At 69.1% G+C, this 57,230-nt stretch carries 49 protein-coding genes and 4 pseudogenes (1 of these 53 running past the window's edge); 32 read left to right on the forward strand and 21 right to left on the reverse strand.

Annotated elements, in window-relative coordinates:
- Positions 1-46: 46 nt before the first annotated feature.
- Positions 47-559, forward strand: a pseudogene (locus tag MFF64_RS24215) (integrase core domain-containing protein); the annotation flags it as partial.
- A gap of 173 nt (positions 560-732) precedes the next feature.
- Here MFF64_RS24215 and MFF64_RS24220 read toward each other — a convergent pair.
- A complete protein-coding gene (locus tag MFF64_RS24220; protein WP_238192628.1) occupies positions 733-1,485 on the reverse strand; it encodes a phytochelatin synthase family protein in 753 nt (250 codons plus the stop codon).
- 237 nt (positions 1,486-1,722) lie between these two features.
- Entirely contained in the window at positions 1,723-2,961 is a 1,239-nt protein-coding gene (locus MFF64_RS24225; RefSeq protein WP_238192629.1) for a cytochrome P450, read from the reverse strand.
- Between the two features lie 905 nt (positions 2,962-3,866).
- Here MFF64_RS24225 and MFF64_RS24230 point away from each other — a divergent pair.
- From MFF64_RS24230 to MFF64_RS24245, 4 genes and pseudogenes are all read left to right on the forward strand, one after another.
- Complete coding sequence (locus MFF64_RS24230; protein ID WP_238192630.1) at positions 3,867-4,628, forward strand: response regulator; 762 nt, start codon at positions 3,867-3,869, stop codon at positions 4,626-4,628.
- Between the two features lie 2 nt (positions 4,629-4,630).
- Positions 4,631-5,620 (forward strand): cytochrome-c peroxidase, encoded by a 990-nt coding sequence (locus MFF64_RS24235; RefSeq protein ID WP_238192631.1) that lies wholly within the window; start codon positions 4,631-4,633, stop codon positions 5,618-5,620.
- Positions 5,617-8,109, forward strand: a complete 2,493-nt coding sequence (locus MFF64_RS24240; RefSeq protein WP_238192632.1) for a two-component system VirA-like sensor kinase — start codon at positions 5,617-5,619, stop codon at positions 8,107-8,109. Before MFF64_RS24235 ends, MFF64_RS24240 begins: the two co-directional genes overlap by 4 nt.
- 178 nt (positions 8,110-8,287) lie before the next feature.
- A pseudogene (locus MFF64_RS24245) lies at positions 8,288-9,607 on the forward strand (cytochrome P450).
- Between the two features lie 116 nt (positions 9,608-9,723).
- On the opposite strand, the gene MFF64_RS24250 reads toward MFF64_RS24245, so the two are convergent.
- The 3 genes from MFF64_RS24250 to MFF64_RS24260 all read right to left on the reverse strand — a co-directional run bounded on the left by MFF64_RS24250 (position 9,724) and on the right by MFF64_RS24260 (position 13,943).
- Positions 9,724-10,650: a GNAT family N-acetyltransferase gene (locus MFF64_RS24250; RefSeq protein ID WP_238192633.1), complete on the reverse strand. Its 927-nt coding sequence runs from the start codon at positions 10,648-10,650 to the stop codon at positions 9,724-9,726.
- 714 nt (positions 10,651-11,364) lie between these two features.
- The gene (locus MFF64_RS24255; protein WP_238192634.1) at positions 11,365-12,669 is read right to left on the reverse strand and encodes a glycosyltransferase; all 1,305 of its coding nucleotides are present in this window, start codon (positions 12,667-12,669) and stop codon (positions 11,365-11,367) included.
- A gap of 380 nt (positions 12,670-13,049) precedes the next feature.
- Positions 13,050-13,943 carry a LysR substrate-binding domain-containing protein gene (locus MFF64_RS24260; protein ID WP_238192635.1) on the reverse strand — a complete coding sequence of 298 codons (894 nt, stop codon included), beginning with the start codon at positions 13,941-13,943 and terminating at the stop codon, positions 13,050-13,052.
- Positions 13,944-14,052: 109 nt separating this feature from the next.
- Between MFF64_RS24260 and MFF64_RS24265 the strand changes: the two genes are divergently transcribed.
- From MFF64_RS24265 to MFF64_RS24310, 10 genes are all read left to right on the forward strand, one after another.
- Positions 14,053-14,808, forward strand: a complete 756-nt coding sequence (locus MFF64_RS24265; protein WP_238192636.1) for an SDR family NAD(P)-dependent oxidoreductase — start codon at positions 14,053-14,055, stop codon at positions 14,806-14,808.
- A gap of 451 nt (positions 14,809-15,259) precedes the next feature.
- Positions 15,260-15,532, forward strand: a complete 273-nt coding sequence (locus tag MFF64_RS24270; protein WP_238192637.1) for a hypothetical protein — start codon at positions 15,260-15,262, stop codon at positions 15,530-15,532.
- On the forward strand, positions 15,532-15,843 hold the full coding sequence (locus tag MFF64_RS24275) for a hypothetical protein (RefSeq protein WP_238192638.1): 312 nt from the start codon (positions 15,532-15,534) through the stop codon (positions 15,841-15,843). Before MFF64_RS24270 ends, MFF64_RS24275 begins: the two co-directional genes overlap by 1 nt.
- A 15-nt stretch (positions 15,844-15,858) precedes the next feature.
- The gene (locus MFF64_RS24280) at positions 15,859-16,434 is read left to right on the forward strand and encodes an adenylate/guanylate cyclase domain-containing protein (RefSeq protein WP_238192639.1); all 576 of its coding nucleotides are present in this window, start codon (positions 15,859-15,861) and stop codon (positions 16,432-16,434) included.
- A 321-nt stretch (positions 16,435-16,755) separates the two neighbouring features.
- Positions 16,756-17,175: a phytochelatin synthase family protein gene (locus MFF64_RS24285; RefSeq protein WP_238192640.1), complete on the forward strand. Its 420-nt coding sequence runs from the start codon at positions 16,756-16,758 to the stop codon at positions 17,173-17,175.
- A 229-nt stretch (positions 17,176-17,404) separates the two neighbouring features.
- On the forward strand, positions 17,405-17,935 hold the full coding sequence (locus MFF64_RS24290) for a sigma-70 family RNA polymerase sigma factor (RefSeq protein ID WP_099900530.1): 531 nt from the start codon (positions 17,405-17,407) through the stop codon (positions 17,933-17,935).
- Positions 17,932-18,705: an anti-sigma factor family protein gene (locus MFF64_RS24295; protein WP_238192641.1), complete on the forward strand. Its 774-nt coding sequence runs from the start codon at positions 17,932-17,934 to the stop codon at positions 18,703-18,705. The genes MFF64_RS24290 and MFF64_RS24295 overlap by 4 nt, the downstream gene beginning before the upstream one ends.
- Before the next feature lie 7 nt (positions 18,706-18,712).
- Positions 18,713-19,825, forward strand: a complete 1,113-nt coding sequence (locus MFF64_RS24300; protein WP_238192642.1) for a catalase family peroxidase — start codon at positions 18,713-18,715, stop codon at positions 19,823-19,825.
- The gene (locus tag MFF64_RS24305) at positions 19,822-20,388 is read left to right on the forward strand and encodes a cytochrome b (protein ID WP_238192643.1); all 567 of its coding nucleotides are present in this window, start codon (positions 19,822-19,824) and stop codon (positions 20,386-20,388) included. The genes MFF64_RS24300 and MFF64_RS24305 overlap by 4 nt, the downstream gene beginning before the upstream one ends.
- Positions 20,389-21,043: 655 nt before the next feature.
- A complete protein-coding gene (locus tag MFF64_RS24310; protein ID WP_133123566.1) occupies positions 21,044-21,493 on the forward strand; it encodes a hypothetical protein in 450 nt (149 codons plus the stop codon).
- Here MFF64_RS24310 and MFF64_RS24315 read toward each other — a convergent pair.
- Positions 21,412-23,652 (reverse strand): ATP-binding protein, encoded by a 2,241-nt coding sequence (locus tag MFF64_RS24315; protein ID WP_238192644.1) that lies wholly within the window; start codon positions 23,650-23,652, stop codon positions 21,412-21,414. The genes MFF64_RS24310 and MFF64_RS24315 overlap by 82 nt on opposite strands.
- 37 nt (positions 23,653-23,689) lie before the next feature.
- Positions 23,690-23,908, reverse strand: a complete 219-nt coding sequence (locus tag MFF64_RS24320) for a hypothetical protein (RefSeq protein ID WP_133123565.1) — start codon at positions 23,906-23,908, stop codon at positions 23,690-23,692.
- A gap of 129 nt (positions 23,909-24,037) precedes the next feature.
- Here MFF64_RS24320 and MFF64_RS24325 point away from each other — a divergent pair.
- A pseudogene (locus tag MFF64_RS24325) lies at positions 24,038-24,442 on the forward strand (alpha/beta fold hydrolase); the annotation flags it as partial.
- A gap of 404 nt (positions 24,443-24,846) precedes the next feature.
- Here MFF64_RS24325 and MFF64_RS39030 read toward each other — a convergent pair.
- A complete protein-coding gene (locus MFF64_RS39030) occupies positions 24,847-25,188 on the reverse strand; it encodes a hypothetical protein (RefSeq protein ID WP_238192645.1) in 342 nt (113 codons plus the stop codon).
- Between the two features lie 46 nt (positions 25,189-25,234).
- Between MFF64_RS39030 and MFF64_RS24335 the strand changes: the two genes are divergently transcribed.
- Positions 25,235-25,546: a hypothetical protein gene (locus MFF64_RS24335; protein ID WP_238192646.1), complete on the forward strand. Its 312-nt coding sequence runs from the start codon at positions 25,235-25,237 to the stop codon at positions 25,544-25,546.
- A 200-nt stretch (positions 25,547-25,746) separates the two neighbouring features.
- Here MFF64_RS24335 and MFF64_RS24340 read toward each other — a convergent pair whose 3' ends face one another.
- Positions 25,747-26,031 carry a SemiSWEET family sugar transporter gene (locus MFF64_RS24340; RefSeq protein WP_238192647.1) on the reverse strand — a complete coding sequence of 95 codons (285 nt, stop codon included), beginning with the start codon at positions 26,029-26,031 and terminating at the stop codon, positions 25,747-25,749.
- Positions 26,028-26,336 (reverse strand): SemiSWEET family sugar transporter, encoded by a 309-nt coding sequence (locus MFF64_RS24345; protein ID WP_238192648.1) that lies wholly within the window; start codon positions 26,334-26,336, stop codon positions 26,028-26,030. The genes MFF64_RS24340 and MFF64_RS24345 overlap by 4 nt, the downstream gene beginning before the upstream one ends.
- Positions 26,337-27,032: 696 nt before the next feature.
- On the opposite strand from MFF64_RS24345, the gene MFF64_RS24350 reads away from it, so the two are divergent.
- Complete coding sequence (locus MFF64_RS24350; protein WP_238192649.1) at positions 27,033-28,019, forward strand: NAD(P)/FAD-dependent oxidoreductase; 987 nt, start codon at positions 27,033-27,035, stop codon at positions 28,017-28,019.
- Between the two features lie 1,046 nt (positions 28,020-29,065).
- Positions 29,066-31,894 carry a hybrid sensor histidine kinase/response regulator gene (locus tag MFF64_RS24355; RefSeq protein WP_238192650.1) on the forward strand — a complete coding sequence of 943 codons (2,829 nt, stop codon included), beginning with the start codon at positions 29,066-29,068 and terminating at the stop codon, positions 31,892-31,894.
- A 234-nt stretch (positions 31,895-32,128) separates the two neighbouring features.
- On the opposite strand, the gene MFF64_RS24360 is transcribed toward MFF64_RS24355, so the two are convergent.
- The 3 genes from MFF64_RS24360 to MFF64_RS24365 form a co-directional block, all read right to left on the reverse strand.
- Complete coding sequence (locus tag MFF64_RS24360; RefSeq protein ID WP_238192651.1) at positions 32,129-32,497, reverse strand: hypothetical protein; 369 nt, start codon at positions 32,495-32,497, stop codon at positions 32,129-32,131.
- Positions 32,498-33,062: 565 nt separating this feature from the next.
- Positions 33,063-33,425, reverse strand: a complete 363-nt coding sequence (locus MFF64_RS38185) for a phosphatidylserine decarboxylase (protein ID WP_369010718.1) — start codon at positions 33,423-33,425, stop codon at positions 33,063-33,065.
- Positions 33,426-33,569: 144 nt separating this feature from the next.
- Positions 33,570-33,866, reverse strand: a complete 297-nt coding sequence (locus MFF64_RS24365; RefSeq protein ID WP_238192652.1) for a hypothetical protein — start codon at positions 33,864-33,866, stop codon at positions 33,570-33,572.
- Positions 33,867-34,156: 290 nt separating this feature from the next.
- Here MFF64_RS24365 and MFF64_RS24370 point away from each other — a divergent pair, with 290 nt between their 5' ends.
- Positions 34,157-35,089: a YihY/virulence factor BrkB family protein gene (locus MFF64_RS24370; protein WP_238192653.1), complete on the forward strand. Its 933-nt coding sequence runs from the start codon at positions 34,157-34,159 to the stop codon at positions 35,087-35,089.
- A gap of 266 nt (positions 35,090-35,355) precedes the next feature.
- Here the strand turns inward: MFF64_RS24370 and MFF64_RS24375 are convergent, their stop codons facing one another.
- The 6 genes and pseudogenes from MFF64_RS24375 to MFF64_RS24400 all read right to left on the reverse strand — a co-directional run bounded on the left by MFF64_RS24375 (position 35,356) and on the right by MFF64_RS24400 (position 41,172).
- Positions 35,356-35,889: a UCP034077 family protein gene (locus MFF64_RS24375; RefSeq protein WP_238192654.1), complete on the reverse strand. Its 534-nt coding sequence runs from the start codon at positions 35,887-35,889 to the stop codon at positions 35,356-35,358.
- 112 nt (positions 35,890-36,001) lie between these two features.
- The gene (locus tag MFF64_RS24380) at positions 36,002-36,385 is read right to left on the reverse strand and encodes a response regulator (RefSeq protein ID WP_238192655.1); all 384 of its coding nucleotides are present in this window, start codon (positions 36,383-36,385) and stop codon (positions 36,002-36,004) included.
- 1,087 nt (positions 36,386-37,472) lie between these two features.
- Positions 37,473-37,779 (reverse strand): annotated as a pseudogene (locus tag MFF64_RS24385) (transposase); the annotation flags it as partial.
- Positions 37,780-37,982: 203 nt separating this feature from the next.
- Positions 37,983-39,101 carry a CaiB/BaiF CoA transferase family protein gene (locus tag MFF64_RS24390; protein WP_238192656.1) on the reverse strand — a complete coding sequence of 373 codons (1,119 nt, stop codon included), beginning with the start codon at positions 39,099-39,101 and terminating at the stop codon, positions 37,983-37,985.
- Between the two features lie 36 nt (positions 39,102-39,137).
- The gene (locus MFF64_RS24395) at positions 39,138-39,908 is read right to left on the reverse strand and encodes an SDR family NAD(P)-dependent oxidoreductase (RefSeq protein ID WP_099903080.1); all 771 of its coding nucleotides are present in this window, start codon (positions 39,906-39,908) and stop codon (positions 39,138-39,140) included.
- A 46-nt stretch (positions 39,909-39,954) separates the two neighbouring features.
- On the reverse strand, positions 39,955-41,172 hold the full coding sequence (locus MFF64_RS24400) for an ABC transporter substrate-binding protein (protein WP_099903082.1): 1,218 nt from the start codon (positions 41,170-41,172) through the stop codon (positions 39,955-39,957).
- Positions 41,173-41,412: 240 nt separating this feature from the next.
- Here MFF64_RS24400 and MFF64_RS24405 point away from each other — a divergent pair, with 240 nt between their 5' ends.
- Positions 41,413-42,171 carry an IclR family transcriptional regulator gene (locus MFF64_RS24405; RefSeq protein WP_238192657.1) on the forward strand — a complete coding sequence of 253 codons (759 nt, stop codon included), beginning with the start codon at positions 41,413-41,415 and terminating at the stop codon, positions 42,169-42,171.
- On the opposite strand, the gene MFF64_RS24410 is transcribed toward MFF64_RS24405, so the two are convergent.
- Entirely contained in the window at positions 42,153-42,998 is an 846-nt protein-coding gene (locus MFF64_RS24410; protein WP_093570954.1) for an AraC family transcriptional regulator, read from the reverse strand. The two genes, MFF64_RS24405 and MFF64_RS24410, sit on opposite strands and share 19 nt — an antisense overlap.
- A 180-nt stretch (positions 42,999-43,178) precedes the next feature.
- Here MFF64_RS24410 and MFF64_RS24415 point away from each other — a divergent pair, with 180 nt between their 5' ends.
- From MFF64_RS24415 to ggt, 7 genes are read left to right on the forward strand one after another with little or no spacing between them, the layout of a single operon-like run.
- Positions 43,179-44,756, forward strand: a complete 1,578-nt coding sequence (locus tag MFF64_RS24415) for an ABC transporter substrate-binding protein (protein WP_238192658.1) — start codon at positions 43,179-43,181, stop codon at positions 44,754-44,756.
- Between the two features lie 5 nt (positions 44,757-44,761).
- Positions 44,762-45,754, forward strand: coding sequence for an ABC transporter permease (locus MFF64_RS24420; RefSeq protein ID WP_425324310.1), 993 nt, complete (start codon positions 44,762-44,764; stop codon positions 45,752-45,754).
- A 1-nt stretch (position 45,755) separates the two neighbouring features.
- Complete coding sequence (locus tag MFF64_RS24425) at positions 45,756-46,589, forward strand: ABC transporter permease (protein WP_099900296.1); 834 nt, start codon at positions 45,756-45,758, stop codon at positions 46,587-46,589.
- A gap of 4 nt (positions 46,590-46,593) precedes the next feature.
- Entirely contained in the window at positions 46,594-48,270 is a 1,677-nt protein-coding gene (locus MFF64_RS24430; protein WP_238192659.1) for a dipeptide ABC transporter ATP-binding protein, read from the forward strand.
- Positions 48,267-49,589 carry an ArgE/DapE family deacylase gene (locus tag MFF64_RS24435; RefSeq protein ID WP_238192660.1) on the forward strand — a complete coding sequence of 441 codons (1,323 nt, stop codon included), beginning with the start codon at positions 48,267-48,269 and terminating at the stop codon, positions 49,587-49,589. Before MFF64_RS24430 ends, MFF64_RS24435 begins: the two co-directional genes overlap by 4 nt.
- Positions 49,586-50,218 (forward strand): pyridoxamine 5'-phosphate oxidase family protein, encoded by a 633-nt coding sequence (locus MFF64_RS24440; RefSeq protein ID WP_099901377.1) that lies wholly within the window; start codon positions 49,586-49,588, stop codon positions 50,216-50,218. The genes MFF64_RS24435 and MFF64_RS24440 overlap by 4 nt, the downstream gene beginning before the upstream one ends.
- A complete protein-coding gene (ggt, locus tag MFF64_RS24445; RefSeq protein ID WP_238192661.1) occupies positions 50,218-51,924 on the forward strand; it encodes a gamma-glutamyltransferase in 1,707 nt (568 codons plus the stop codon). The genes MFF64_RS24440 and ggt overlap by 1 nt, the downstream gene beginning before the upstream one ends.
- A 26-nt stretch (positions 51,925-51,950) precedes the next feature.
- Here the strand turns inward: ggt and MFF64_RS24450 are convergent, their stop codons facing one another.
- Positions 51,951-52,886, reverse strand: coding sequence for a LysR substrate-binding domain-containing protein (locus MFF64_RS24450; protein WP_238192662.1), 936 nt, complete (start codon positions 52,884-52,886; stop codon positions 51,951-51,953).
- Between the two features lie 219 nt (positions 52,887-53,105).
- Here MFF64_RS24450 and MFF64_RS24455 point away from each other — a divergent pair, with 219 nt between their 5' ends.
- The 4 genes from MFF64_RS24455 to fhuB all read left to right on the forward strand — a co-directional run.
- Positions 53,106-53,885 carry a siderophore-interacting protein gene (locus MFF64_RS24455; protein ID WP_273557171.1) on the forward strand — a complete coding sequence of 260 codons (780 nt, stop codon included), beginning with the start codon at positions 53,106-53,108 and terminating at the stop codon, positions 53,883-53,885.
- Positions 53,869-54,669, forward strand: coding sequence for an ABC transporter ATP-binding protein (locus tag MFF64_RS24460; protein WP_099901933.1), 801 nt, complete (start codon positions 53,869-53,871; stop codon positions 54,667-54,669). The genes MFF64_RS24455 and MFF64_RS24460 overlap by 17 nt, the downstream gene beginning before the upstream one ends.
- Before the next feature lie 71 nt (positions 54,670-54,740).
- A complete protein-coding gene (locus MFF64_RS24465; protein WP_238192664.1) occupies positions 54,741-55,562 on the forward strand; it encodes an ABC transporter substrate-binding protein in 822 nt (273 codons plus the stop codon).
- On the forward strand, positions 55,559-57,230 hold the 5' portion of the coding sequence (gene fhuB / locus MFF64_RS24470) for a Fe(3+)-hydroxamate ABC transporter permease FhuB (protein WP_238192665.1). It continues 365 nt past the right edge of the window; the window shows 1,672 of its 2,037 coding nt (coding positions 1-1,672); the start codon lies at positions 55,559-55,561; its stop codon lies off the right edge, out of view. The genes MFF64_RS24465 and fhuB overlap by 4 nt, the downstream gene beginning before the upstream one ends.

Genomic DNA, 57,230 nt, shown 5'->3' on the forward strand with positions numbered 1-57,230 from the left:
CAGTGCCTCCGTTCCTGAGGCCCGCAGCCTGTCTCAAATCATCTGACGACGGACAATCGGTGGACCCAACGAGGTCTGGGCCATGGACTTCATGTCCGACCGCCTCTTCGATGGTCGTCCGTTCCGGATCCTGACGGTCGTCGATTGCCACACGCGAGAGGCGCTCTCGCTCACACCGAGAGCCAACTTCCGCGCCTTCCAGGTGACCGAGGCTCTGGACGCCTTGGTCCGGCTGCGAGGTCGACCCAAGAGCCTGCGGGTGGATAATGGACCGGAGTTCGCCGGGCGCATGCTCGACCAGTGGGCCTACCTGAACGGGGTCGAGATCGACTTCTCACGACCGGGCAAGCCGACAGACAACGCCCATATCGAGTCGTTCAACGGCCGCCTACGGGCGGAATGCCTGAACGCTTCGTGGTTCCTGTCGCTGGCTGATGCCCGTGAGCGCATCGAGGACTGGAGGTGCCACTACAACGATGACCGACCTCATACGGGCCTGGGCGGCTTGACGCCCCGAGCCTTCGCCAATCAAGCTGTCACAGCCCGAGAACTTGCGTAGGTCGTGGACCACAAACGGGGTCAGCTCCACAAAACCGGAAAACTCGCACTCAGGCTGGACCAAAGCCATGGGGGGACGTCAAGTTCGGCTCAGAGCCATACTTCAGGGCGGACCACTCCGCTAGGGTCTGACCATTCTTCGCCCAACCGGCGGCCACTTGGTCGGAAAATGCTCTAATTGGCTCGCTCCCGCTGCTCAGACGAGGCGGCCTCGATAACCAGCAATCCTCGCGCGTTTCCGGACGTGCTGTCGAGCGTCGTAACGGCACGCCACAAGCGTTCGCTATGGACGAGGAAGGGCCGGTAGTCGCCGTTCACGTCGCCGACGAAGACGAGGTCGTCGTCCGGCAGGTAGCCGAGGACTGGGGAGAAGTGCCCGGCCCCCCGGCCAAATAGCGGCCCCCTGTGGAAGTTGACGATCAGCCGCTTACTGGGATCGTTGCCGCTGACCATCGCCTCGCGGAACGCGGGAAGCGAAAGATCACGTACGACGCTGACCCGACGATCGAGCCGCACGCGGATCAAGTCTGCCATCTCATCCAGCGTTAGGCCGTTCACGAGAATGCCGAACCAGGGCTGGAACGGCGTCCCTCGGAGCACGTCGGCTTGCGAGAAATCGACGCCGAGGGAGCGAAGCAGGTTCGCCACACTGGCAGGGCCGCAGAAGCTCGGGTTTCTCTGGTATTCGTAAGGACGGCGCCGGTAGGCGGCGGCGACCGGCAAGGCCCAGGCGCGGGCCAGAAGCGCGGAGTCGTGAAAATCAGGCTGCGCCTCGATCGATACGACGGACGCATAGGCGTTAGGCCTGAGAAGATGAGCATGAAAAATCGCGGCGCCGGCAAGTCCGGCCGCGAACACGATTGCTCCGAATAAAGCCTGCCAAGGGCGCGTCCAGCCCCGGCCTCGCTGCATCTGTTCGGCTCCCATGCCACACGTTCTCCGTTGAGAATGGGATTGCACCTGGCCGCTTCGTGTTCGACGGGCGCAGGACGGCCCGCGCCGCGCACGGGTCCCAAGGCCACGATCCGCGCCCCTGCGGGCGCCCACCTGCGCCCGGCTGAAACGGCCTCGACGTCCAGGCGAAGCGCGAGTGCGCGACCAGCCGATGGCCGCACCGGAGGCGACGCGGTGAAGCGAAGCCCCTCGGCAAGGCCAGAGCCCGCGTCAGGCGGCGACCCGGAGCGCATCGATGCGGCGGATGCCGGCGTGGCCCCGGATGACGGGCATCGCGCCCGCGAGGCGCAATCGCGGGGCAAGGCGCGTCAGGGCGCCGAGACCCTCCTCCAGCTCGACCCGGGCCAGGGCCTCGCCGATGCACCGGTGCGCGCCGCCGCCGAAGATCGGATGCAGGCGCGGGAGGTCGGCGCGCCGGATATCGAACGCATCGGGCCGCGCGTAAGCCGCCTCGTCCCGCAGCGCTGACAGCGTCGAGAGCATCAGCAGGCTCCCGGCCGGCACGACGTGCCCGTCGAGGACGATATCCTCGCGTGCGACCCGCGCGGCGGAGCCGACGCTCGGTTCGTAGCGGAGGGATTCCGCCACCGCAGCCGGAATCAGGCCGGGATCGCCGCGCACCGCCGCCCATTGCTCGGGATGCTGCAGCAGCAGCGCCACCTGCATGGCGCCGGCGACCCGGGTCGTGTCGGTGCCGCCGATGATCATCTGCACGAGTTGGATCACCACCTCCTGCGGGTTGAGTTCGCCCGTCGCCTCGGCCTCCGCCAGGAAGCGCGACAGGAAGTCGTCCGTGGGCGCGGCCCGGCGCACCTCGAGGATTCCTAGCACGTAATCCTGCAGCGCGACGGCCGCCGCCTCGAGATCCGGAATGTCCTCCGGCCCGAAGGTGAAGCTCAGCACGCGCGAGACCTCGTAGGCGAGGCGAGTGAAGCGCGGGACGTCGTCCTGCGGCAGGCCCAGGATGCCGGCGATGATCCGCGCCGGGATCAGGGCGGCGTAACGCGCGACGAGATCGACCTCGCCGTCCGGCAGCCAGTCCCGGACGAGGCCCTCTGCGGCCGCGCGGATGCCGGGGCGCAGACCTTCGATCATGCGCGCCGCGAAAGTGCGGGTGAAGGGTGAGCGGCGCCGGCGATGGACCGGGCCGTTGGCGGTCAGCATCCCGTGCGCGAAGATGTCAAACAACGTGCCTTCCAGGATTCCGCGCGTCCGCGGGTGCAGCGTCTCCGTCGCCTGGGCGCGGGGATCCCGCATCAACAGGTCGACGTCGCGGGCGCGGAGCACGACGAAGCCCGCGATCTCATGACCGACGAAGGGCAGCCGGGAGCGCCAGGCGCGGAACACTCCGTGCGGATCGGCCTCTAGTTCCGCTACCGTCAGCGTCGGAACGGCCTCGGGAGGCTCGAGCAGACCGTCCTGCTGCGTCTGCTCTGCGGTCTCGGCCATCTGCAAACCCTCGCGTGTGTGATCCGCGAGCACTCTCGAAGGCCCGAGCTACACATCGATGTCGGAAGTTCGATTGATCGTTACGATTGTAAAATGGGGTCTGCCCGGGGTCGGACGGGCGGGGATGGATGGAACCGAGCGGCCGAGAATGCGCCCGGCCAAGAATGCGCCCGGCCAAGACTGCGCCTTGCCGGCTTGCAGGAGAGGCGAGCCGGATGAATGGCCGCGGGGACGAGGCTCAGAGCGGATGTCGTCCGTCCAGACCCCGCAGGAAGTCGGCGTAGTCGGCGTGAACGGTGTGGAGGCAGGCGGACCGGGCGAAGCCGATCACCACTGCGTCGAGCAGCCAGCGTCCGAGGCCGTACGGTGGCGGCCGGCCTGCCACGTCCGACGGTGAGGTCGCACCGGCCGGCGTCCGCCGTCGGCTGCCGAGCCGTCCTGCACGCGCGAGCACGAGCCCGGGGCATTTCGGTCCCGACAGAAGCAGTCGGCGCCACCGGGGTTGTCTCTGCTCGACAATTGCATTCTCAGTCATATCAGACTTCCTGATGTGAAGTTATGACTGTTGTCGCGCCCAGTTACTCTGCCATGTCACGCGGCGACCGCTCGTGTTGCAACCGTAACAGACGTGATTTCAGAGTGCTCAGGGGAGCCATGTCTTGCGAGAATGCTGTTGCTGTGCCGCCCCGCGCGATATGGATGGTGCACTCACCTAGGCGGCGTGATAGCCATTGACCCCTGCAAGGCCCGACCGCCGGACACGTCATCGGCTTGCCGGGGGAGACGGCAACGGACGGCGAAGGCTTCCGGGGCGATGACGCCCCCGGCTCGACCGCTCTCCCGCGTCCCGAGCCGGTTCATCGAGATCGTGCTGTTGCGGCAGGCACTGCGGATGGGAGTTGGTGATGATCGAACCCAGTCTGGGTCGGGGTCAGGGTCGAAGCACGCGGGCCGGCACGACGCATATCCTGCTCATCGAGGACGATGCGGGCATGCAGCGCATCGTGTCGGACCACTTCGCCGAATACGACGTCGACGTCACCCCGGCGATCAACCGGGCGGAGGCGGAGAGGCGGCTCGCGGAGGGCACGTTCGACCTTGTGGTGCTCGATCTGCGCCTCGGATCGGAGAACGGCCTCGACCTGCTGCGCGACCTGCGCGCCAGGAGCGACCTGCCCGTAATCATCACCACCGGCCATCGCCGGGATGAGGTCGACCGGGTGATCGGCCTCGAACTTGGAGCCGACGACTACATTGTCAAACCCTACGGGCTGCGTGAGCTGCTGGCGCGGGTGCGCGTCGTCCTGCGGCGGGCGGAGGTCGCGTCCGTCCCGGGGCGGGTCCAGGATTCCCATCGCAGCCGCTTCGACGGCTGGGTGCTCGACCGGCGCCGACGGCGCCTGACCGATCCCTCAGGCGCGGATGTCGCCCTAAGCAAGGGCGAGTACGCGCTCCTGGTGGCTTTCCTCGACGCTCCCCAGCGCCCGCTGAGCCGCGAGCAGCTCCTGCAAGCCACGCGCGTCCACGAGGATGTGTTCGACCGCAGCATCGACGTCCAGATCCTGCGGCTGCGCCGCAAGCTGGAGGCGGACCCGAGCGCGCCGCGTCTAATCGTGACCGAGCGCGGCGTCGGCTACGTCTTCGCCGTGCCCGTCGAGAAACTGTAGCCGTGGCCTCTGCGCGCCCGACCCGGCCCCTCGCCGCAGCCCTCATCGGCAGCGCCCTCGTCATCCTGCCCCCGGCCGCCGAGGAAAGCTCGCTCCGCGGCCTCGTGCCCGCCGAGGCCGCGGAGACGCTGGATGTCATCAGCCCGGTCCCGCGCAGCCTCGGCGCAGATCCGGAGCGGGCCGGCCTCGGCCGGATGCTGTTCACCGACACCCGGCTGTCTCGCGGGGGCGACCGGGCCTGCATCACCTGCCACGACATCCGCAGCAACGGTGCGAGCGCGGTCCCCCGGGATCTCGCCACCGACGGCACGCCGGTGCCGCGCAACACGCCGACCGCCTTCAACGCGGGCTTGAGCTTCCGCCTGGGCTGGGCGGGCGACATCCCGACATTGGCCGATCAAGCCGAGCTCGCCCTGACGCGGCCGGAATTTCTGGGCGGATCCTGGCCCGGCATCCTCGCGGTGATCCGCGCCGATCCGGCGCTCGCGGAACCGTTCCGGGCGGCCTACGGCCGGGACGCCGATCGGGAGGCGGTGATCGACGCGATCAACAGCTTCGAGCTCAGCCTGCTCACTCCCGACAGCCGCTTCGACCGCTGGCTGCGCGGCGACGCCGACGCGATCAGCGCGGCGGAGCGAGTGGGCTATGACCTGTTCCGGGGAATCGGCTGCGCGGCCTGCCACCAGGGCGCCAACGTCGGCGGCAACCTGTTCGAGAAGGTCGGGATCTTCGTCACGCTCCCCGGCAGGGCCGCGGAGGTCCTGCGGGTGCCGAGCCTGCGCAACGTCGCGGTCACGGCACCCTATTTCGATGACGGCAGCGTCGCGACTCTCCCCGAGGCGGTGCGGCTCATGGGACGGGTGCAGCTCGGCCGGGACCTGACGGTCGCGCAGACGGCCTCGATCGTAGCGTTCCTCGGCACGCTCACCGGCACCTACCAGGGTCGGCCCCTCACGGCGCCGACCGCGCCCGATGCCCCGGCGCGGCCATGAGGCTGACCGCGCAGGCGGCCGTGCTCGGCGTATCGCTGGCGGCCCTGCTCACCTGGCTGATGATTAACGGCAAGGGCGAGATGGATGCCGCCTACGTGCAGACCCAGCGCACCGTGGACGCCATCGCTCTCGCCGAATCCCGGATGCAGCACGACGTGCTCCGGGCGCGGACCGGGCTCCTGCGCAACTACGATCCAATCGTCACCCACCTCCGGGAGATGGAGGCGGCCCTGACCGGATTGCGTGCGGCGAACGGACCGGACGACGGCGAGGTGCGCGCCTTGGCCGAGGCGGTCACCCGCGAGGCGGGAATGGTCGAGCGCTTCAAGACCGGCAACGCGCTCGTGCAGAATTCGATCGCCTATTTCGACTCCCTCAGCAATCGTCTGTCCGAGCCGAACACTGATCCCGACCTCGCCCGCGCGGTCGCCGCCCTGCAGATCCGCGTCTCGGAACTCGCCCGGAACGCCAGCCCCGGTCTCCTCGACGACGTCCGCACCCGGCTCGACGCCCTGGCCGAGAGCGCTCGATCCGGGGACCGGGGGGACGACATCGCCGCCATCGTCCTGCACGGGCGCCAGCTCCTGGAACTGCTGCCGCAGGTCGACATCGTCACCCGTTCCCTCCCGGCCTCCTCGAGCGAGGCGGAGCGGCAGGCCCTTTTGGAGGCCCACCGGGCCCTTCGGGACCGCCGGCAGGCCCGCGCGGACGGGTTCCGCCTCGCGCTCTACGCGGCGGCTCTGTGCTTGGTGGCCCTCGTGGTGCGCGTGGGCCTGCTGATGCGGGCGGGGACGCTCATTCTGCGCCGAACGATCGCCTTCCAGTCCGTCGTGGCCCAGGCGGCCAACCACTTCTCGGCCAGTCAGCCCGACGAGATCGCATCGCGCATCGTCGACGTCATGGCCATGGTGGGCACGGGAGCATCCACCGACTGCTGCTACATCCTGATGCTCGACGGCACCGACGCGGTGCATCTCTGGACCCGGTCGGGGCTGCCGGCCCCCCGCGGGTGGCCCGTTTCACAACGCGCTCTCGTGCCCGATATCGTCGCGGCGGCGGAGGACTACATCTTCGTCGAGACCGCGGACGGAATCGGACCTCCGGCACTGCTCCAATCCATGGCGGAGCGCGGGGTGGTCACGTTCACCTGCGCGCGCCTGCGGCGGGGAGGAAGGATCGTCGGCGTGCTGTGCTTCGAGCGCACCACCGGCGCTCTGCCACCCTGGATGCGGCACTCGCGGGGGCTCCTGCACGTCGTGGCCGAGAGCTTCAGCGCGGCCTTGGAGCGCCAGCACGTCTGGGCGGAGCGTCGAGAGACCGAAGCGGCCTTGCGGCGCGCGCAGCGGCTCGAGGCGATCGGGATCTTCGCCAGCGGTGTAGCGCACAACATCAACAACGTGCTCAACGTCATGCTCGGCCACGCCGAGATCGCCGCGGACGCCTTGCCGGTCAATCTGGAACGGGCGGCCGAGCATATCGGGCTGCTGGTTCAGGCGGGCGGCCGGGCCCACGAGATCGCGGGACAGATTCTCGACTACGGGCGACGGGGCTGCGCGACGCGGGGCACGAGCGCGGTCGATGCCATCGTCTCCGAGACGGTCGCCCAGATCCGCACCTCGACCGCCGACCCGACCGCCATCCGCATGACGGGAACGGCCGAAGGCGCGATCGTCGGCGGCGAGCCGGCGCAGCTGCAGCAAGTCATCCACAACCTGATCCGCAACGCCGTGCAGGCCTCCGACCCCGGCGCGCCCGTCGATGTGGGGCTCGCGCGCGTCTCGCTGCCGGATCGGCGGACCCTTTCGCACGGAGAGCTGCCACCCGGCGAGTACGCCCGGATCCGCGTATCCGACACGGGCCGCGGGATGGACGAGGCGACGCTCGCGCGAATCTTCGAGCCGTTCTTCACCACCCGTCCGGCCGGGACCGGCCTCGGGCTCGCCACCGCCTTCGAGTTCGTCCAGGAGCACGGAGGCGCTTTCGACGTTCGCAGCGGACCGGGCGTCGGCAGCGCCTTCGAGGTGTGGTTGCCCGCGCGCCCGGCGGCCGAGCCCGAAGCCTCGGCCGCCGGCGGCACCGTGATGATCGTCGGCGGCGCGCGCGCCGCGGTCCAGGAGGACGAGGAGACCCTCGCGGCCCTGGGCTACGAGCCCATCGGCTACACGGACCCGAACGCGGCGCTGACCGCCCTGCGCACGGAGCCGGAGCGCTTCGACCTGCTGATCGTCGAGAGCCGGCCGTCGGATTCGCTGGGCCTGGCTTTCGCTCGCCGCGCCGCCCGTATCGTGGACCGTCCCATCGTGCTCTCGCTCTCGGCCGCGGATACGGTAAGGCCGGAGGTTCTCTCGGCGGTCCCTATCGCCGACGTGACGCACCGACCCTGGCGTTCGAACGCGCTCGCTCTCACGCTGCGGCGCCACCTGGGGCCGGAGACGCGGCGCGCATCGCGTCGGCGCGAGGCCGCCGAGGATCGGGAAGCGGCGCAGTAGTGCGTCATCAAGGAGCCTCGACGAGGAGCCTCGACCCATGGCCGCCGCTTCGCACCCTCCGTGGAGCGCCGGCGGATCTTCAGTGACGCGGCGAGCCCCGCACGGCCGGCATCGCCCTCGACGAGGACACCCGATGGATCCCATCATGGCGGCGACCGACGCCCCCTTCATCCCGCCCATGCCGCCTCCCGCCCCGGACCGCGTCGGCGCCCTCGGCGTCCTGGCTGGCCTGCGCCGCAACGCCTACTCGGCCTTCCCGCCCCGGTGCCGGGAGCAGCCGGTCCTCGTGCTGCCCATGCCCGGCCGCGACGTCGTCGTCGCCGCCGGGCCGCAGGCGATGCGCGACGTGCTGGCGACGCGCCCGGACCTCTACCGGCGCATCGCGGCCGGCGACCGCATCTTCGGACCCCTCATCGGGCGCGGCGTCGCCGCCAGCGAGGGGCAGGCCTGGCGCCACCAGCGCCGGATACTGGCCCCGGCCTTCACACCCCGCACCGTATCCCTGCTGGCCCCGCACATGGCCGCCTGCACCGAGGCGGCGCTCGGTCCGCTCGAGGCGTCCCGCGGGGAGCCCGTGGACCTCCTCACGGTGATGCAGGACCTCAGCCTCGCCGTCGCCTGCACGAGCATTTTCTCCCTGGAGACCGACACGTTCGGACCGCAGCTGCGCGGGCTGCTCCTGTCCTATGCGGGTGGAATTGGGCGGCCGCGGGCCAGCGACTTCATCCTGCCGCGCTGGATGCCGACGCCCACCACCTTCCGCCGCTCGCGCTTCCGCCGGCGCTGGCGGGCGCTCATCCTGGCGATCATCGCTCAGCGCCGGGCGTCTCGTTCCCCGGAGGCACCGCGCGACCTCTTCGACCTCCTGTCGGAGGCTTACGAAGGGCGGGAGGAGGACCTCCTGGCTGACGAGGTGTCGACGATGATCTTCGCCGGACACGAGACGACGGGCCTAACGCTGTTCTAGGCCTGCTACCTGCTCGCCAACTCGCCCGCCTGGCGCAGCGCCATCCGGCAGGAGGCGCGGCGGGTGGACCTGTCCCCGGGCGGGGCCGGGTCGGCCGTAGGCGCCCTGCCGGTCACGCGCGCCGTGGTGGACGAGGCGCTGCGGCTCTACCCGCCGGCCTACATGACGGCACGCCAGGCGGTGGCCGACCACGACTTGTGCGGCGTGCCGATCCGGCGCGGCGCGATCGTGCTGATGCCGTTCACCCTGCTGCACACCGACCCGCGCCTGTGGGCCTCGCCCAAGCGCTTCGACCCCGGGCGGTTCCTAAGCCCCGCGAAGACGGATCGCTACAGCTTCCTGCCGTTCGGCGCGGGCCCGCGCGTCTGCATCGGGGCGCAGCTCGCCACGTCGGAGGCGGTTCTGGTCCTGGCGCGGTTGCTGCGGGACAACGACCTCGTCCTCGACGATGGCGGGCCGGTGCTGCCGGTCGGCTCGTTCGCCACGCGGCCGAGCCGATCCCCGGCCTTTCGCCTGCTCGCATCCGGGTGAGGCGGGTGGAGGCGGCACGGCGACGACGTGGTCCGGCGCGTCGGGAACATCCTGCGCCGGCGAGGACGCGCGAGATCGAAGACCCGTCGCGCCCTATCGATGGGCCGGCGGGTGGATCAAGCCGACCGCTTGAAGTTCGGGCGCGTGTAGCGCCGAAGGAAGCCGGCCCGTTCCTGGTTGCGGTACGATGTGGCGCCCTCGTCCGCGTGATCGGCAGGTTGCGAGGTTTCGCAGGTGAGGACGGTCGCACCCATCGCCGCGGCGGCGCTCACCTGTGCCGCGACGACGCTGCGCTGCGCGCCGCGCCCCCGAAAGGTCGGTCGGGTCGCCTCGACCCCCAGCCAAGCCGCCCCGTTGCGGACGAACATGCTCCCGCAGCCGGCGACCTCGCCGTCCACGATGGCGGCGAAGCATCGCCAGGACGGGCGGCCGACGAGCGCAGCGAACCACGCTCCGCACGCTGCCGGGAGACCGAAGCCCTCCACCACCGCCCGGCCGAACGCGTCCGCGCCTTCGTCATCCACGACCTCGACCGGCACGGGCTCGACCAGCGGATCGCGACGGCGCGGTGCGTCCGTCGCGACGAATTTCGCCCAGCCCATTCCGGCTTCTGCGAGAGACGAGCGCGCAAGATGATCCTGCAGGATCGGCGTCCGGGCACCCGGTGCGATCTGCAGCGCCCAAGACGCCGCATGGTCGTCGAGCCACGAGGTTGCGGCATCGAGATCGTCGATCAACGGCTCACGCTCGATGCCGACCGCCAGCGCTCGGTTCAACTCGGTGATCGGGATCGCACGGCAGCCCAGCAGTCCCATGCCGGCGATCGTCTCGTGGGAAAGGCCAAGATCGCTACGCGCTTGATCCGGGGCGGCGGAGAACAAGTCGAGCCAGGCATCACGCTCAATCACCTCCGCACAAAGGTCTACGTTGTTCACGATTGAAATCATCAGGCTACTGCCCATCGTTGAATTCTTGCGGTAGATGCAGCTACGTTCGTTATTTTTTTGTGAAAACTTGGTGTTGTACCCTCGCGGGACGATCATCCCCACGTCGCGGGCAGCTTCGACGTGACCCGGTCCTCCCGGGCCCTCCGATGGGAGCGGGACGTCCCGCTCCGCCAAGTCTTCGAGAGGGTACCAGAGCATCAGCAACGAGCGGAGTGCCGGGTGCTTCTGGCAGTCGGAGGCAACCCGCCGTCTGATATATCCAAGGCGGCGGACGGGCGCCCGTCGCTTCCGGGGGCGTCGGGTCGGCAGGAGGGTCCGGGGTGGCGGTTCACATTCCACAAGCCTGCCGGAATGGTGCCAATCCCGTTTCACCACGGCCGCGTTCCGAAAGAATTTTCAAGAGCCCGCTCGAGCGGGGTGTTCCACCTAAGATTCGGGCAAGTCGGATCTATCCCACCCTCTCCCCTCATCCTGAGGGGCGACCGCAGGAAGCATCGAAGGAGGGCTCCAGAAGTGGCGCGGCCCCTGGAGCCCTCCTTCGAGGCCCAGCGATCTTCGATCGCCGGTCACCTCAGGATGAGGGGAAAGGATGGGATAAATTCGATGTGCTCAAGTATAAGTTGGATGACGCTGATCGGACGGGCTCCGATACGCACGCCTCCATTCCTGCGTGGGTGACTCGCGACCTGCCGTGTCTCCGCTTCCAGCACGGTCGAGCAGGCGACCGACTTCTATCTGATGGTGAGGTCTGTTCGTCGATCGGCCGGCCCGCCGGGACACGTCCTACGATGCATTCCAGCGCAATCTCGTTCAGGTCGCGCGGGTCTTGGTGACTAGGGCGTCCAGAATGCCCAGGATCTCGGCCGGCGTGTCGATGGCTGCCATGTCCGCCGCTATCGCGCGCGCGCGCTCACCGTAGGACGGTTCTGACAGGATCCGATTGACCGCCGAGCGCAGGGCAGGGGGTTCGGGCCGGTGCGTGGGGATCTCGATGCCGACGCCGGACCACGACACCCGCGCGCCGACCTCGGCCTTGTCCTCGGTGCGCCCCGCCGCCACGATCGGAACGCCGGCACGGAGGGCGAGCTGTATCGTCCCGTAGCCGCCGTTCGTGACCAGCACGTCGATCCGCGGCAGGAGAGCCGCGAAATCGAGAAACTCGGCGAGCCGGGCGTTCGTCGGGATCGGTCCGCGCACGGTCTCGGCCGGCCGGCCGCCAGTGGTGACGAGCACCAGCAGGTCGTCGCGCTGGGCGAGCGCGGCGAGGGTCGGCTCGACAAGCTCGCCGAAATCCGCGTTCGCGACCGTGCCTTGGGTCACGAGCACGACCCGCTTGGACCCGTCGAGCTGCTCCCACCAATCCGGCAGCGCGGCCTCTCGCGACGGCGGAGGGGGCAGGGCACCGACGAACCGGACGTGGTCGGGCAGGCGTCCGAAATCATACTCGAAGGCCGGCACGGTCGTCTGCAGGACTGCGTCGGCCATGAGGTGGCGCGAGTGCAGTACCCCGCACGGCAGGGGCGGCAGGCCCATCGCGGCCAGCTGGGCGTCCGCGTAGGCGCGGACCGGCGCACCAAAGACCTTGTCGGCTTCCCTCGCCATGGCGGCGTACGTCGTCCGCGTGACCTCGTCGGGTGCCGGCGGCAGCCCGATCATGGTCGGAGCACCGTCCGGCCTGTCCGCCACCATGATGGTGATGCTGCAAGCGACAATCGGCGGCCGGGGCGTCTTACTGTCCAGGAACAAGGCCGTCGCGCCAAAGAACAGGTCGTCGATGACGATGATGTCCGGACGATCCGTTGAGACGATCCTGCGCAGCGTCTCCGCCTGCGGCCGCATCGGGTCGAGGAAGATCCGCTCGAAGTTGTAGCGGAGCTGCTCCGGCCCCGGGGGCAGGCTGGCGCGCTCGGGCAGCACCTCCTCGATCCGGGTGAAGTCGATGTCCGCGCCGGGGTCGAGGGGCAGGAAGCGGGCGCCGGATGCCTCGACGGCCCCCCGGAGGTACGTGGCCGTGGCAACCAGCGCCTCGTCGCCGCGAGCGAGGGCCATGCGCGCGATCGCGAGCAATGGATTCAGATGGCCGGCGGCCGGGGTGGCGGTAAAGAGGATCTTCATGCGGTACCCGTCGCAATGACAGAGCAGGCGATGGTCAGCCGTACGCGACGCGCTGCCATGCGCCCGGCGATCGACGACCGTTTCGGCCTCGTTCCGGGATCTACGCCCCCGAGGCTACGGCAGCGTTTCAACCGCCCGCGATCGGGTTACAGCTGCAACATTGGCTTTTACGCACATCCGCCGGGACGCACCGGTTATCGCGGTCTCCATCTGCATGGCCGGGCCGAGGACGATAGTTCGGCGCCTCCTCCTGGAACGGCGAGCGAAGCGAGGACGACGAAGAGCCTGGCACCGATGCCTGGGCGCGCGTTTCGTGATGAGCATCTCACGGACAGGGTGATACGAGTTCCGGACGATCACTCCCGCGGGATCGCTACCACTCACAGCTCGGGAAACTCCCGCGCCATGTGATCGATGAAGGCGCGCACCGCCGGCGGCAAGCCGCGGCGGGTGGTGAAGACGAGATGGACGATGCCGTCCCTGCTCCGCCACTCCTGGAAGACGCGGACGAGGCTGCCGGAGGCCATGTGGGCGGCGCAAGCGTGATCCGGCAAGAAAGCGACGCCCAGCCCGGCTGCAGCCGCATCGCAGAGAGCGGAGTAATCAGCGCAGGTCATTCGCGGCTCGTGGCGCAGCACATGCGTCGCCCCGTCCTCTCGCTCGAGGGTCCAGGTGACCTCACCCGCGTCGTCGCTCGTGCCGAGCGTTGCAACGGCGGTGAGATCCCCGATCTCGGCACCGAGCTCATTCGCTGTCTGCGGGTTGGCGACGAGGATCCAGCGCGAGTGTCCGAGCGAGCGCATGGTGAGGGAGGCGTCGGTCGTCAACTCGCGGCGGACGCGCAGGGCAACATCGATGCGTTCCTCGATGAGATCGACGGCTCGATCCGTCACCACGAGCTGAAGCCGGACCCTCGGGTAGCGGATGAGGAATTCGTGCACGATCGCCGATACCACCTTCACCAGGTTCGGCGGACAGCTCATGCGGATGCGACCGTGCGGCTCTGCCTGAGCTTCCGCGACGAGGGCTTCCGCCCGCTCGGCCTCCAGCATCATCGCGCGGCAGCGCTCGTAGAAGGTCTGCCCGATCTCGGTGACGCGGAAGCGCCGGCTGGAGCGCTCGATGAGGCGTACCCCGAGGCGGGACTCCAACGCAGCGACCCGGCGGCTGAGCTTCGATTTCGGTTCGCGCAGCGCGCGACCTGCGGCGGCGAAGCTGCCATGGGCGACGACCTCGGCGAAGGTGACGTAGTCGTTGAGATCCTGGCGCATCATCGTTCCTCATCTGGAACGCTGTGTGCCATTATCGCCGTCTACTCGCATCATCGTTCCGGCTGCATCTCTCCCGGCAGCGGCCCACACGGCCGAACGACGGAGATCGACGATGACCAGCAGATTTCAGGACAAAGTGGTGGTGGTGACCGGCGCCACGAGCGGCATCGGTCTTGCCGCCGCTAAGGCCTTCTCGCAGGAGGGCGCTTCGGTGTTCATCACCGGCCGTCGGCAGGACGCGCTCGACGCGGCAGTGAAGCGGATCGGCGGCCGGATCACCGGCGTGCGCGGCGATATGGCGAACCTCGCGGACATCGACCGCCTCTACGACGCGATTCGGCAGAGGCACGCGCAGATCGATGTCGTCTTCGCCAATGCGGGCGGCGGCGATTTCGCGCCGCTCGGCGCCATCACCGAGGACCAGTTCGATCGGACCTTCGACACCAACGTGAAGGGCACGCTCTTCACCGTTCAGAAAGCCCTGCCGCTCCTGAAGGATGGCGGCGCTGTGGTTCTGACTGGCTCGACCGCCGGCATCGAAGGCACGCCAGCCTTCAGCGTCTACTCCGCCAGCAAGGCGGCGGTGCGCAACTTTGCCCGCAGTTGGATCCTCGATCTGAAAGAGCGCGGCATCCGCGTCAACGTCGTCAGCCCTGGCGCGACGCGCACGCCGGGTCTCGTTGGCCTTGCCGGTGATGACATCGAGAAGCAGCAGGGCCTTCTCGATTACCTGGGTTCGCGCATTCCGCTCGGGCGTGTCGGTGAGCCGGAGGAAATCGCGAAGGCGGTTCTCTTCCTCGCTTCGAACGAGGCCAGCTTCGTCAACGGCGTCGAGTTCTTCGTCGATGGCGGCCAGGCGCAGGCCTGATCGCAGAGCGATGACTCGTCCGGGGCGCGGAGCGACCTTCGCACCTTGACGCGTGTCACGCGGGGGAGGGACGCGGAACACAGTCTCAGATAGCTCGTCGGCCCGGCTCTCGCCGACGAGCCCGCCGTTCTGACCGTCATGACAGGGGGCGGGCGTGGGCTCGACGGGCCTAGTGATGCAGGTTCCGTCCCGCCCTGGCGGTCGCGCGCGCAGCGCCGCCTGACGGAAGCGCCGGGCCCGGCGACGCCGGACGCTACCGAAGAGAGCCGCGGAACCGGCGACCGATCCGTCCACCCTGATAAAGGCACCCGGACCCGTGGCATTCGGATCGCGTATAGAAACGAGGAGACCCGGCGCGCTCCACACGATGTCCGCAGTCGCCGTAAGATTTCCGCTGTAAGCCAGTTTCGGCCCGATGACATCTTGGCGAAAGATCGGACGTCCCATTCTGGTGCTCCGTCAACCGGAGCTCGAGATCATGATTTCTTCCCGGATGAAGACCGCGGCGATCGCCGCGACCGGAGCTCTTCTCCTGTCGCCTGCAGCCCCGTTCACCGCGCAGTCGCAGCCACTTCCACGCGTCGCGCAGCCCGGCATTCCGAATCGCGCCGGGATCGTGCTTCCCCTGACGTCCTGGACGGATCGGGATGCGCGTTCTCCCACCGTCGAGCGCGAGCACGTCCGGGCGCAGCGCATCATCGCCCGCGTCTGCACGGGCTGCTGATGCTGGCGCTGTCCCTTCCGGAGGCCCGCCCCGTTCGTCGCCCTCCCGCCGCCGAGGGGGCGGGGCGCGGCGCGCTCCTCGCCGCGGCACCGATGCCGCTGCTCCTCGGTCTCGCGGCCGCGACCGCGCCGGAGTCTGTCACCCTCGGTCTCGCGGGGCTCGCCCTGGCCTGGCTGTCGCTGCGGGTCCGGCACCTGCGCCACGCCAAAGAGGAGGCGGCCCGGCACCGGGGCAACCTCGCGCGCCTGACCGCGCCGGAGGTCGCCCGGCTGCTCGCCGAGTCCGATTCCATCGCCCCGCATGCCGGGTAGGAGCAGGAGGCGACGGTGCTCTTCGCCGATATCCGCGGATTCACCCACATCTGCGAAGATTTGGCCCCCGCCGACGTCGCCGCGTTCCTCGCCGAGTTCCGGCTCCGCACCGCGCGGGCCGTCGAGGCAGCGGGCGGCCTCGTCGACAAGTTCGTCGGCGACGAGGTGATGGCTGTGTTCGGCGTGGCGGAGCCTGTGTCCGGGGATGCCGACCGCGCCGTCGAGGCGGCGCGCGCCCTCGCGGCGGCGATGCAGGACTGGAGCTGCGAGCGCGAGCGGGCCGGCCTGCCGCCGGTTCGGATCGGGATCGGGCTGCACCGCGGTCCGGTCTTCGTCGGCGCCATCGGGGTACGGCGCGTCGAGTTCACCGCGGTGGGCGACACCGTCAACGTGGCCCGCCGTCTCGAGCAGATGACCCGCACACTGGCCTGCGACTGCCTCGTGTCGGAGGCGGTGATGCGGGCTGCCGCGCGCGGGGAGGCGCGGGTCGCGGCGGTTCAGCCGGTGCGGGGTGCCCGAACCGTCCGGCGCCTGTTCGCCCTCCGGCTGGAGACCGGACGGACGGGCGCGGCCCCGAACGAAGCGGACTGATGGGCGCATGGTGGACGAACCGCTTCGACGCGGTCGCAGGCCCTTCGCCGTCCTCGGCGCGGTCGCGCTCCTGACCGCGCTCGCCGTCGCGGCCCCCGACGCTCCGGTCCTGCCGGCGTGGAACGCCGACGGTCCGTCACGTCGATCGAGGCCCGCCCCGAGTATCATGATCCCGCGCGTCTCGCCCGGGACTGGGCCTTCCCGGTGGCGGCGACCTACCGGCGGTTCTCGTACGAATACCAGAGCAACCCAAGCTTCTGCGGTCCCGCGAGCGTGGCAAACCTGCTGCACTCCCTCGGCCTTGAGGTTGCGTAGGCCGACATGCTTCGCGGCACGGCGTTCCGGCCCTGGTTCGGCGTGCTCGTGAACGGCCTGACGCTGGACGAACTGGCGGACGTGGTCCGCACGCGGTTCGAACGGCCGGTCCACGTCGTGCGCGATCTTTCGCTGCCCGCCTTCCGCGAGGCCATGAAGCGCAGCAACGACCCTGGCCGCCGCATGATCGTCAATTTCCATCGCGGGCCGTTGTTCGGCCGGGGCGCCGGGCACTTCTCGCCGATCCTCGGCTATCTCCCCAACGAGGATTTCGTCTTCGTCGGCGACGTGAACGACCACGACCGGCCATTCCTGGTCGGCAGCAAGCGGTTATGGCGCACCGTCACGACGATCGATGGCGCATCAGGCAAGGGCCGCGGGTTGCTGATCGTCGAGACGACGCCTCGCCGGGACAACCCCGGGTAGCCGACGGCCTTCGCGAGAGAGCGGATCAACGTCGCCGATTGCTCACGCCTGCACAAGCGGCCATCGCCGGTCCGCTCCCGCCGATACGACCTTGGCTGGACCACGAAAAATTCCGCGGTCCGATGGAATATCCCGGACGAGGCGGCGTCTTTGTCCGAGTCGGACTGCCCCGCCCTCGCGCAGGGCGCCCCGTGACGACAGGAGATGCGCGGATGTCGGGAGGCTGGCCGTGAGCGACATGATACGGCTCGTCGAGCCTCTGATCCCGGCCCTGCGCCGCTACGCCCGAGCGCTCCTGCGCGACCCCGCCGACGCCGACGACCTCGTCCAGGACTGCCTGGTGCGGGCGGTGAGCCGGTGGCACCAGCGTCGATCCGACGGCGATACCCGCACCTGGCTCACCGCAATCCTGCACAACCTCGCGGTCAGCCAGATGCGCCGGCGCGCTCGGCGCGGTGCGCACATGTCCGTCGAGGACGCGCCGGAAGCGAGCCTGGCGGTTGCTCCGAGCCAGGACGGGGCCTTGCGTCACCGCGACCTGATGGCGGCGCTCGACGCCTTGCCCGACGAACAGCGCAGCGTGCTGCTGCTCGTCACTGTGGAAGGGCTGTCCTACGCCGAGGCCGCGCAGGTGCTCGCCATCCCGACCGGCACCGTTATGTCGCGCCTGTCGCGCGCCCGCGACCGGATGATCCGGCTCATGGACGGCGAGGGCGTTACCGTTCCCGCCAAGCGCCCGCTGCTCAGGAGGGTGAAGTGACCGCGCGCCCGATCAATGAGGATGACCTCCAGGCCCTCGTCGACGACCGGCTCGACCCTGCCCGCGGTGCCGAGTTCGAGGCGTATCTCGCATGCAATCCCGACGCGCGGGCCCGCGTCGAGCGCCTGCGGATCCTCGGCCGGGACCTGCGTTCCGCGTTCGCGCCCGTGCTGGCCGAGCCGGTCCCGGCCCGGCTCAATCTCGCGCACATCCTCGAGGCGCGGCGACGCCCGCGGAGGCCGGCCTGGCAGGCCACGGCCGCGGCAATGCTCCTGACCCTGGGCGGTCTCGGTGGCTGGGCTCTCCACGGCGCGCTCGCGCCGGTCCCGGCCGGGGTTGATGCTCTTGCGCAGGAGGCGGGTGCCAGCTTCGCCGTCTATGCGCCGGACCGGTCCCGGCCGGTTGAACTCGCCGCCGGCGACCGCGACGAGATCGCCCGCTGGTTCTCCGCCCGGCTCGCGCGCCCGGTCGAGGTGCCGGATCTGAGCGCGGCCGGCTATCGCCTGATGGGCGGGCGTCTCGTCGCGACGCCCCACGGTCCCGCCGGCCTGCTGATGTACGACGATTCCCGCGGCACCCGCCTCGTCATGCTGATGCGCTCCATGGCCGAACCCGGCGACGCGCCCATGCGCGAGCACCGATCCGGTTCGGCCACCGGCTACGCCTGGGCCAAGGACGGGCTCGGCTACAGCCTCGTGGGCCCGGCCGACCTGGCCGGCCTGCACCCCCTCGCCAACGAGATCCGCCGCACGACCGCGACGAACACCTGAGGCCGCCATGACCCTGTTGCACGACCTGACCGGGGCACCTGCGGGCACGACCACCCGCGCCCTCTGCCTGCGGCTTTCCGCCATCGGGGCGGTGCTCGCCGCGAGTGCGGGCACCTTCGCCTATGCCGGCGGCTGGCTGTCGCCGGGGGTGCTGACGCCCGCCCGCCTCGTCGACCGCTTCGAGCAGGTGAACGGGCCGCATCCCGGCTTCCGGCGCAACCACGCCAAGGGCCTGTGCGTGTCGGGCAGCTTCGCCGCCGACGGCACCGGCGCCAGGCTCTCGAAGGCGAGCCTGTTCGCGCCCGGGCGGGTGACGCCCGTCGAGGGACGGGTCGCGCTGGCGGGCGGGCAGCCCTACGCGGCGGATGCCGAGACCACGGTGCGCAGCCTCGCCCTGCGCTTCCGGCTGCCGGACGGCGAGGAGTGGCGCACGGGCATGAACAACATCCCGGTCTTCCCGGTGCGCACGCCCGAGGCGTTCTACGAGCAGCTGCTCGCCGCCAGGCCCGATTCGGCAACCGGCAAGCCCGATCCGGAGCGCTTGGCGGCCTTCTTCGCCGCGCATCCGGAAAGCGCGAAGGCCGCCGCCCTGATCAAGGTGCGCACGATCACCTCGGGCTTTGCCGACAGCACCTACTGGGGCCTGAACGCCTTCCGGTTCGTGGCCGCCGACGGTCGTGCGACGCCGGTACGCTGGGCCGTCGTGCCGGATAAGGAGCCGGCGCCGGAGACCACCGCTCAGGCCGCGCGGACGGACAGAAACTTCCTGTTCGACGATCTTGCCACGCAACTCCGGCAGCGGCCCTTGCGCTGGCACCTTATTGCAACCCTCGGCCGGCCGGACGATCCGGTCGCGGACGCGACCCTGCCCTGGCCCTCGGATCGCGAGAGCGTCGATCTCGGCACGCTCACCCTCACGGGCGCGGAGCCCGAGGCATCGGGCAATTGCCGTGACGTCAACTTCGATCCGCTCGTTCTGCCGGACGGCATCGCGCCGTCCAACGATCCCCTGCTGAGCGCCCGCTCGGCCGCCTATGCCCGCTCCTTCACCCGCCGGGCCGGCGAGGAGAAGAGCCCGAGCGCCGTTGCGGCGACACCCGCCCGAGGAGCCGACCTGTGAGCGACCTTCCGCGCTTCAACCTGCCCGCGCGCGTGCTCCACTGGAGCATGGCGGCGCTGATCCTGGTCATGCTGCTGATCGGCGTGGCGATGGTGGCCTCGCTGGCCGACTACCACGTGCTGGTCGCGGTGCACCGCCCGCTCGGCCTCCTCATCCTGCTCCTCGCCGTCGTGCGGCTGGCGAACCGCTGGCGTCACCCGCCGCCGACCCTGCCGGCGGACCTCCCCGCCTGGCAGCAACGGGCCGCGCATGCCTCGCACGTCGCCCTCTACGGGCTCATGCTAGCAATGCCGCTTCTCGGCTGGGCGATGCTGTCGGCGGCACGCGATCCGGTGACCCTCGCCGGACCGTTCGTGCTGCCGCCGATCCTGCCCCATAGTCCGCTCGCCTACGCCTGGCTGCGCGCGCTCCACGGCGTGCTGGCATATGCGCTGTTTTGCCTCGTCCTCGCCCATCTCGGCGCGGCGCTGCTCCACGCTTTGATCCGTCGGGACGGTGTATTCGCCAGCATGGCGCCCTGGCGACGCCGCCGCTCGGCTACGGGGCTCCAGGCAGACGCCTGACCCGGAGACCCAACCGTCCCGCTTGCTTGGCGCCGAGCACGACCGTGGTCGCGAGCGGTAGCGCCTCTCCGAGGCCGTTGCGAGGGGACGGGAACATCGATTGCTGCGTTCATGCACCGGGATCTAGGGGATCGCCGGATCTAGCATTCCTCACATACGAGATCCAGAAGATCACTTCCTGATCTCGGATCACCAGCCAGCGCGGGGTCTGAGCGAAGCCGCTTTCCGCATCGTCACAGCGATTGCAAAGCAGCTGCCGCGCGATCAATCCAAAATTGCATGACCGCCGCTCTTAGGACGCATGCGGTCATTCACGTCGGTCTGGCCGAAAGTCCGGATGTGGCGCGAAGCTGAACGAACCGAAGTGTGGACTCCGACATCATGTGGGCGTTTCCGCCGACGCCTTCGAAGAGCTGCGCAGGATGCCTGCTCCTGATCTGCTGCGACATCGTCATCGCCGTGCGTGCGGCGGCTGGATGCCTGCTCGGGCAGGGGAGGGGTCCAAAGAACGACGAAAGAGTCCGGCAGACAGTGACCCCTTCCGGACCTTCCCCCTTACCGCTTTGAATGTCCGCTCTGAGTGAGCAAGCAGACCTAATCCCGGCGGAACGGCTACCGGCGCTTGCGAATATGACGGCGAGCTCGAGCTGAGGTGATGCAGCTCTACCTCGACTGTGATGGCGTGCTGGGGCATTGCAATGCGTACGCGACACGCGTGGCGCTGAACGAACTGATCACCGATGTCCTGCGACATGGGGCGCTCGCCGAACCGAACGGCCGGATAGATGTCACGTGGTGGATCGACGCCCGGCCAGCCGGTTGCGGCTTGCGCTGCGACTGGGCCGAGCATGACGGGCTGCTGGTTGAACATCCCACCCGCGAGGCTTCGGCTATCACCCTTTTCAACAAAGTCCTGACGACGCAGACGGGCGCCGAGCTAAGCGTCGCCTTCGCGCCCGATGGACTGCACGTCTCCATCTGCATGCCGCTCCCGACTGGAGCTGAGAGGACGGTTCGGCAGCGTCAAGCCTCCCCGTCTCGAGCCCTGTTGCGCCCGCGCCCAACGACCTTGCGAAGCATGCGCGAGACCTGGTCGGCCGAGTAGGGCTTCTGCAGCAACTCGAAGCCGTGCGAGCCTTCCTGGGCCAGGACGTGGCTGTATCCCGATGCCAGCACCACCGGCAGGTGCGACATCCGTCGTTTCAGGAGCCGGGCGAGCTCTATTCCGCCCATCCCGGGCATGACCACGTCCGAGAACACAACATCGAAGCCGGATCCGTCGACCCCCAGCTTATCTAACGCTTCCTCGGCGTTGGCCGCCCAGGTTGTGACGTAACCGAGGTCCTCCAGAATCTGGGTGGCGAAGCGCCCGACTTCGATATTGTCCTCCACTACCATCACCCGCTGGCCAGCGCCCCCGGGCTCGACCACCCCCGCATCGACCGGCTCCTCCCGCAAAGCACGATCCGCTTCAATCTCGGGAAGATAGAGCGTGAAGGTCGTTCCCCGGCCCGGCTCACTCACCACGTCAACATCCCCGCCTGACTGCTTGGCGAAACCGAAGACCTGGCTGAGACCAAGCCCGGTTCCCTTGCCGACCTCTTTCGTGGTGAAGAAGGGCTCGAAGACACGGTTCAAGAGATCAGGCGGGATGCCACATCCCGTGTCGGCGAGAGAGACCGCAGCGAAGGGACCAGGGGCGCTCGCATGGCCCCTGATGGGCGGCAAAGGAGTGCCACAACGCAGGCGCAGCGTCAGCGTTCCCGCTCCGTCCATAGCGTCGCGCGCATTCACCGCCATATTGACGAGCGCGGTCTCGAACTGGCTGGTGTCCACCCGGACGTAGCAGGGGTGCTCGGGCACCTCGGTCACCACTCTAATGCGGACACCCGTGACCGTGTCCAGCAGCTCGCCGACGACGCCCAGGCGGGCGCCGACGTCGAGCGTCTCGGGTTTCAGGGTCTGGCGCCTTGCGAACGCTAGGAGCTGGCTCGTCAGCTTTGAGGCGCGATCCACAGTCTCCGACACGGCGTTGAGGTAGCGGGACCTGCGCTCCTCGGCCAAGTCCGGGCGCCGCAGGAAGTCCACCGACGAGCGGATGATGGTGAGCAGGTTGTTGAAGTCGTGGGCCACGCCTCCAGTTAGCTGACCCACCGCCTCCAGTTTTTGCGACTGTCGTAACACCGCTTCTGTTTCGACAAGCTGGGTGGTCCGCTCCTCGACGCGCTGCTCAAGCGTCGCGTTCAGCGCCTCCAGCTTCGCGATGGCCCGAACACGTTCGATGTGCGCCCAGGAGCGCTCCGTCACCTCGGTGATCAGCGCGAGGTCATAGTCCGACCAGGTGCGCGGGACGCGGTCGTGGATGGCCATCAGCGCGGTCAGCCGCCCGTCTTTGACAAGTGGCATGCAGATGGTGGCCGCGATGCCGATGGCCTGAAAGGTTGCGGCCTCCTCGGGCGCCAGTTCCGCGAGATTGTCGTTGATGATCAGTGGCTGGCCGGCACCGAGGTCGTGGACGGCCCGCTTCCCGAAGTCGGCGAGGCTGTAGTGCCCGACGATGCTGGGGGAACCCGCACCAGCCCAGTCGCCCCTGATGGTGAACCCGTCCTCGTCGGCGTCCATGTCGGCGTAGGCGCAATTGGAGAGGCCGAGATGCTCAGCGACCATGCGTGTGGTCGTCGCAAGGATCTCGTCGGCGTTGGTCCTTTTGGCGGTTTCCTTCCCGAGCAAGTCGAGAAATCCGAGACGCGCCTCGTTGGCACGCAGGGCCGCCTCGGCCAGCACCCGGCTGGTCGTCTCGGTGCAGGCGCAGAACATGCCGGCGACCCTGTCCTCTTCGTCGCGGACCGGCGAGTACGAGAAGGTGAACCATGTCAGCTCGTCGTGGCCGCATCGGTTCATGGTCAGGGGCATGTCCTCCGACCATGTCGGCTCGCCGGCGAGGGCCCTCTCAATGAGGGGGGAGATGTCGGGCCAGATCTCGGCCCAGATGTCGTGGAAGCGGCGTCCGAGGGCGGCTGGATGCTTGCCACCCAGGATCTCGGCGTAGGCGTCGTTGTAGAGGAAGCCTAGCTCCGGCCCGAAGGCCACGAACATCGGGAAGCGCGAGCCCAGCAGAAGGCTCACAGTCGAGCGCAGGCAAGGCGGCCACGTGTCGGGACACCCGAGCGGCGAACCGTTCCAGTCGTGGAAGCGCATCATCGCGCCCATCCGGCCACCGCCGGCAAGGAAGAGGGGGAACGGGGATATGGTGCTCTCGGTCATCCGGGACGAGTTCGGCTGATTGACGTGCTGGCCCGGGTCAGGAGCTGGTGGTCCAGTCCCTGGCCCAGTCTTCGAAGATGTAGGATACCAGAGGGCAGTATGCGGCGCGTGGCAAGCCGACGATCCGTCCGAGCACTGCGATATGTCGCGTTTCGTACCAACCGGGCTGGTACTTGCGCGGCGGGCAGCCGAGCAGGCGAGTCACGCCTGCGTCGAAATCCGCCAGCAAGCCGTCACAGTCGAGATAGAGCTGCATCACCTCGCCAACGCACCCGCCCCACGGTGGGATCCGCCGCAGCGGGGAGACGTTGCCCACGCCCGCCGCGCAGGCCCGAGGCATCCTTGTCGAGGCATCCTTGCCACGCACCGTCTTCCTGGTTCCGTAATGGCAACCTGGCCCGATCCCGAACTCTCCATGGTCCCTCTGCCGGGCGTGACCCTGCACGTCGCCGCGGCCGGCCCGGCGGATGGGTCGCTGACGATCCTGCTGCACGGCTTTCCCGAAGCGTGGTTCGCCTGGCGGCACCAGATCGGCCCGCTCGCCGCCGCGGGACTGCGGTTGTTGGCGCCCGACCTGCGCGGCTACAACCGCAGCGCCAAGCCGCGGGAGATCGCCGCCTACCACCTCGACCGCGTCGCCGACGACGTGCTGGCCCTGGCCGACCGGCACGGCGCCGAGCGGGTGCGGCTCGTCGGGCACGACTGGGGCGGCATCATCGGCTGGTAGCTCGCCACGCGCTCGCCCGAGCGGATCGACCGGCTCGCGATCCTGTATGCGCGCCGCCACCCGCACGAGGAGCCGGAGAGGGTGGCGGCGGAGCTGACGGCCTTCCTGACCGGATAAGGCCGGACCGGCGCGAGGTCCTGGCAGCGTCCGTGCTCTTCCTCGCGCGGGGGGGTCGGCGCGCAAGTGACGAGACGCCCGAGACGGAGAGGTTCATGACGCACGCGGTCCTGCTCGGCGATTCCGTCTTCGACAACGGCGCCTATGTGCGCGGCGGCCCCGATGTCGTACGCCAGCTGCGCGCCCTCCTGTCCGGCGGGCGAGCGACACTGCTCGCGGCCGACGGGGCAGTGCTGGCGGACGTGCCGGGTCAGCTCGCCGGCCTGCCGGACGACGCGACCCACCTCGTTGTCAGTGCGGGCGGCAACGACGCCCTAAGGGCGTCAGGCGTGCTCGAGGGGCTGGCGCGCTCACTGCCGGAGGTGCTCGATCGGCTCGCCGCCGCGCAAGATCGCTTCCGAGCGGAGTACCGCGCGATGCTGGACGCCGTGCTGGCGCTTGGGCTCCCGACGGCCATCTGCACCATCTACGATCCGCGCTATCCCGATCCGGTCCGCCGACGCCTGGCTGCGACGGCCCTGGCGATCCACAACGATGTCGTGACGCGCGAGGCGGCCGCGCGGAGCCTCACGCTCCTCGACCTGCGGGTGCTGTGCGGCGAGGATGCGAACTTCGCCAACCCGATCGAGCCGTCGGTTCAGGGCGGCGAGAAGATCACGGCAGCAATCGCGACGTTCCTGCGCGAGGAGCATCGGCAGGCACGCAGCACCATCTTCGCGAGGCCTTGGGGCGCCTTTGATGGAACGCTACCTGATCCAGATTCTCCTGCCTCTGTCCGACAATCAGGGGCGGCCCTTTGCCAAAGCAGAGTACGTCCGCGTGCGCGAGAAGCTGACGCGTCAGTTCGGCGGCCTGACAGCTTTCACGCGCAGCCCTGCCAAAGGCTTCTGGCAGGAAGGAAGCTGTACATCTCACGACGACATCGTGGTGTTCGAGGTCATGGTGGAGGTCCGCGATCCAGTCTGGTGGGCCAAGTACCGGCAGGAGCTAGAGACAAGCTTCCGGCAGGACAGCGTGGTGGTGCGGGCGCAGCCCATCCAGTTCCTGTGAGCAGAGCGCAGGTGGTGTGTCCCACTCGGGTTAGATGAGGGTCGCGTGGGGCCGGTGCGAGGCTGGCACTTGTCCGGCACTGAGCCACATTCGGTGTACTTCGTGGCCGTATCTCTTCAGTAGATCCAAATGACGGGCGAGAGTGAATTGTTAGTCCCGTTACTCACCGCCCATGGTATCGGCAGCCGCCAAAGGGAAGGCTAAGCTCCTTTGCGGCGTGGCGTGGTAGTCCTGAGTTTCAGGAACAGAATCACACCGCTGAGTCCCAGGTTCAGCACGTTAAAAATGACTATAGGCCAGCTTCTGATCACCAAGCCGTACCCGAGCCATAAGACGAACGCGACTGAGATGATGACGTACATTCGCGTCGAGATCGCTTTCGTTTCACCGTCACGCCACGCCTTCACAACCTGAGGGACGAAGCTTCCCGTCGTACATAGGCCCGCGACTATGCCGAGCAGGCCTATCGCCCAATCCCACGTCATCTTGCGCTCCGTTCTGCGCAAAACCGGCCTTTCGGGTCTGGACAAAGTCCCAGTGCCTGAAGCTTGAAGACCAGTATGGCGCCGCCGAGCAGGAGGTTGAGCAGGTTGGACACGATGAGGGGAACGCTTCCAAGCGCGGCCCCGTAAGCGAGCCACAGCACGAAGCCGGCCAGCCGCAGGACGTACATCTTCAGCGAAATCGCGATGCAATCCCGCTCTCGCCAGATCTTCACGACCTGCGGAACAAACGCGTAGGTGGACACACACCCCGCAACAAAACCGAGTATCAGTGGAAAGTGGATCAACAGCGACTCTCGCGCTATGGTGCATATTGCCGAACGGCTTCGGCTTGACAAGGTTCCGTTTCGCCCGAACAATCACGCGGACGACGTTCGGGTTTCACGTGTGACCCGCGCCTACGCTGCATAGCTCTGCTTGGGACCCACTGTGCGGCATTAAATGATCTGCCTCCATGAAATTGTTTCATCAGCTAGTTTTGTTAATTAGGTCCTGTCGATAGCCCTCGAGCTCCTGTACCGCCAAGGATGCGCTACTTCGCTGCAACTCGCGGCGTCAGCGATGAGAAATTATACGTTTTTTCAGTTTGCCGCTTTGTCGCCGTTCCTCATTTTAATGCGTCGCATTCACAAAGGCGGGCTGCGCAGCCTCAGTGGATGGCACCTGAGTCTAGCGCAGCGGCACCTTGCGCAAACTCGGACTCCGATCAACAGCTGCACATAGCGCGTCCGTGCCGATGATCAGCATGTCACCCTGGCTCTGGATGAAGACGTGATGCAGTACACATCCATGGAGCTACGTATGTACTTAGGATATGTCCACCTAGTTGCCGTGCTGCGCCGCCGGTACTTGGGGCGACCTGAGCGCCGGACGGACGCGACCGCCTTGCTCAGCCCGGCTTGCATCGACACGGGCCCATGGAACCGGTGCAGGCCGCGCCGGGTCATCCCAATGCGCTTACACTCCTCCGGACGGGTTGGCCGATGGCAGGGCACTGGGCCGCTGGTGTGGACGGGATGCTCGACTGCGTGATCATCGGCGGAGGGCCAGCCGGTCTGACGGCCGCGCTCTACCTCGCACGCTTCGGTCGTCGCTTCCTTGTCGTGGATGCCGGGAACTCCCGCGCTTCCTGGATCCCAACCAGCCACAACATTCCGGTTTTCGCCGACGGCATTTCCGGTCGCGAGATCCTCGCCCGTCAGCGCGAGCACCTCGCCCGATACGGAGCGCAGGTCACCAGGGGGACGGTTACTGCGTTGCGGAAGGGCGAGGGTGGGTTCGCCGCAAGGTTCGCTGACGGGGCAGGCTACCTGCGGGAGGTCTGGGCGTCCCGAGTGCTTCTCGCAACAGGCGCGGACGACGTGGAGCCTGACCTCCCAGACCTGCCGGGCGCCGTCCGTCACGGCCTCGTGCGCTACTGCCCGATCTGCGACGGCTACGAGGCGCGTGGCAAGAGCATCGCGGTTGTCGGCTACGGCGATAGAGGCCTGGGCGAGGCTGTCTTCGTCGTCCGCACCTACTCGAACGACGTGACGCTTCTGACACTGGGGCGCGGGATGGACCTCGACGCGGGCCAGCGCGAGCGCGTGGGCAAGCACGGCATCAAGGTCATCCACGAGCCGGTGACCGAGATCGCCATCGAGGGCGGCAGAATTACGCTGCTACGTACGGCAGAGGGAGAGGAGCACCGTTTCGAGGTGCTCTACTCGGCCCTCGGGCTGAGGCTCCACTCCGAGCTCGCAGTCGGGCTGGGGGCCGAGCACGATGGCACGGGCGCCCTCGTAGTCGACGAGCACAACCGCACGACAGTGCCGGGCCTGTACGCGGCCGGCGGTGTCGTACGCGGGCTCGACCAGGTCGTCGTTGCGATGGGCCACGGCGCGGTTGCCGCGACCGACATCCACAACCGGTGCGAACTGCCCACCGAGGAAGAGGTCGACAGACCCGAACGCAAGGCAGGTGAGGTCTGAAGCTCGCAGCTGTCGAGGATGCCGCAGGCGTTCACCCAAACCCTTCTTCACGGCCGGTGTTGGTCCGAGGTGCGCCGCACAGAATGAGCGGGGCCAGGCGCAAGGGCGGCATCAGGACGGTCGAACACGTTCACCGTTGCCCTTACATGCTGCGGCTCCACGAGATGCTCACCGACCTACCCTTGTCGGTTATCCCGGTCCTGGCGGATGCGCTATCCAGCCGACTGGTTGCCTCCGAGTGCGAAGCCGGGACTGCCGGGGCTCCAGCGAAGACGCTCAGCGCTATCTCGCAGGCGGGCCTCACTGCAGGGGACACCACTCTGCGCCCTTGGTTCCCGATGTGACGTGGACACTTAAAGAGAGTTGGTTTCGTGAGTTCAGCACAGCCCCCATTCCGGTTCCTGGTTGCCGAGAGTGAGACGCCCGAGGCCCGCAAGGAGCGCCGGAATAGCGTGGGCCGCTCGTCCGGCGAGACCTACCTCGACATCCTGAGGAGGCTCGCGCCCGGCGCCCTCTGCGACTGCATCCAGCCAGCCGACGCCGATGCCGCGCTGCCCCCTCGCGCAGCCCTGGCCGGGTACGACGCCGTGTTCCTCATCGCTGTTGCAGGGAGCCGTCCATCAGCACGGTTCGCCACTGGCGCAGCATGGAGGGCTGGATCCCGAGTTCCGCGGCTACTACGGCATGGGTACGCTCGGCGAAACCGTGCGCTCGATCCTCGCCCTCGCGGCTACCCTACAAACCCGGCACCATTATTAAAGCCGGGCGGGACGTGGACTACTACCTCGACGAGTTCCAGGGCTACTGAGCGCGTCGGGCCACGATGGACGCCCTGCTCCGTGAACTGGCATCGCCCACGCCTCGTCGAGTTCGATCTGCTCCAGGGTCACGTCCGGGTCCGACGGCTGCATCGTGTCGCCCCTCGTTGAACGGTTCTAGCGGACCGATGTTTGGTGGCATAAATCCGGCTCAACCAGCTTGCCCCCAACCCGCTGCCGCACCGGTCCCATGGGCAACTTCCATGGCTCGGCGAGTTTCTTATGCACATGGATGTCGAAGTCAGATCCACCCTCCCGCACACCCCTGTCACGACGTCTGAAAGGGTCACACGCGCGCGCGATTGGAGCGCGACGCCGCTGGGGCCGCCAGAGAGCTGGCCGGTCGCGTTGCGGACCCTCTGCGATGTCATCGATGGCTCCGCCCAGCCGATGTTCATTGTCTGGGGAGCGCAGCGCATCCTCCTCTACAACCAGCCCTACGCCGCCATCCTTGCTGACAAGCATCCAGCGGCGCTCGGGCACGACTTCCTCGATGTCTGGTCCGAGATCGCGTGGGACCTGACGCCCGTCGTCGAGCGCGCCTACTCCGGCGAGGCCGTCCAGATGGACGATATCACGCTTGTCATGCACCGCAACGGCGTCTCGAAGGAGGCTCACTTCTCCTTCTCCTACACCCCGATCCGAGGCGAGGACGGGCAAGTCGCCGGCTTCTTCTCCGCCTGCCTGGAAACCACCGAGCAGGTGCTGGCCGAACGCCAGCGCCAGTTCGTCGCCGACAGGGTGCGGGCAGCCCTCGCGATCAAGACGGTCGGCATCATCCACTGGGGACCGCAATTCGGTCTGACTGATGTGAACGAGGCGTTCCTGACAATGAGCGGCTTCTCGCGGGAGGAGGCTCTCGGCAAGACTTGGCAGGAACTGACGCCGAAGGAGTTCTGGCACGCCTCGGAGCGCGCCGTCGAACAGGTGCTCACCCTCGGCGAGGCGGTTCCGTACGAGAAGCAATACTACCGCAAGGACGGATCCCGTTGGTGGGGCCTGTTCGCGCCACGCAAGGTCGAGGATGGCGTCATCGAGTTCGTGCTCGAAGTGACCGAGCGCAAGGAAGCCGAGGAGCGGCTGCGGGATCGCGAGCAGCGCCTGCAACTCATCCTCGATTCGGCCACCGACTACGCCATTCTCACGCTCGACCCGGAGCGCCGGGTGACGAGCTGGTCGCCCGGAGCGGCGCGCACCTTCGGCTACGAGGCACAGGAGATCGTCGGGAGATCGGGCGATGTTCTCTTCACGCCGGAGGATCGCAAGGCCGGCGTGCCCGAGGAGGAGGCCTCTACGGCCAGGCGGGACTGCCACGCCCCGGACGTGCGCTGGCACCAGCGCAAAGACGGCAGTCGCGTCTTCGTCAGCGGATCCAACAACGTCCTGCGCGACCCTTCCGGCTTGGAGATCGGCTTCCTCAAGGTGGCCCGCGACGAGACGGAGCGGCGTCGCGCCGAGGAGGAGGTGCGCGAGACCGAGGAGCGCTACCGGCTCGCGGCGCACGCCACCAACGACGCGATCTGGGACTGGAACTTGGCCACGGATCACATTCGCTGGAACGAGGCCGTAAAGACGCTCTTCGGCTCCCAGCCAGAAGAGGTCGGGCCATCCGGCGCGTGGTGGAAGGCGAAGATCCACCCCGATGACCGTGCCAGGGTTGTCGCCGGCATCACGGCCGCCATCGAGGGCGAGAGCGATACCTGGACGGCCGAGTACCGGTTCGAGCGCCGAGACGGCACGTACGCGGACATCCTGGACCGTGGCACGGTATTGCGGGACCGCTGCGGCCGGGCCGTGCGCATGGTGGGCGCGATGCACGATCTCTCTTCCCATAAGCAGGGCGAAGCCATGCTACGCCAGCTCAACGAGACGCTGGAGCATCGGGTTGTCCAGGAGGTCGCCTCCCGCCTGAAGACCGAGGACGCGTTGCGCCAGAGCCAAAAGCTGGAGGCCATCGGTCAACTCACAGGCGGCGTCGCCCATGACTTCAACAACCTGCTCACTGTCATCCGTGGGGCGGCGCAGATGCTGTGTCGGCCGACCCTCGCGGAGGAGCGCCGGCAACGCTATGCCGAGGCCATTTCCGAGACGGCGGACCGCGCCGCCAAGCTGACCAGCCAGCTCCTCGCCTTCTCGCGCAGGCAGGCACTCAAGCCCGAGGTCTTCAACGTCGGGCAGCGGGTCGATGCCATCGCCGACATGCTGCGCACCGTCGTGGGCTCTCGTGTTGAACTGACCACGCACACCGAGTGCGAGATCTGCTACGTCGAAGCCGATCCGAGCCAGTTCGAGACGGCTCTCGTGAACATGGCCGTCAACGCGCGCGACGCGATGGATGGGAACGGCCAACTCAGAATCACAATCGAACCGGCTAAAATCATCCCGGGCGTCAGGGGACACAGCGCCGCCGAGGGTGAGTTCGTCGCCGTGTACGTGACCGACACGGGCACGGGCATCCCTCCGGAGAAGCTGGCGCAGATCTTCGAACCGTTCTTCACCACGAAGGAGGTTGGGAAGGGAACGGGTTTGGGCCTTAGCCAGGTCTACGGCTTCGCCAAGCAGTCCGGGGGCGAGGTTGGGGTGGATAGCACGCCGGGCGAGGGTACGACGTTCAAGATCTACCTGCCTCGGGTCCCTGCCGCCGTCGCCGAGGCGGCCCTGGAGAGCGCGGCCACCGACGAGGCGCGCGGGCACGGTCACGTGCTGGTGGTTGAGGACAACGAGCAGGTCGGGCAGTTCTCCACGCAGCTCCTGATCGAGCTCGGCTTCGAGACCACCTGGGCCCCGAACGCCGAGGCCGCGCTGCGCCTTCTTGAGAAACATCCGGGCCGGTACGCGGCCGTGTTCTCGGACGTGGTCATGCCGGGAATGAATGGGGTCGAACTCGGCAAGGAGATCCGCAGGCGTATGCCGGACCTGCCGGTGGTGCTGACCAGTGGCTACAGCCACGTTCTCGCCCAGGAGGGGAGCCACGGCTTCGAGTTGCTGCACAAGCCCTACGCCATCGAGGACCTCACGCGGGTCCTGCGCAGCGCCATCCGCCAGCGCGCCGCTTGAAGCTGCGAGCCAACCATGGCCTAGGCCAAGTCCCGGCCGCTTGGCTCGAAGGCGATCCTACCAGGATGGGACACTGCACGAGGCGCAAGCTGCCACGCCTGACATGCCGCTCGATGGACCTCCTACCTCACCCGCTTGAGGAGGCCTCCGTTGGTGAACCGGCCGAACCACAGCCTGACCGTTCCTCCTGGAAGGGCCGAGGGCCGGCCTCACACGAAGCCGGCCCTCGATAGCCTAGTCGTAAGGATCGAAGGCCGGACCATAACCGTATCCGACCGGGCGAGGCCCGAACCGGCGCGGGCCGTAGTAGCCGTCGCGCTCCACCACGACGTCTCGCACGACCGGACGAGGCCGGTACACAACCGGGCGCTCCTCGACGACCTCACGGACGACCCGGCGGGCGGGACGTTCGACGACCACCTCGCGCACGACCTCGCGCTGTGGAACGACGACGCGGCGCTCTACCACCGTGCGTCGGGTCACCACGGTCCGAGGCGCAACGTAATCGTCATAGCCGTAGTCCGACGCCTGGGATGCCGTGGCGACTAGGAGGGTGCCGCCGGCGATGGCTGCCCCGAGGGCTGCAAGTGCGATCTTCCTCATGCTCTCGTTCACCGCGGTTGAAGAATAGAGCCGCATGACGCGGCCTCTCAAGGAAACGCCCGTAGGTGCCATTTGGCTGAGTCCGCGACGTTCTCGCGCGTCCCGCCGAGCGGACGTGGTCGGAACGGGCGGGTTCGAGGTCGGGTCGTCCAGAGACCCCACCCGGGAGAATGGCCCTTTTTGGTGACGGCTGCCGTCTTGGCTATGCGCGGAGCCACGGGTCACTGCTCGATGAAGACCGCTCTTCACCACGTCTGACGTTGGCTCCGTTGGGCCGGCCTCGCGCGCTTGATGTTACCTAGCTGCGAGGAATAGGTTGTTCATCGCCGCGCTTCTCTCGAACGGCTTCGGACCGTCGCCGGGATCGGCGCAGCGGTAGATGAGTTCTCGGCGCCCCATGTGTATCCGGATGCGGGTTTCGCTGAGACCAACCATCAACTTTTTCGCTGGGGACATACGCGACGAGGTCCAAGAGGGCCGGGACGCAGCAAGCGGCAACCGACTCGCCGGGGTACAAGTAACTCTCGGCGCGGCCTACTCACCCTTGAGCGTAGTGGCGATGGGCTCACCGAGGCGAACGATGGTCTCCATGCCCTCTGGCGTATGAGCCAAGATGTCGGCGGCCAGCCCCAAGCACCCGGCTCGCCGAAGATGGCGACCGCCAAGCCGCAGAACTTGGACACAGACTTCTGCGCGCCGCGCGCGAAAGGCTGATCGAGCGGGCGCCGAACTCTACGAACCCGAGCCGGCCGAAGTTCTTTGTCTCCAGGATGTTCACCTGGCGCTCGTTGCGGATGTAAGGGTCGGGCATGTTCTGCACGGCCGGCCAGGTGACCGTCCAGAGGCTGCGCCCCACCAGCTGGTGGTCGACGGTGCGGCCATCGTCCAGGTAGTGGACGTGGTGGTAGTCCACGGGCGAGAGCCGCATCAGGGTGTCGTGCCCCCGGACGCCTCGCTATATGTGTCTGAAGTTGGCCATTAAGTGGACTCGCGCAAAGTCAAAATCGAACGTCCGCTAATGGCAGATTTTGTTAAGAAACTCAATGGCAGCGCCTGTGGCCTCGTTTCACGTCTAGGCCATGAAAACAATCATCTTCTGTTGATGCGGCGGGTAAGCTTTTGCGCCCCGTCGAGCTGTTTCAGAAAGTAATTTTTTCGTTGCGCTTTGTATAGGATGCTGCTTTGGCTGGTTGTGGATTTTTTCAACACAATCGGCGCACACCACCTTCCCGCGCATCACGGCGACACTCTTGGCGTGACACTCTCGCGGATCCATGTCCGGGAACAGCAGACCGTCCGGGCACTGGTCGGTGTTAATGACGACAATCGCGCCGGCTGGAGAATGGCTTGTTGGCGTGCCCTGTCGCATTGTATCTTATTGTTTCCAATAAAGGCAGGAGGAGCACGTATGAGGTCACACGATCTCCGTGATATCGCCTTAACATCTCCGTCACTTAAGGTGACGATGCATTGAATACTTGCTAAGAAAGAATTGATCAATCAGTAATATCGTTCAGTTATTGCTCGACAAGCCGGACAAGATGTGGGCATTCTCCCGAATGGGAAGTAAGTACAATCGGCGGTCAAAAATATTATGGGCGTGTGACGCATTGTCACAACTTAAGATGTGTTCTCGGCCGATGATGGTAGAAGGTTTGCTTGAGTGAGTCGGTCTGCGACGCGGCTGAGCCGAGTGCCATCTCTGGAAAGGGCTGGGGCAGCATCCTGCGACGGCTCGCACGCTCGCTGACACGCGACGACATCTGGCTGCGCTCGGCGGGCGTCGCCTTCTACACCCTGCTGGCTGCTGTTCCGGCCCTGGCCGTTCCGGTCTCGGTATACGGCCTGGTCGCCGATCCGGCCGCCGTCCGCGATCCCATCCAGATGCTGGGTGGGTTGCTGCCGCCTGAGACAAGCCGCTTCCTGGCCGATCAGATGCAAGCCGTGGCAACCAGCTCCAGGGTGAACCTCGGTGCGGGGCTCGGCGGCGCCGTTCTCGCCGCACTCTGGGGTGGCCGCTCAGGCGCCTCCGCGATGGTTGCCGCCCTAAACCTGGCTTACGGCGAGTGTGAGCAGCGCAGCTTCCTCCGACGCGAGCAGGTCGTCCTCACAGTTGGGCTGACAACGCTCGCATTCGTCGCGCTGGCCTTTGTCCTGATCGCGTTCCTGCCGCTCGCGGTCGCTGCGCTGCCGACGAATGAGCAGCACACGCTGATCCGGCTCGGACGCTGGCCAGGGCTCGCCACCCTGATGGTGCTGGATCTCGGCCTTCTCTACCGATCTGCGCCGAGTCGGCGACCGGCCAAGTGGCGGTGGGTGAGTGCCGGTGCGGTTGTTGCCACCATCCTATGGCTCGCAGGCTCGACCGGGTTCTCGTTGTATGTTGAGCGTGTCGGCTCCTACAACCACGCCTTCGGCACGCTTGGTGCGGTGATGCTTCTGCTGACCTGGCTGTTTATGTCAGCGTTCGTAGTCTTGCTCGGTGCGGAGCTAAATGCGGAACTGGAGCGTCAGACGACGCGGGATACGACCGAAGGTGCGGAGCGGCCGGAAGGCCAGCGTGGAGCCACCGTAGCCGACACGACACCGTAAGGCGGAGCAAAAGTCCGCCGCCTTGGAATATTGCGGACTGGGGTGAACGTAATAATCTTGTAGATCGCGACCTAATTACAGAAAAAATCATTTTCTTTGCAATACTGTCAGCATTCCCGGATGACGCTCTTTGACAGATCACAAAGCGCCCGTCTGTTGACTGCACCCACGGAGCGCGCTGTCCGACGTCCGCTGTGGCGCCGACGGAGCCGGGACGCTAGCTATGCATCAGGCGCAGTCGCCTGATTGATCGGAGAGGATCTGCCCTAATGGAACGATGGCGGGCGGCGGAAGGGCGGCCGTGCGCGTTTGCTATGCTGCCGACAACCACACCTGCAAGGCTGGGGTGCAAAGATCGTGATGTTGGAGTTGATCTGATAAGCGGCGCTCGGCTTTGTGTTAATGAAGCGCAGCCGAATTGGACTCTCGCCCAATATCGCACCAAAGCTTGGCGTCACCCGCATTGGCAGGCAGGTGTCGAGCGCGAGTGTGGCCGCCTCCACGAAGCGCATCTGAGCGTCGGCATCGCCGGTCAGACGACGTGCTGTGACAAGGGGTTTGCCGCGCAAAGCGCCCGCTTTATTGAGACCGAAGCGGAAGGCGATCAGCGAGCCTTCTGTTCCCGAAGGAACCTGCCAGCAGTTTTCTAACCGCTTGCGGAAGTCCGCCCAGTTGTCTACGGCACCTTGCGCGCGCGCCGGCACCATCCCGAACAGACCAACGACCAGAGGCAGAACGGCAGTAAGGCCGGTGTGGATGCCTAACTTAATTCGCAGTGCTCGAAGGCCAAACCAGGTCATGTCTCCCCTTTCGGCCCATGTCTAGAAAAGAAGAAACTATTGGTGACAGGCTGGGTGAATGTAGCTACCAGGTCGTCAACAGGGACCAAATTCTCTTGCAGAAGACAGTATTTTACTTGTGTGCGACCAACTTTCTCAGCATGGGAGCGAGGGCCCCGACGATGTCGGGCTTGAGGACGAACTCGGCCCCGTCTGGCAGCGGACCCGAGGTCGGGTCTGAATGCCCGGATGTCACAACGACCGCCATCTCAGGCCGGCGCTGACGGGCCTCCTGCGCCAATTCCCACCCGTCAATGGATCCCGGCACGTGCGCGTCGGTGACAAGGGCCGCTGCCGTCTTGAGGGCGGAGAGGAGAGCAAGCCCCTCATCCGTCGTCACCGCTTGGGCGACCTTGAAACCCGCCTCGATCAGGAGCGCCGTGATCGCTTCTCTCTGGTCAGCCTCCTCCTCGACCAAGATGACGACTCGCGGCTGCTCAGGATCAATGTCGGTCATAACTGCCGTTTCCCATCCCGCTACCCACAATCCGCGCCGGTGGCTCAGTGGCACGTGCTGCTTGTCAGCCCCGTCACCATCTTTGTTAGCGATACGGCATCAAGCCCTGCGTCTGCTTGACGGCGTCTGCACAGGATCGATCGCCCTTCGCATTCAAGTCGACGGCTCGCTGCAGCGCCATCTTGGCTTGCGAGGCCTTGTCCTCAGACGATGAACCCCTAGCAGTCGCGGCAGCACCTCCCTGAGCCGCCTCCGCTGCAGCCGTCGGCCGGTTCTCGGACTGGCGGCGAACGTCCTCGGGTGACGTCGCGATCCTGCCGCTGGCGATCGCGTCCGCTTGTCCAGCTCCAGCAGCGGCACCAACCGGGCCGGCCACGCCGCCGACGGTCCCCGGTGTGCCGCCCATCTCGCGAGAGGCACCGCCTTTCTGAGCTCGGTCCGTCTCAGGCGTCCCGACCGGCTGGTCCGCACTACCAGGCGAGGTGGACGCGGTTTTCTGGCCTGCAGTGTCATTCGGTCCCTTGCGCTGGCCGTAATCTGGCTCGGATACGGGAGCTCCCAACCCGACTTGCATGCTCAGATCACGCCGGAGCTTGGCGATGTCGTCCGTGCAGGGACCGCCCTCCTGAGCGAGTAGAGGCGCGGGAAGGAAGCCGATCGTGGTGAAAGCAGCAGCGCTGTAAAGAAGGCAGAGGCGTTTCATCACTGGTCTCCGGTTTGCCTTGCCCCTTCAACTGCTGGGTGAAGTGAGGAGTTCACTTTCGGAAAAACAAACCGTTCGCCAGTCCGCTCAGCGGGCCACGGCGACAGCGCTGCAGTTGCGCCCCGAACCCACCTGATCCTGCTCCCGTACAATCGCCGTGAAGACCCGCACTTCAGCCACCGCCCACTTAATCTCGGAGACACCCTGGAGCTGAGGCGAGAACGTAGGCTGGTTCCGTACGCCGCTCCTATGCGAATCAGCAGGAATGGCAGAGGGGCAATCGACGACCTCGAATGGCCGCTGTTGGGTGCCGAGCGGCCGCTCTGGCGGCATCGGCTGAATGTCTGGAAGTGGCGCTTTCCAGTCCTTGGCATCAGGTTGTGACTCGATGCATGTGCGCCAGTGCGCGGGGCTCAGACGTTTCCCCGGCCGGCCTCCTGCAGGATCAGCGTGTCGAGCGCGAGATCCGCGATCGCCTTACGCAGCCGTTGGCACTCGGTCTCCAACTCCTTCATCCGGCGCACCTGGTCCGACTTCAGCCCGCCGAACTCCTGCGCCAACGATCGTAGGTCACCTCCGTCACGCCGATCGCCCGGATCGCGTCAGCCACGCTCTGTCCCTGCGAGACCAGCACGTCCACCTGCCGCAGCTCGGCCACCACTTCTTCCGGCTTGTACTTCTTCGTTCCCACCATCCCCGGCATACCGGCATCGGTCTGCGCTCGGCTCGACGATCGCATCCGCGCCGACGTCATCGTGCAGAACGCCTTTGACAAGCGCTACACGCAGTAGCTCAACCTGCTGCCGAGCCACGGCCTGACGGCCAAGGCCGCGATCATCATCAAGTTCGCGACGCGGTGATGCCGCGGCGGCCCGCGCCCTCCGGGTGCCGGCCTCAGGGCTTGCCCGAATCAAGGGGCGGCGCCGGCCGCGTCGCGCCGCAGGGCGTGCGCGAGAACCGGACCGGCGGCCGCGTCGCCAGGAGCGGCCCCTCCGTCGGATGGTCGATCGCCTCGAAGAAGCCAGTGGCGGCGAGGTGGGGATCGTCGAGCAGGTCCTCGATCCGGTTGACCCGCGTGCAGGGCACGTCGAGGGGGGCGAGCCGCGAGAGCCACGCCTCGGTCGTGTCCCGGGCGAGGCAGGTGGCGAGGCGCTCGTAGAGGGTGTCGATCATCGCGGCGCGGGCGGCGTCGGACCCGAGGGCCTCCTCCTGCGCCCAATCCTCGCGGCCGGCGGCGCGGAAGACCGCGCGCCAGTGGCTCGCATTGTAGGGCAGGACCGCGATGTGGCCGTCGCGGGTCGGGTAGGGCCGGCGGTGCTTCGAGAGGAGGCGCGCGTAGCCGGACGGGCCGAGGGGCGGCCGGAAGGTGAGGCCGGCGAGATGCTCGACGGCGAGGAACGACACCATGGATTCGAACATCGGCATCTCGATCGCCTGTCCCTCTCCCGTGCGGGCGCGGTGGAACAGGGCGGCGCTGATCGCGGTGGTGACGTAGAGCGACGCGGTCTTGTCGGCCGCGATGGTCGGCGCGTAGCGGGGCTCGCCCCCGGCACGCCGCTCGAGATCGGCCCAGCCCGACGCCGCCTGGACGATGTCGTCGTAGGCCGGCCGGTCGCGGTAGGGCCCGTCCTGGCCGAAGCCGACGATCGCGCAGGTGATCAGCCCCGGATTGATCGTGCGCAGGCGCGCATCGTCGAGGCCGAGCCGGGCGGCGGCCTTCATCCGCATGTTGTGGACGAGGATGTCGGCGCCCCGGACGAGCTCGTCGAACCGGGCGCGGCCGGCCTCCTGCTTCAGGTCGAGGACGACGCTGTCCTTGCCGCGATTGCAGTTGAGGAACGCCGCTCCCATGCCGGGCGAGCGGGCAGGGCCCGGCGCGCGCAGGATGTCGCCGCCCGGTCCCTCGACCTTGACGATCTCGGCGCCGAGCTCGGCGAGGATCTGCGTCGCGAAGGGCCCCGCGACGACCGTGCTCAGGTCGACGACCCTGATGCCTGCGAGCGGACCCGGCATGGCGCTTCTCCCTTCCTCGTACTCGGGCCCCGGCGCTCAGCGCGCCGTGAAGCCGCCATCGACGGGCAGGGCCACGCCCGTCACGTAGGAGGCATCGTCCGAGGCGAGCCAGAGCACCGCGTGGGCGGCCTCCTCCGGCCGGCACAGGCGCCCCATCGGCACCGCGGAGACCATGCGCGCCTCGGCGGCGGCGGCTTCGGCCGGATCGCCCGAGCGGCCGGTGAAGCCGAGCTTCATCGGCGTCTCGGCGAGGCCCGGGCAGACGACGTTCACCCGGACGTTGTCGGGTGCGAAGGTCTGGGCGAGGGACTTCGTCAGCCCGACCACCGCGAACTTGGCAGCCGAGTAGATCGGACTCCACATCGAGCCGACGAGGCCCGAGACGGAGGCGGTGAACACGATCGACCCACCGCCGCGCCGGCGCATGTGCCCGATTGCCTCGCCGGCGGCGAGGGCCGCCGAGGTGACGTTGAGGTCGATGGCGAGCCGGTAGGCCGGCACGTCGAGGTTCTCGATGCCGCCGGGCCCGGGGATGCCGGCATGGGCCCACAGCACGTCGATCCCACCGAGCGCGGCGGCGGCGTCGTGGATCGAGCCCCGCATCTCCTCGGGTTGCGAGAGGTCGGCCCGCACCGTCGCGATGTCATGGCCCTGCGCCGACATGTCGGCGGAAAGCCGCGCGAGCCCCTCGGCGTTCACGTCGATGGCCACGACCCGCGCCCCCTCGCGCAGGAAGAGCTCGACGCCGGCGCGTCCCATCCCGGAGGCCGCGGCCGTCACCACCACGAGCTTGTTCGCCAGTCGCATGGTCGTTGATCCTCAGCTTGCGTCGATGCCGTCGGGGCGGCGCCCGCTACTTCACGAACGGGCATCCGCCGTCCTTCAGGGGACGGAAGGCCTCCGGGCCCGGGATGGTGGCCAGGACCTTGTAGTAATCGTAGGGCTTCTTCGATTCGTCCGGCTTCTTGACCTCGACGAGCATCATGTCGTGCAACACGCGGCCGTCCTCGCGCAACATCGTCTTGCCGAAGAGCGGGTCGTCGAAGGTCCCCGCTTCCCGCATCGCCTTCACCACCGCGCCCCCGTCCTTGGCCGATCCGACCTTTGCGACCGCCCGAAGGAAGGCGATCGTTGCGGAATAGGCGCCAGCCTGGTTCATGGTGGGGTAGCGACCGTTGTTGCGGGCGGCGAAGCGCTCGCCGAAGGCCCGCGTCGCCGCGTTCAGGTCCCAGTAGAACCCTGTCGTCAGGCGCAGGCCCTGGGCGGTGCGCAGGCCCAGCGAATGGATGTCGGAGAGGAATAAGAGCATGCCGGCGAGCTGCTGCCCGCTCTGGACGATGCCGAACTCCGCCGCCTGCTTGATGGCGTTGATCGTGTCGCCGCCCGCATTGGTCAGGCCGATCACCTGCGCCTGCGAGGCCTGGGCCTGCAGCAGGAACGACGAGAAGTCCTTGGCGTCGGTGGGATGGCGCACGGTTCCCGCCACCCGGCCGCCCTCGGCCTTCACCACGGCACTCGCGTCGCGCTCGAGCGCATGGCCGAGCGCGAAATCGGCCGTGATGAAGTACCAGGACTTGCCGCCGGCCTTCGTGATCGCCTCCGCGGTGCCGTGGGCGAGCGCCCAGGTGTCGTAGGTCCAATGCACGGAGTTCGGCGTGCAGGATTTGCCGGTCAGGTCCGAGGAGCCGGACGCGGTGAACAGCGCGACCTTGTTCTTCTCCCGCACGAGCGGCGCGAGGGCGAGGGAGATCGCGCTCGTCGGCATGTCGACGACGGCGTCCACCCCGTCCGAGTCGAACCACTTGCGCGCGATGGTGCTCGAGATATCGGGCTTGTTCTGAGCGTCGGCCGCGACGACCTCGACCGCAAGGCCCTTCGCCTCCGGCAGCTTGGCGAAATCCTCCACGGCCATCCGGGTCGCCTCGGCGGCCCCGGCGCCGCCGATATCCGAGAAGATCCCGGACATGTCGGCGAGGACGCCGATCTTGACCGGGACCTGCGCCAAGGCGGCCGAAGACAGCGTCGTCGAGGCGGCGAGGGCGAGCGTCCCGAGGGTACGGCGAAGCGACATGCATTCCTCCCTGCGGCGGGCCGACTAGTCGCGGCTGTCCGCATCACGGCACCGATCGTCGCGGCTCGCTAAATTCTTATGGAGGAATTTTTCATTCCTGATTATGAATAAGTCAAGCGCTGTTGGAGGCAGAGGGGGAGGCGGGATGCGTGTGGTGCCCCGAAGCACCGGCCGTTAGGTTGCGCAGCCATGAACCCGGGCGGCGGTCGAACCCCGCACCGGCACGGGGCGACGGGACAGATGCAGGTCAAGCAGGCGGCCAACGTTCTCGAACTGCTGGAGTATTTCGCCGAGCGGCGGCGGCCGGCCACCCTCGCCGAGATCTCGGACGATCTCGGCTGGCCGCGCTCGAGCACGTTCAACCTTGTCGGGACGATCGTCGAGAGGGGCTATCTCTACGAGCCGCGGCCGCGGGCCGGGTACTACCCGACCCCTCGCTGGCTCACGCTCGCCCTCACCGTGGCGGAGGCCGAGCCGCTCCCGGGCGTCGTCGACGACCTCGTGGCCGACGTGGCGGCCGCCACCGGCGAGACCACGGCGGTCGGCACCCTGACCGGCATCCACGCCCTGTTCCTCGTCGTGGCGGAATCCCGGCACCAGGTGCGCTACCACGCCCGGGTCGGCGACCGGGTTCCGGTCCATGCCAGCTCCGCCGGGCGGGCGATCCTCGCCCAGTATCCTGCGGCCTCGCGCGAGGCGATCTACCGCCGGGTCGCGTTCGAGCGCTTCTCCGACACGACGCCGCTGGGCGTGGAGAACGTGGAGCGTGCGCTGCTGGAGGCGGAGGAGCGCGGCTATCACCAGAGCGACTCGGAGTACATCGCCGACCTCGCCGGCGTCGCCCTCCCGCTCCCCCTCGGCGACCGCCGGCTCTCGATCGTCGTCGCGGGGCCGACCTCGCGCTGCCTCGCGCGGCGGCCCGAGACCGCCGCCATCCTGAAGGCGGCCTTGTCCCGCCATGGCCTCGCGGAGCCCGGCCCTCAGGCCCAGTCGAGGTAGGTCCGCGGGCAGGTGCCGAGGACCCGCTTGAACATCGCCGTGAAGGCGCTCGGGCTGTCGTAGCCGACGTCGAGGGCGACGCTGGTGACGGAGGCGCCGCCGCCGAGGCGGGCGAGCGCCTCCATGAGCCGCACCCGCTGCTGCCAGGCCGAGAAGCTCATCCCGGTCTCGCGGCGGAACAGGCGCGTGATCGTCCGGCGGCTCAAGCCCGTGAGGAGCGCCCACTCGTCGAGGGTCCGGGTCTCGCCGGCGCGGGAGAGCACGCTCTCGCAGATCCGGCCGAGACGGTCGTCCTGCGGCACCGCGACGTGGAGCGAGGAGGCGGGCATCCGACCGATCTCCGCGAGCAGGAGGTCGACGAGCCGGCCCTCCCGTCCGTGCTCGTCGTAGAGGACCGGCATCGCCAGCACCTCGGCGAGGAGCGCCCGCAGGAGCGGCGTCGTGCGCACCAGGCGGCAGGCGCCGTGACCGGCCGGCATCGCGTCGGCCTCGACGTAGAGGGTCTGCACCTCCACATCCGCCCATGATCGGGACTGGTGCACCACGCCCGGCGGGATCCACAGCCCGTGATCCGGCGGGACGACGAAGCACCCCTCGTCGGTCAGCATCGCGGTGACCCCGGTGACGCCGAGGATGAACTGCCCGCGCGCGTGGGCGTGCCGGGTGCTGGTGCTGGTATCGGGGTAGAACGCCCCCATCCCGCCCACCCGGCGCGGCACGGCCTGGAGGCTGGCCGAGAGCGCGCGGGCCGCCCGCGGGTCGGCGGCCCGCCGTCCCTGCGGGATCGTCTCGCACCGCTCGGCCTCAAGCGGGAACGGCTTCCTCATCCTGCGCTCCTTGGACGGACGATCGACCAGGCCGGGGGAGGCAACCTGCATACCACGCTCGGCTGCCATCGCAGCCCGCCGGCTGGCCCGATCGCGATACTCGGCGGCCCGGATGCGACGGCGGGCCGGTATTCGCTCGGCTAGGCTCTCACGATCGCTCAACGATCGGGAGAGGCCGGGATGGATCGCCGCCAGTTCACCGGGGGATTGCTCGCCGGCGCCGCGTCCCTGCCGCTCGGCGCGGGACGGGCGGGGGCGCAAGGTCGCGGCGGTACGCTCAACGTCATCATCCAGCCCGAGCCGCCGATCCTCGTCACCGCCCTGAACCAGCAGCAGCCGACGCTGACCCTCGGCGGCAAGATCTACGAGAGCCTGCTCAAATACGCCCCCGACCTGAAGCCGATGCCCGGCATGGCGCGGTCCTGGGAGATCTCGCCAGACGGGCTCACCTACACGTTCCGGCTGTTTCCCGGCATCACCTTCCACGACGGCACGCCGATGACGGCGCAGGACGTCGTGTTCTCGTGCATGACCCTGCTGATGGAGACCCATCCACGGGCGCGCAACACCTTCCGCCGCGTGGCGAGGGCCGAGGCGCCCGATCCCCTGACCGTGATCTTCACGCTGAAGGAGCCCTTCGCGCCGTTCCTCGGCTCGTTCGACTGCACCACCGCGCCGATCGTCCCGAAGCACGTCTACGAGGGCACCGACTTCCGCAAGAACCCGATGAACGACAAGGCCATCGGGTCCGGCCCGTTCAAGCTCAAGGAATGGGTGCGCGGCTCGCACGTCCACCTGGTGCGCCACGAGGGCTACTACCGCAAGGACGAGCCGCACCTCGACGAGATCATCTACCGCGTCATTCCCGACGCGGCGTCGCGCACGCTCGCCCTCGAGAACGGCACGGTGCAGCTCGCGCAATGGTCCGACGTCGAGTTCTACGACGTCGCCCGCCTCAAGGCCCGCCCGAACCTCGCCGTCACCAATGCGGGCTACGAGTACTTCGCGCCGCTGCAATGGCTCGAGATGAACAACCGCGTCGCGCCGCTGAACGACCGGCGTTTCCGGCAGGCGGTGATGCACGCCCTCGACCGCGAGGCGCTCGCCAAGCGCGTCTATTTCGGGCAGGCGAGGGTTGCGACCGGGCCGGTCGCCTCGAAGACGAAGTTCTACGACCCGAACGTCCGCAAGTACGAGTACAGCCTCGACAAGGCGAAGGCTCTGCTCGACGAGATGGGCCTCAAGCCCGGCGCTAACGGCAAGCGGGTCGAGATCAAGTTCCTGGTGCCGCCCTACGGCGAATCCTACCAGCGCTCGGCGGAGTTCTACCGCCAGTCCTTCGCCCGCGTCGGCATCGACCTCGTGCTCGAAGCGACCGACATGGCGGGCTGGGCCTCCCGGATCGGCAACTGGGACTACCAGATGACGACGAACCTGCTCTACCAGCTCGGCGATCCGGCGCTCGGCGTCTCGCGCACCTACGTGACCTCGAACATCGTCAAGGGCATCCTGTTCTCGAACACGCAAGGCTACTCGAACCCCGAGGTGGACCGGCTGTTCGACGAGGCCGCGAGCGCGCTGGACGAGAAGAAGCGCCAGGAGCTCTACACCAGGGTCCAGCAGATCCTGGTCGAGGACGTGCCCGTCGCCTGGACGCTCGAGATCGAGTACCCGATCATCTACGACAGGAGCCTCAAGGACGTCGTGACGACGGCGATCGGCTCGCACGAGACCTTCGGCGCGGTGACGAAGTCGTGACCGGGATCAGGCGCGCCGCCGGAATCGGAATCGCGCTCGGTGCCTGGATCGTCCGGCTCGTCCTGGTGGTCCTGGTGATCGCGACCTTCAACTTCGCGCTGGTGCGGGCCGCGCCCGGCGACCCGGCGCAGGTGATGGCCGGGCAGTCGGGCGGCGCGGACGCCAAGCTGCTCGCCGACCTGCGCGCCGAGTACGGCCTCGACCAGCCCTATGCGGTGCAGCTCGTGCGCCATCTCGGCCGGGTGGTGCGGCTCGATCTCGGCACCTCGACCCAGCAGCGCCGGCCGGTCCTCGACCTGATCCGCGAGCGCCTTCCCGCCACCCTCCTCCTCACGGTCACGGCCTTCACCCTCGCGCTCCTCCTCGGCTCGACCCTCGGCGTGATGGCCGGCCTCGCGGCGGGCAGCGCCGCCGACACCGCCTTCACGGTCCTGTCGCTCGTGCTCTACGCCATGCCGGTGTTCTGGCTCGGGCTGATGCTGGTCCTGGTCTTCTCGGTCTGGCTCGATTGGCTGCCGCCCTTCGGCTACGGCACGATCAACGCCCGGCTCGGCCCCCTGGGCCAGGCCCTCGATCTCCTCAAATACCTCGCGATGCCGGCGGCCTCCCTCGGGGCGATCTACCTCGCGATCTACGCCCGGCTGATGCGGGCCGCGATCATCGAGGTGGCGCAGCAGGACTTCGTGAAGACCGCCCGCGCCAAGGGCCTCACCGGAGCGCAGATCGTCGTCGGGCACATGCTGCGCAACGCCCTCGTGCCGGTGGTCACGGTCGCGGGCATGCAGGCCGGCGCCCTCGTCGGCGGCGCGGTCGTGGTCGAGACGGTGTTCGCCTGGCCGGGGCTCGGCCGGCTCACCTTCGACGCGCTGCTCCAGCGCGACTACCCGGTGATGCTCGGCGTGTTCCTCATCCTCTCGGTCATCGTCATCCTGTTCAACCTCGCGACGGATCTGGCCTACCGGCTCATCGATCCGCGCATGCGGGCGGGGAGCGCCTGAGATGGACGCGCTCAAGGCTTTCCTGCGCCACCCGAGCGGCATGGCCGGGCTCGTGCTCATCCTGGCGGTGCTGGCCCTCGCGGCGAGCGCCCCCGTCCTCTACCCCGAATCCCCCTGGGAGATGGTGGCGACGCCCTTCGCCCCGCCCGGCGAGGACGGGATGCGGCTCGGGGCCGACACCCTCGGGCGCGACGTCGCGGCGGGCATCGCCCACGGGGCCCGGGTCTCGCTCCTCATCGGCGTCGCCTCGGCGCTGGCGGCGCTCGTCATCGGGGTGACGGTCGGGGCGCTCGCCGGCTATGCCGGCGGCGGGCTCGACGCGGCGCTGATGCGCATGACCGAGCTGTTCCAGACGATCCCCGCCTTCGTGCTGGCGATCCTGCTCGTCGCGACCTTCACGCCCTCGCTCGCCACCATCGTCGCCACGATCGGGGCGGTGTCCTGGCCGCCGCTGGCCCGGCTCACCCGGGCCGAGTTCCTGCGCCTGCGACGCCGGGAATTCGTCGAGGCGGCGATCTGCCAGGGCGAGCGCACCGCCAGGGTGGTGTTCGGCCACGTGCTGCCGAACGCGGTCTCGCCGATCCTCGTCACGGCCTCGCTCACGGTGGCGAGCGCGATCCTCATCGAGAGCGCGCTCTCCTTCCTCGGCCTGGGCGATCCCAACATGATGTCCTGGGGCTTCATGGTCGGCTCGGCCCGCAGCTCGATCCGGCAGGCGTGGTGGGCGAGCGTGTTCCCGGGCCTCGCCATCCTCGTCACCGTGCTCGCCATCAACCTGTTCGGCGAGGGCCTGAGCGACGTGCTCAACCCGCGCATCGCGCGGCGCCGGGGCTGACGACATGACCGACGCCAAAGCTCCCGTATCCACGGCTCCCGTCCTCGCCGTCGACGGGCTCACCATCGCGCTGCCGCGGGGCGGCGACCGGGCCCACGCGGTCGAGGACGTCTCCTTCGCGATCCAGCGCGACGAGGTGGTCTGCCTCGTCGGCGAGTCGGGCTCCGGCAAGTCGATGATCGCGCACGCGATCCTCTCCCTGCTGCCGTCCGGGGTACGCGTCGCCGGCGGCGCGGTCGCGGTGAACGGGCGCGACGTCGCGCGGCTGTCGGGCTCCGACCTGCGGGCCTTCCGCGGCGGCGAGGCCGGGATGATCTTCCAGGAGCCTTTGTCCTCCCTCAACCCCCTGAAGCGCGTCGGCGCCCAGATCGCCGAGACGATCCGTACCCACCAGGGCGCGCTGCCGCGCGACGCGATGCGGGCTCGGGTCGAAGGCCTGCTCGCCCAGGTCGGCCTACCGACGCCCGGGCTTCTCGCCCGCTCCTACCCGTTCGAGCTCTCCGGCGGCCAGCGCCAGCGGGTGATGATCGCCATGGCGATGGCGAACCGGCCGGCCCTCCTCGTCGCCGACGAGCCGACGACGGCCCTCGACGTGACGACCCAGGCGCAGATCCTGCGGCTGATCGACGATCTCCGGCGCGAGCGCGGCATGGGCGTGCTCCTCATCACCCACGATTTCGGCGTCGTCGCCGATGTCGCCGATCGGGTCGTGGTGCTGCGGGGCGGGCGCGTGGTCGAGACCGGGAGCGCGGAGGCGGTTCTGCGCCGGCCCCGCGATCCCTATACCCGGGCGCTGATCGACGCGGTGCCCCGCGCGCGGCTGCGTCCGCCGGCCCCCCGGCCGGAGGGAGCGCCGGTCCTCTCCGTCGAGGACCTGCGCAAGACCTTCACGGTGCGACGGGGTTTGTTCCAGCCGCCGCGCCGGGTCGTCGCCGCGGACGGCCTCTCCCTCAGCCTGCACCAGGGCGAGACCCTCGCGGTCGTGGGCGAATCCGGATCGGGCAAGTCGACCCTCGGGCGGATGATCATGCGCCTCACCGAGCCCGACGGTGGCGCGATCCGGCTCGGCGGCGAGGACCTGCGCTCGCTCGACGGCGAGGCGCTGCGCCAGGCCCGGCGCGGCCTCCAGATCGTGTTCCAGGATCCCTTCGCGAGCCTCGACCCGCGCCAGAAGGTCGGGGACGCGGTCGCCCGCGGGCCGATGGCCTACGGCACCCCGCGCCGCGAGGCGATGGCGACCGCCCGCGCGCTCCTGGAACGGGTCGGTCTCACAGCGGCGGCGGCGGAGCGCTATCCGCACGAATTCTCCGGCGGGCAGCGCCAGCGCATCTGCATCGCCCGGGCGCTGGTGCTGCGGCCGCAGGTGCTGATTGCCGACGAGGCGGTCTCGGCCCTCGACGTCTCGGTCCAGGCCCAGGTGCTGGCGCTGCTCGCCGAACTGCGCCGCGAGATGCGCCTCGCGATGATCTTCATCACCCACGACCTGCGCATCGCCGCCGAGATCGCCGACCGGGTGATCGTTCTGCAGAAGGGCCGGATCGTCGAGGAGGGGGCGACGCGCGACGTCTTCTCCGCGCCGCGCGAGGCCTATACCCGCGCCCTCCTCGACGCGATTCCGGGTCGGCGCTTCTTCGAACATCCCGGATTCACGCGCGAGCCCGTCGCGCCGGAGGTCGCATGACAGACGAGACGCAACCCCGCACGACCCTGACCGGCCCCGAGCGCGACGCGCTCTTTGCGGCGGTGGATGCCGGTTTCGAGCGCCAGATCGCCGACACCATCGCCTTCGCGGCGATCCCCTCGACCCGCGGCCAGGAGGGTCCGTGCCAGGACATGATGGCCGACCTCCTGCGGGCGCGGGGCTACGCCGTCGACGACTGGCGCATCGACCAGGACGACTTGCGCCACCTGCCCGGCTTCGGCCCGGTCGAGACCGACTTCTCCCGCGCCCGCACGGTGGTCGGGACCTACCGGCCGGAGCGGGCGCAGGGCCGCTCCCTCATCCTCCAGGGCCATTGCGACGTGGTTCCCGCCGGCCCCCTCGACATGTGGAAGCGCCCGCCCTTCCAGCCCGTCGTGGAGGATGGCTGGCTCTACGGCCGCGGCGTCGGCGACATGAAGTCCGGCACCATCGCGGCGCTCTACGCCCTCGACGCGCTCGAGGCCGCGGGTCTCGCGCCCCAGGGCCGCATCCACGTCCAGTCGGTGATCGAGGAGGAGAGCACCGGGCTCGGCGCCCTCTCGACGCTGCAGCGCGGCTACCGGGCGGAGGCCTGCTTCATCGTCGAGCCGACGAACGGGCGCCTGATGCGGGCGCAGACCGGGGTGATCTGGTTTCGCCTCAAGGTCCGGGGCGAGCCCGCCCACGCGGCCCATGCGGCGGTCGGCTTCAACGCGATCAAGGCGGCCTATCACGTCATCCAGGCCCTGGAGGGCCTGGAGGCGGAGTGGAACGAGCGGGCGAAGGACCATCCCCGTTTCAGCGCGCTCGCGCACCCGCTCAACCTCAATGTCGGCATCATCCGCGGCGGCGAATGGGCCTCGAGCGTGCCGGCCTGGTGCGACGTCGATTGCCGCATCGGCCTTCTGCCCGGCTGGAGCGTGGCCGCGTGCCAGCGCGAGATCGAGGCCTGCGTGGCGCGGGCCGCAGCCAGCCATCCCTTCCTCGCCCAGAGCCCGCCCGAGGTGGTGTGGTCCGGCTTCCTCTCGCCCGGCTACGAGGTGACGGGGGCCGAGGCGGCGGAGGCCGTGCTCGCCGAGGCGCACGGCGCCGGCTGGGGCGGCCCGCTTGAAGATTCGCTGTTCACGGGGCTGACCGACGCCCGCTTCTACGGCCTCGATTACGGCATCCCGGCCTTCTGCTACGGCGCGACGATCGAGAACGCCCACGCCTTCAACGAGCGCGCGAACGTCGAGTCGCTGCGCAAGCTCACCCGCACCGTCGCGCTGTTCGTCGCCGGCTGGTGCGGCGTGGCGCCGATCACCGGAGGGACGCGATGACGGAGATAGCCGGGCAGAACCCCCCGATCCGGACGCAGGACGAGCTGCGGGCCGAGTACGGGCCGATCAACCCGCTCGCCGAGAAGAAGGTCCTCGGAGTCCTCGACGGCTTCTGCCGGGACTTCATCGCGCTCTCGCCCTTCCTGGTGCTCGCCTCGAGCGACGGCGAGGGGCGCTCCGATGCGAGCCCGCGCGGGGACGCCGCCGGCTTCGTGGCGGTGCTCGACGAGCGCACGCTGCTGATCCCGGACCGGCTCGGCAACAAGCGGGTCGATTCCTTCGCCAACATCCTGCGCTACCCGGCCGTCGGGCTGATCTTCATGGTGCCGGGGATCAACGAGACCCTGCGGGTCAACGGCCGCGCCAGCCTCACCCGCGACGCGGACCTGCTCGCGCCCCTCGCCGCCCAGGGCAAGGCCCCGCCGGTCGGCCTCCTCGTCGAGGTGCACGAAACGTTCTTCCATTGCGGCAAGGCGCTGATGCGCTCGAAGCTGTGGGATCCCTCGCTCCACGTCGAGCGCAGCAGCTTCCCGACGCTCGGCCGCATCATCGCCGAGCAGACCGCCTCCGTGACGGTCGAGGCGGCCGAGCGGACGATGGAGGAAGGCTACCGCACGAGGCTGTACTGATGGCTCATGACGACTGGCGGGCGCGGGCCGGCACGCCCTTCGCGTGCGAGAAGGCCCCGGTCGCGGCCCGGCGCGGGATGGCGGTGACGAACCACCCCCTCGCCTCGGCCGCCTCCCTCGAGATGCTGGCCGCCGGCGGCAACGCGATCGACGCCGCGGTCGCGGCGCTCTTCGCCCTCACGGTGGTCGAGCCGATGATGGTCGGCATCTTCGGCGGCGGCGTCGCGGTGATCCGCCTCGCCGACGGGACGACCACGACGATCGACGGCCTCGCGACCGCGCCGGCCGCCGCCCGGCCCGACGCCTACGAGCCCGTCTCCGACACCTGGCCGGACTACATGGAGACGCGGGGGCGGCGCAACTTCATGGGCGCCTCCGCGGTCGCGGTCCCGGGCACGCTGAAGGGCTGGTGCGAGGCGCTCGCCCGCTTCGGCCGTCTGCCGCTCGCCGACGTGATGGAGCCGGCGATCCGGCACGCCCGGCGCGGCTTCACGGTCACGCCCTACCTCGCCGCTTGCACGGCGGAGAACGCGCCGCTCCTGGCGCGCGATGTCGCGATCGCAGAAATCTTCCTGCCCGGCGGCGAGCCGGTCGCGGCCGGAGCGCGCCTCGTCCAGGGCGATTACGCGCAGACGCTCGCCACCATCGCCCGCGAGGGGCCGGACGCGCTCTACGGCGGCAGCCTCGGCAGCGAGATCGGTTCGGCGCTCCGGGCCGCCGGTTCCTACCTCGCGCCCGCCGACCTCGCGGCCTACCGCACGGTGGAGCGCGCACCGGTGCGGGGGACCTATCGCGGCGTCGAGATCATCGGCCCGGCGCCGCCGGCCTCGGGCGGGGTCCACATCGTGCAGATGTTGAACCTGCTCGAGGCCTACGATCTCGCCGCCATGGGCTTCGGCACGCCGGACACGCTCCACCTCCTGCTGGAGGTCCTGAAGATCGCCGCCGTCGACCGGCGCGCCGCCACCGCCGATCCGGCCTTCGTCGACGTGCCGGTGGCCCGGCTGACCGCGAAGGACTACGCCGCCCTGCGCCGGCCGGAGATCGACCCGGCGCGGGCCGGCCGCTACGCGCCGGGCGTCGGGACAAACGAGTCCCAGAACACCACCCACGTCACCGTGGCGGATGCCGACGGCGCCATCGTCACCTCGACCCAGACGATCAACAGCCTGTTCGGCGCCAAGATCATGATCCCCGGGACCGGGATCGTGCCGAACAACTACATGTACCTGTTCGATCCGCATCCCGGCCACGCCCTGTCCCTGGCGCCGGGCAAGCGGATCACGAGCGGCATCTCGGCCCTCATCGGCTGCCGCGCGGGCCGGCCGGTCTTCGCCCTCGGGCTGCCCGGCGCGCACCGGATTCCCGCCGGCGCGCTCCAGGCCGTCCTCAACCTCGTCGATCACGGCATGTCGCTGCAGGAGGCCGTCGAGGCGCCCCGCGTCTTCACCTGGGGCGAGGAGGCGGAGATCGAGGACGGCGTTCCGGAGACCGTGCGCGCGGCGCTTGCCGCCCGCGGCCACCCGGTGCGGCCGGTGGCGCATGTCGGCGGCGGGATGTGCGCGGTCGGCTTCGGGCCCGACGGCACGATGACGGGGGCGGCCTGCTGGCGGGCCGACGGTTCGCCGGCGGGGCTCGGCGGCGGGCTCGCCCGCGCCGGCACCTCGTTCTGGCCCGACCCGCGCCGGGACGCTCCGTCGGCCTGACCCGTCCGGGGCGGTCCGGCGGCGCATCACATCGCCGCGTCGCGCTCGGCCGGGTCCGCCCGATGGTGGTGGCGGATGAAGGCTCTCACCGCCGGCGCCGGCTCGTTGCGGCGGTAGGCCACCGCGAGATCTGAGGTCGTCGTCGATCCGGTGATCGGGCGGTAGACGAGGCCGGGCAGTTGCAGGCAGGTCAGGGATCGCGGCACGAGCGCGACCCCGAGCCCGACCGCGACCATGCTGGCGATGGTGGTGAAGTCCCGCCCGGTGGCGCTGATCGTCGGCTCGAAACCGCTCTCGCGGCAGGCGGTGACGGCGTTGTGGTGAAAGCCGACATCGACGGCCTGGCGCGGCGCGATGAATGTCTCCTCGCGCAGCGCGGCCAGCGGAATCGTCTCGTGACCGGCGAGCGCGTGGGCCGCACCGACCGCGACGACGAGGGGCTCGCGCAGGACGCAGGTCGTCGCGACCCCGTCGGGGACCTTCACCGGGGGGCGGACATAGCCGAAATCGAGGGCGCCGCCGGCGATCGCCGCAAGTTGCAGGCCCATCTCCATCTCGGTGAGCTGAAGCTCCACCTCCGGATGCGTCGTCCGGAAGCCGGCGAGCGACGCCGTGAGCACGCCCGCATAGGCGGCCGAGGCCACGTAGCCGATGGAGATCCGGCCCGTCTCGCCCCGCCCGGCCCGGCGCACGGCGGCCAGAGCCGTGTCGGCTTGGAGAAGCGTCTTGCGGGCCTCCTGCAGGAAGACCTGGCCGGGCAGCGTGAGCTGGACCGAGCGCCGGCTGCGATCGAGCAGAGCGGTGCCCACCAGCGCCTCCAGGTTGAGGATCTGCTGGCTCAGGCCCGGCTGGGCGATGCCGAGCCGCTCCGCGGCGCGGCTGAAGTTCCGCTCCTCGGCCAGGGTCACGAAGTAGCGCAGGTGCCGCAGCTCGAACGCGCCCGTCGCCTTGTTGACGCTCATGATCCCCCTTTCGCATCCGCGATTCCGCAGGCCCTCACGAGCAAGTCAGGCCTGAAATTTTAATAATTACAAACAATCTCGCTCCTCTTATCATAAGCTTCACTTCTGAAAATCGCACGGGCCAATTATTGGACCCTCGGCACCCGGCTCGGCTAAGCCCGTACCCGGACGGCTGTTCTGCGCCGCGTCAGCGCGCCAGCACCCGTCGGGAACCGGATCATGTCGTTGCCTCCCTCGGCCCCGCCGACTGTCGTTCGTGCCGCCCGATCGCCTTCCTCCGGCCCGAAGGAGACCCCGCGCACGCTTCGAGTCCTGGCGAGGCAGGCCGTGACGCCGCTCCTGCGCCGGATCACCCTCGCCTGCGACGACGCGGCGTCCTTCGCGGGGCCCGCGATGCATGCCCGCCTCCTCGTCCCGTGCCCCTGCGGTCCGTTGCGCGGCGTGGACGGAGTGCCGGCGGCGTCGCGCTATTACACCGTGCGGTTCGTCCGGCCGGAGGTGGGCGAGATCGACATCGACGTCGTGCTGCACGCGCCCGCGGGTCCCGGCTCCTGCTGGGGCGCCCGGGCCCGTCCCGGCGACCGCGTGGGACTGATCGGGCCGCTCGGCCGTCCCGTTCCGCCGGCGGACCGCCTCGTCCTCGTCGGCGACGAGACCGCGCTGCCGGTGATCGGCCGCCTGATCGAGGAGGCGGCGCCCGGCCGGCGCATCGACGCGCTCGTCGAGGTGGCGGACCGGGACGAGGAGCAGGCCGTGGCCTGCGGCGGCGGCGCGCGGCTCGACTTTCTCCACCGCTCCGGGCGGGGCTCGCAGCTCGCTCGGGCGGCCGCCGGCCTCGCCCGGGACGCGGGTCGCGGTTCCTTCCTCTATGCGGGCGTCGAGGCCGGTACGGCCCGCGACCTCACCGCCATCATGCGCGAGCGCCTCGCCCTCGGCAGTGCGCAGGCGCGGATCGTCACCTACTGGCGCCGGCAGGACGACGATGCGGCGGCACGCTGAGGGGAGCCCGGCCGCCCTGTTCGAGCTCGCCGGGATCCGTGTCGAGGCCGGCGGACGGACCCTGCTCGACGGGATCACCCATCGCTTCGCACCGGGCCGGATCTGCGGGCTGATCGGGCCGAACGGCTCGGGCAAGAGCACGCTGATGCGCCTGCTCGCCCGGCAGGCTCCATCCGGCTCGGGCCGTATCCGGTTCCACGGCGAGGACCTCGCCGCGATCCGCCCGCGAGAGTTCGCCCGGCAGGTCGCGTACCTGCCCCAGTTCACCCCGCCGACGGACGGAATGCGGGTCGAGGAACTGGTCGCGCTCGGCCGCTTTCCCTGGCACGGCCTGCTCGGCCGCTTCGGGGCGCGGGATCGGGAGAAGGTCGACGAGGCGCTCCGCCGGACCGGCACCGGGGCCTTCCGCGGCCGGGCGGTCGCCTCGCTCTCCGGCGGCGAGCGCCAGCGCGTCTGGCTCGCCATGCTGCTCGCCCAGGACGCCGCCTGCCTGCTCCTCGACGAGCCGACCTCCGCCCTCGACATCGCCCACCAGATCGACGTGCTGTCCCTGGTTCGGGCGCTGGGGCGGGAGGGCGGCCTCAGCGTGATCGTGATCCTGCACGACATCAACATGGCGGCGCGGTTCTGCGACGACATCGTGGCGCTGGGCCATGGCCGCATCGTCGCGCAGGGAACCCCGGATGCCGTGATGCGGGAGGACGTGCTGGCCCGGATCTACGGCCTGCGCATGGGCATCCACCGCCTGCCCGGGACAGGCGACGTCGTCGGATATCCCCTGTGAGCCGGTGCGGCCCCACATCCGGGGCGCTCCTTCCGTCGCGGCGGGCCCTGCTGGCCGCGGCGGCCGGCGCCGTGCTCCCCCGGTCCCCGGCCCTCGCCGCCGGAGCCGCGCCGCCCCGCATCGCCGCGATCGACTGGGCGATGCTCGAGACGGCCCTCGCCCTCGGGGCGGAGGTCGTGGCGGGCGCCGAGCTAGTGCTCTACCGCAGGCTCGTGGTCGAGCCGCCGATCCCCGATCGCGTCGCGGATCTCGGCCTGCGCGGCAGCCTGAACTTCGAGGCCCTGCTGCGGGCCGCGCCCGACCTGATCCTGTCGGCCCCCTGGTACGGCCGCATCGAGGGCCAGCTCGGCCGCATCGCCCCGGTCCTGTCGCTGCGCATCGACCAGCGCGGGCGTCCACCCTACGCGGCGGCGATCGAGGCGACCCGCATCGCCGCCGCCCGGGTCGGGCGCGAGGGCGAGGCCGAGCGGGTCGTCGCCGAGACCGAGGCGGCGCTCGCCGCAGCGGCGCAGCGGCTCGCATCCCGGCGCGGGGAACGGGTCTTCGTGATCAGCGTCGGCGATCCACGCCACTTCCGGGCCTTCGGACCCGACAGCATGCACGGTGCCGTGCTCGACCGGCTTGGCCTGGCGAGCGCCTGGACCGGCAACACACGCTACGTCGCGCAGGCTCCGGTCGACATCCTGGCGCTGGCCCAGGATCCGGGAGCCAGCATCGTCATCGTCGGCCCGCTGCCACCGGACGCCGCCCGGGCACTGCCGCAGAGCGCCCTGTGGAACGCGCTGCCGGCGGTGCGCGAGAACCGCGTCCGGATGCTGGCCCCGGTCAATCCCTTCGGCGCCCTGCCCACCGCCGCGCGGTTCGCCCGCCTGCTCGCGGAGGCGCTGGCATGACCTGCAACCCCGGGTCCCGCGCCGGCACCGTCGCCGATCCCTTCCGAGCCGGGTGCGCCCCGCCTCCAGGCGACCGGGCAATCGTGCTGCGCTTCGCCTGTCTCTGCGCCGGGCTCGCGGGGCTCGGCGCCCTCCTGCACGGCCTCGGCATCCGGGCGATGCTGGACGATGCGAGCCACCCCCTGCGCGACCTCGTCGTGCTCCACAGCCTGCTGCCGCGGGCCATCGTCGCGCTCGCGGCCGGAGCGGCCTTGAGCCTCGCCGGGATGCTGCTGCAACGGGTGCTGCGCAACCCGCTCGCCGATGCCTCGACGCTCGGCGTTACGGCGGGTGCGCATCTGGCGATCGTCGCCGCGCTCGCCTTCGCGCCGGATCTGGGCGGGCTCAGCCGCGAGGCGGTCGCCTTCGCGGGCGCGCTCGCCGCAGCGGCCCTGGTGCTCGGCCTCACGGCGCGGCAGGCCTTCGAGCCGACGGGCGTTGTGGTCGCCGGCATGCTGGTCGGCCTCGTCTGCGCCTCGGCGAGCGCGGCGCTCGTCCTGTATGGCGGGCAATACCTGACCTCCCTGTTCCTCTGGGGCGGCGGCTCGCTGGCGCAGCAGGACTGGGGACCGGCGCAGGCCCTGGGGATCCGGCTGGCCCTGGCCTGGCTGCTCGCCGCCCTGCTCCTACGCCCCCTCGCCCTGCTCGCCCTCGACGATGCCGGCGCCGGCGGCCTCGGCCTGCCCGTCGCCCGGATCCGGACCGCCCTGCTGCTGCTGGCCGTCGTCCTGGCGGGATCGGTGGTGGCGCAGGTCGGCGTCATCGGCTTCGTCGGCCTCGCCGCCCCGAACCTCGCGCGGATGCTCGGCCTGCGCACGCCCCGCGCCCTCCTCGTCGTCGCACCCGTCCTCGGCGGGCTGATCCTGCTCCTGACCGACGGGATCGTGCAGGCGATCGACCGCGCCAGCCGTCTCGCCCTGCCGACCGGCGCCGTTACGGCGTTGCTCGCCGGTCCGTTCCTGCTCCTGCTGCTACCCCGGCTCTCCGGCCTGCGCCCCATCGCGTCGGGGACGGCCCACGCTCCCCGGAGCCTCGCCCGGCCGTGGCGTTCGCTGACGCTCCTCGCGGGCGCCGTCGTCGTCCTCGTCCTCGCGGGCCTGGTTCTCGGGCGCGATCGCACCGGGCTCGCGCTCGCCGGTCCTTCGGACCTTGCGCTCCTCCTGCCCTGGCGGCTGCCCCGCCTCGCCGCCGTGATGGCGGGCGGAGCCATGCTCGCCGCGTCCGGCTGCGTCCTGCAACGCATGACCGCGAACCCCCTGGCGAGCCCGGAGGTTCTCGGCGTGAGCGGCGCGGCGAGCTTCGGCCTCGCCACCTGCATCATCGCGGCGCCGGCCGCGGGCCTCGCCGCGCAGGTCGGCAGCGCCGCTCTCGGCGCCGGTATCGGGCTCGCGGCGCTCCTCGACGTGGCGCGGCGCGCCGCGCTCCAGGGCAGCCGCATGCTGCTCGGCGGCATCGCGCTCGGTGCCCTGGCCGGTGCCGGCCTCACGGTGATCATGACCCGCGGCGGCCTGGAGGCCGCGATGATCCTGGCCTGGATCACTGGCGCCTCGACGCAGGTCGATCCGGCCCTCGCGCGACTGGCGGTCGCAGGAGCGCTCGCCAGCATCGCCGCCCTGGCCCTGCTCGCGC

Origin of the sequence: Methylobacterium frigidaeris (assembly GCF_022179185.1) — a bacterium.
In the GTDB taxonomy this organism is placed as follows: Bacteria; Pseudomonadota; Alphaproteobacteria; order Rhizobiales; family Beijerinckiaceae; genus Methylobacterium; species Methylobacterium frigidaeris.

Coding starts and splice junctions, on each gene's coding strand:
- MFF64_RS24220 (WP_238192628.1), bottom strand. CDS start 1,485: ATGGGAGCCGAACAGATGCAGCGAGGCCGGGGCTGGACGCGCCCTTGG.
- MFF64_RS24225 (WP_238192629.1), bottom strand. CDS start 2,961: ATGGCCGAGACCGCAGAGCAGACGCAGCAGGACGGTCTGCTCGAGCCT.
- MFF64_RS24230 (WP_238192630.1), top strand. CDS start 3,867: ATGATCGAACCCAGTCTGGGTCGGGGTCAGGGTCGAAGCACGCGGGCC.
- MFF64_RS24240 (WP_238192632.1), top strand. CDS start 5,617: ATGAGGCTGACCGCGCAGGCGGCCGTGCTCGGCGTATCGCTGGCGGCC.
- MFF64_RS24250 (WP_238192633.1), bottom strand. CDS start 10,650: ATGATCGTCCCGCGAGGGTACAACACCAAGTTTTCACAAAAAAATAAC.
- MFF64_RS24255 (WP_238192634.1), bottom strand. CDS start 12,669: ATGAAGATCCTCTTTACCGCCACCCCGGCCGCCGGCCATCTGAATCCA.
- MFF64_RS24260 (WP_238192635.1), bottom strand. CDS start 13,943: ATGATGCGCCAGGATCTCAACGACTACGTCACCTTCGCCGAGGTCGTC.
- MFF64_RS24265 (WP_238192636.1), top strand. CDS start 14,053: ATGACCAGCAGATTTCAGGACAAAGTGGTGGTGGTGACCGGCGCCACG.
- MFF64_RS24275 (WP_238192638.1), top strand. CDS start 15,532: ATGCTGGCGCTGTCCCTTCCGGAGGCCCGCCCCGTTCGTCGCCCTCCC.
- MFF64_RS24285 (WP_238192640.1), top strand. CDS start 16,756: ATGCTTCGCGGCACGGCGTTCCGGCCCTGGTTCGGCGTGCTCGTGAAC.
- MFF64_RS24300 (WP_238192642.1), top strand. CDS start 18,713: ATGACCCTGTTGCACGACCTGACCGGGGCACCTGCGGGCACGACCACC.
- MFF64_RS24310 (WP_133123566.1), top strand. CDS start 21,044: ATGCAGCTCTACCTCGACTGTGATGGCGTGCTGGGGCATTGCAATGCG.
- MFF64_RS24315 (WP_238192644.1), bottom strand. CDS start 23,652: ATGACCGAGAGCACCATATCCCCGTTCCCCCTCTTCCTTGCCGGCGGT.
- MFF64_RS24320 (WP_133123565.1), bottom strand. CDS start 23,908: ATGCAGCTCTATCTCGACTGTGACGGCTTGCTGGCGGATTTCGACGCA.
- MFF64_RS39030 (WP_238192645.1), bottom strand. CDS start 25,188: ATGCTCCTCGCGCAGGAACGTCGCGATTGCTGCCGTGATCTTCTCGCC.
- MFF64_RS24335 (WP_238192646.1), top strand. CDS start 25,235: ATGGAACGCTACCTGATCCAGATTCTCCTGCCTCTGTCCGACAATCAG.
- MFF64_RS24340 (WP_238192647.1), bottom strand. CDS start 26,031: ATGACGTGGGATTGGGCGATAGGCCTGCTCGGCATAGTCGCGGGCCTA.
- MFF64_RS24350 (WP_238192649.1), top strand. CDS start 27,033: ATGGCAGGGCACTGGGCCGCTGGTGTGGACGGGATGCTCGACTGCGTG.
- MFF64_RS24355 (WP_238192650.1), top strand. CDS start 29,066: ATGGATGTCGAAGTCAGATCCACCCTCCCGCACACCCCTGTCACGACG.
- MFF64_RS24360 (WP_238192651.1), bottom strand. CDS start 32,497: ATGAGGAAGATCGCACTTGCAGCCCTCGGGGCAGCCATCGCCGGCGGC.
- MFF64_RS38185 (WP_369010718.1), bottom strand. CDS start 33,425: ATGCGGCTCTCGCCCGTGGACTACCACCACGTCCACTACCTGGACGAT.
- MFF64_RS24365 (WP_238192652.1), bottom strand. CDS start 33,866: ATGCGACAGGGCACGCCAACAAGCCATTCTCCAGCCGGCGCGATTGTC.
- MFF64_RS24375 (WP_238192654.1), bottom strand. CDS start 35,889: ATGACCTGGTTTGGCCTTCGAGCACTGCGAATTAAGTTAGGCATCCAC.
- MFF64_RS24380 (WP_238192655.1), bottom strand. CDS start 36,385: ATGACCGACATTGATCCTGAGCAGCCGCGAGTCGTCATCTTGGTCGAG.
- MFF64_RS24390 (WP_238192656.1), bottom strand. CDS start 39,101: ATGCCGGGTCCGCTCGCAGGCATCAGGGTCGTCGACCTGAGCACGGTC.
- MFF64_RS24395 (WP_099903080.1), bottom strand. CDS start 39,908: ATGCGACTGGCGAACAAGCTCGTGGTGGTGACGGCCGCGGCCTCCGGG.
- MFF64_RS24400 (WP_099903082.1), bottom strand. CDS start 41,172: ATGTCGCTTCGCCGTACCCTCGGGACGCTCGCCCTCGCCGCCTCGACG.
- MFF64_RS24405 (WP_238192657.1), top strand. CDS start 41,413: ATGCAGGTCAAGCAGGCGGCCAACGTTCTCGAACTGCTGGAGTATTTC.
- MFF64_RS24410 (WP_093570954.1), bottom strand. CDS start 42,998: ATGAGGAAGCCGTTCCCGCTTGAGGCCGAGCGGTGCGAGACGATCCCG.
- MFF64_RS24415 (WP_238192658.1), top strand. CDS start 43,179: ATGGATCGCCGCCAGTTCACCGGGGGATTGCTCGCCGGCGCCGCGTCC.
- MFF64_RS24425 (WP_099900296.1), top strand. CDS start 45,756: ATGGACGCGCTCAAGGCTTTCCTGCGCCACCCGAGCGGCATGGCCGGG.
- MFF64_RS24430 (WP_238192659.1), top strand. CDS start 46,594: ATGACCGACGCCAAAGCTCCCGTATCCACGGCTCCCGTCCTCGCCGTC.
- MFF64_RS24435 (WP_238192660.1), top strand. CDS start 48,267: ATGACAGACGAGACGCAACCCCGCACGACCCTGACCGGCCCCGAGCGC.
- MFF64_RS24440 (WP_099901377.1), top strand. CDS start 49,586: ATGACGGAGATAGCCGGGCAGAACCCCCCGATCCGGACGCAGGACGAG.
- ggt (WP_238192661.1), top strand. CDS start 50,218: ATGGCTCATGACGACTGGCGGGCGCGGGCCGGCACGCCCTTCGCGTGC.
- MFF64_RS24450 (WP_238192662.1), bottom strand. CDS start 52,886: ATGAGCGTCAACAAGGCGACGGGCGCGTTCGAGCTGCGGCACCTGCGC.
- MFF64_RS24455 (WP_273557171.1), top strand. CDS start 53,106: ATGTCGTTGCCTCCCTCGGCCCCGCCGACTGTCGTTCGTGCCGCCCGA.
- MFF64_RS24460 (WP_099901933.1), top strand. CDS start 53,869: ATGCGGCGGCACGCTGAGGGGAGCCCGGCCGCCCTGTTCGAGCTCGCC.